Annotated in this window: 53 protein-coding genes (2 of these 53 running past the window's edge); 40 read left to right on the forward strand and 13 right to left on the reverse strand. The window is 58.6% G+C overall.

Annotated elements, in window-relative coordinates; genetic code table 11:
* The 23 genes from AMM41_RS14605 to AMM41_RS14720 all read left to right on the forward strand — a co-directional run.
* A protein-coding gene (locus AMM41_RS14605) for a flagellar hook assembly protein FlgD (protein ID WP_089960303.1) crosses the window boundary here: on the forward strand, positions 1 to 81 show its final stretch. Its footprint begins 609 nt before the window's first position; only the last 81 of its 690 coding nucleotides appear in the window; its start codon lies beyond the left edge, outside the window; its stop codon occupies positions 79 to 81.
* A 57-nt stretch (positions 82 to 138) separates the two neighbouring features.
* On the forward strand, positions 139 to 2,475 hold the full coding sequence (locus tag AMM41_RS14610; RefSeq protein WP_089960306.1) for a flagellar hook-basal body complex protein: 2,337 nt from the start codon (positions 139 to 141) through the stop codon (positions 2,473 to 2,475).
* A gap of 41 nt (positions 2,476 to 2,516) precedes the next feature.
* Positions 2,517 to 3,278, forward strand: a complete 762-nt coding sequence (locus AMM41_RS14615) for a flagellar basal body rod protein FlgF (RefSeq protein WP_089960308.1) — start codon at positions 2,517 to 2,519, stop codon at positions 3,276 to 3,278.
* Between the two features lie 18 nt (positions 3,279 to 3,296).
* Complete coding sequence (flgG, locus tag AMM41_RS14620; RefSeq protein WP_194944804.1) at positions 3,297 to 4,085, forward strand: flagellar basal-body rod protein FlgG; 789 nt, start codon at positions 3,297 to 3,299, stop codon at positions 4,083 to 4,085.
* 7 nt (positions 4,086 to 4,092) lie between these two features.
* Positions 4,093 to 4,821, forward strand: a complete 729-nt coding sequence (locus tag AMM41_RS14625) for a flagellar basal body L-ring protein FlgH (RefSeq protein ID WP_228769295.1) — start codon at positions 4,093 to 4,095, stop codon at positions 4,819 to 4,821.
* 26 nt (positions 4,822 to 4,847) lie between these two features.
* Positions 4,848 to 5,972 carry a flagellar basal body P-ring protein FlgI gene (locus AMM41_RS14630; protein ID WP_089960318.1) on the forward strand — a complete coding sequence of 375 codons (1,125 nt, stop codon included), beginning with the start codon at positions 4,848 to 4,850 and terminating at the stop codon, positions 5,970 to 5,972.
* A 26-nt stretch (positions 5,973 to 5,998) separates the two neighbouring features.
* Positions 5,999 to 6,472: a rod-binding protein gene (locus AMM41_RS14635; protein WP_089960322.1), complete on the forward strand. Its 474-nt coding sequence runs from the start codon at positions 5,999 to 6,001 to the stop codon at positions 6,470 to 6,472.
* Positions 6,469 to 8,958: a flagellar hook-associated protein FlgK gene (gene flgK / locus AMM41_RS14640; RefSeq protein WP_089960325.1), complete on the forward strand. Its 2,490-nt coding sequence runs from the start codon at positions 6,469 to 6,471 to the stop codon at positions 8,956 to 8,958. Before AMM41_RS14635 ends, flgK begins: the two co-directional genes overlap by 4 nt.
* Before the next feature lie 13 nt (positions 8,959 to 8,971).
* Positions 8,972 to 9,886, forward strand: coding sequence for a flagellar hook-associated protein FlgL (gene flgL, locus AMM41_RS14645; RefSeq protein ID WP_089960328.1), 915 nt, complete (start codon positions 8,972 to 8,974; stop codon positions 9,884 to 9,886).
* Between the two features lie 77 nt (positions 9,887 to 9,963).
* Positions 9,964 to 11,682 (forward strand): flagellar filament capping protein FliD, encoded by a 1,719-nt coding sequence (gene fliD, locus AMM41_RS14650; RefSeq protein WP_089960332.1) that lies wholly within the window; start codon positions 9,964 to 9,966, stop codon positions 11,680 to 11,682.
* A 166-nt stretch (positions 11,683 to 11,848) separates the two neighbouring features.
* Positions 11,849 to 13,093: a flagellin lysine-N-methylase gene (gene fliB, locus AMM41_RS21970; protein ID WP_194944805.1), complete on the forward strand. Its 1,245-nt coding sequence runs from the start codon at positions 11,849 to 11,851 to the stop codon at positions 13,091 to 13,093.
* Between the two features lie 275 nt (positions 13,094 to 13,368).
* The gene (locus AMM41_RS14660) at positions 13,369 to 13,737 is read left to right on the forward strand and encodes a flagellar protein FlaG (RefSeq protein ID WP_089960340.1); all 369 of its coding nucleotides are present in this window, start codon (positions 13,369 to 13,371) and stop codon (positions 13,735 to 13,737) included.
* 159 nt (positions 13,738 to 13,896) lie between these two features.
* Entirely contained in the window at positions 13,897 to 15,525 is a 1,629-nt protein-coding gene (locus AMM41_RS14665; RefSeq protein ID WP_194944806.1) for a flagellin N-terminal helical domain-containing protein, read from the forward strand.
* A 649-nt stretch (positions 15,526 to 16,174) separates the two neighbouring features.
* Positions 16,175 to 16,651, forward strand: a complete 477-nt coding sequence (locus AMM41_RS14675; protein WP_089960355.1) for a hypothetical protein — start codon at positions 16,175 to 16,177, stop codon at positions 16,649 to 16,651.
* A 68-nt stretch (positions 16,652 to 16,719) separates the two neighbouring features.
* Entirely contained in the window at positions 16,720 to 19,008 is a 2,289-nt protein-coding gene (locus AMM41_RS14680) for a flagellin N-terminal helical domain-containing protein (protein ID WP_089960359.1), read from the forward strand.
* A gap of 26 nt (positions 19,009 to 19,034) precedes the next feature.
* The gene (locus tag AMM41_RS21975) at positions 19,035 to 19,208 is read left to right on the forward strand and encodes a hypothetical protein (RefSeq protein ID WP_228769296.1); all 174 of its coding nucleotides are present in this window, start codon (positions 19,035 to 19,037) and stop codon (positions 19,206 to 19,208) included.
* An 882-nt stretch (positions 19,209 to 20,090) separates the two neighbouring features.
* Positions 20,091 to 21,632, forward strand: a complete 1,542-nt coding sequence (locus AMM41_RS14690; RefSeq protein ID WP_228769297.1) for a sigma-54 interaction domain-containing protein — start codon at positions 20,091 to 20,093, stop codon at positions 21,630 to 21,632.
* Between the two features lie 11 nt (positions 21,633 to 21,643).
* Positions 21,644 to 21,991 (forward strand): flagellar hook-basal body complex protein FliE, encoded by a 348-nt coding sequence (gene fliE, locus AMM41_RS14695; RefSeq protein ID WP_089960365.1) that lies wholly within the window; start codon positions 21,644 to 21,646, stop codon positions 21,989 to 21,991.
* 21 nt (positions 21,992 to 22,012) lie between these two features.
* Entirely contained in the window at positions 22,013 to 23,866 is a 1,854-nt protein-coding gene (fliF, locus tag AMM41_RS14700; RefSeq protein ID WP_089960367.1) for a flagellar basal-body MS-ring/collar protein FliF, read from the forward strand.
* A 21-nt stretch (positions 23,867 to 23,887) separates the two neighbouring features.
* Positions 23,888 to 25,060 (forward strand): flagellar motor switch protein FliG, encoded by a 1,173-nt coding sequence (gene fliG / locus AMM41_RS14705; RefSeq protein WP_089960370.1) that lies wholly within the window; start codon positions 23,888 to 23,890, stop codon positions 25,058 to 25,060.
* The gene (locus tag AMM41_RS14710; RefSeq protein ID WP_194944808.1) at positions 25,053 to 25,982 is read left to right on the forward strand and encodes a FliH/SctL family protein; all 930 of its coding nucleotides are present in this window, start codon (positions 25,053 to 25,055) and stop codon (positions 25,980 to 25,982) included. The genes fliG and AMM41_RS14710 overlap by 8 nt, the downstream gene beginning before the upstream one ends.
* Positions 25,979 to 27,298, forward strand: coding sequence for a FliI/YscN family ATPase (locus tag AMM41_RS14715; protein ID WP_089960373.1), 1,320 nt, complete (start codon positions 25,979 to 25,981; stop codon positions 27,296 to 27,298). The genes AMM41_RS14710 and AMM41_RS14715 overlap by 4 nt, the downstream gene beginning before the upstream one ends.
* 188 nt (positions 27,299 to 27,486) lie before the next feature.
* On the forward strand, positions 27,487 to 27,936 hold the full coding sequence (locus AMM41_RS14720) for a flagellar export protein FliJ (protein ID WP_089960376.1): 450 nt from the start codon (positions 27,487 to 27,489) through the stop codon (positions 27,934 to 27,936).
* Between the two features lie 573 nt (positions 27,937 to 28,509).
* Here the strand turns inward: AMM41_RS14720 and AMM41_RS14730 are convergent.
* Positions 28,510 to 29,445 carry a LysR family transcriptional regulator gene (locus tag AMM41_RS14730; RefSeq protein WP_089960551.1) on the reverse strand — a complete coding sequence of 312 codons (936 nt, stop codon included), beginning with the start codon at positions 29,443 to 29,445 and terminating at the stop codon, positions 28,510 to 28,512.
* Between the two features lie 146 nt (positions 29,446 to 29,591).
* On the opposite strand from AMM41_RS14730, the gene AMM41_RS14735 reads away from it, so the two are divergent.
* From AMM41_RS14735 to AMM41_RS14785, 11 genes are all read left to right on the forward strand, one after another.
* Positions 29,592 to 30,857: an aromatic ring-hydroxylating dioxygenase subunit alpha gene (locus tag AMM41_RS14735; protein WP_089960384.1), complete on the forward strand. Its 1,266-nt coding sequence runs from the start codon at positions 29,592 to 29,594 to the stop codon at positions 30,855 to 30,857.
* Positions 30,858 to 30,859: 2 nt separating this feature from the next.
* The gene (locus tag AMM41_RS14740; RefSeq protein ID WP_089960388.1) at positions 30,860 to 31,345 is read left to right on the forward strand and encodes an aromatic-ring-hydroxylating dioxygenase subunit beta; all 486 of its coding nucleotides are present in this window, start codon (positions 30,860 to 30,862) and stop codon (positions 31,343 to 31,345) included.
* A 514-nt stretch (positions 31,346 to 31,859) separates the two neighbouring features.
* A complete protein-coding gene (locus tag AMM41_RS14745) occupies positions 31,860 to 32,177 on the forward strand; it encodes a non-heme iron oxygenase ferredoxin subunit (protein WP_089960391.1) in 318 nt (105 codons plus the stop codon).
* Between the two features lie 93 nt (positions 32,178 to 32,270).
* Positions 32,271 to 33,134, forward strand: a complete 864-nt coding sequence (locus AMM41_RS14750) for a branched-chain amino acid ABC transporter permease (RefSeq protein ID WP_062405417.1) — start codon at positions 32,271 to 32,273, stop codon at positions 33,132 to 33,134.
* Between the two features lie 13 nt (positions 33,135 to 33,147).
* Positions 33,148 to 34,155, forward strand: a complete 1,008-nt coding sequence (locus AMM41_RS14755) for a branched-chain amino acid ABC transporter permease (RefSeq protein WP_089960397.1) — start codon at positions 33,148 to 33,150, stop codon at positions 34,153 to 34,155.
* Positions 34,148 to 34,915 (forward strand): ABC transporter ATP-binding protein, encoded by a 768-nt coding sequence (locus AMM41_RS14760; protein WP_089960401.1) that lies wholly within the window; start codon positions 34,148 to 34,150, stop codon positions 34,913 to 34,915. Before AMM41_RS14755 ends, AMM41_RS14760 begins: the two co-directional genes overlap by 8 nt.
* A gap of 1 nt (position 34,916) precedes the next feature.
* Positions 34,917 to 35,630: an ABC transporter ATP-binding protein gene (locus tag AMM41_RS14765; protein ID WP_089960403.1), complete on the forward strand. Its 714-nt coding sequence runs from the start codon at positions 34,917 to 34,919 to the stop codon at positions 35,628 to 35,630.
* A gap of 117 nt (positions 35,631 to 35,747) precedes the next feature.
* Entirely contained in the window at positions 35,748 to 36,569 is an 822-nt protein-coding gene (locus AMM41_RS14770) for an SDR family oxidoreductase (protein ID WP_089960406.1), read from the forward strand.
* On the forward strand, positions 36,566 to 37,891 hold the full coding sequence (locus AMM41_RS14775; protein WP_194944809.1) for a flavin-containing monooxygenase: 1,326 nt from the start codon (positions 36,566 to 36,568) through the stop codon (positions 37,889 to 37,891). The genes AMM41_RS14770 and AMM41_RS14775 overlap by 4 nt, the downstream gene beginning before the upstream one ends.
* A 26-nt stretch (positions 37,892 to 37,917) precedes the next feature.
* On the forward strand, positions 37,918 to 38,829 hold the full coding sequence (locus tag AMM41_RS14780; protein ID WP_089960408.1) for a bile acid:sodium symporter family protein: 912 nt from the start codon (positions 37,918 to 37,920) through the stop codon (positions 38,827 to 38,829).
* Complete coding sequence (locus AMM41_RS14785) at positions 38,826 to 39,854, forward strand: SDR family oxidoreductase (RefSeq protein WP_089960558.1); 1,029 nt, start codon at positions 38,826 to 38,828, stop codon at positions 39,852 to 39,854. Before AMM41_RS14780 ends, AMM41_RS14785 begins: the two co-directional genes overlap by 4 nt.
* On the opposite strand, the gene AMM41_RS14790 is transcribed toward AMM41_RS14785, so the two are convergent.
* The gene (locus tag AMM41_RS14790) at positions 39,831 to 40,775 is read right to left on the reverse strand and encodes a LysR family transcriptional regulator (RefSeq protein ID WP_089960411.1); all 945 of its coding nucleotides are present in this window, start codon (positions 40,773 to 40,775) and stop codon (positions 39,831 to 39,833) included. The two genes, AMM41_RS14785 and AMM41_RS14790, sit on opposite strands and share 24 nt — an antisense overlap.
* An 81-nt stretch (positions 40,776 to 40,856) precedes the next feature.
* Here AMM41_RS14790 and AMM41_RS14795 point away from each other — a divergent pair, with 81 nt between their 5' ends.
* Positions 40,857 to 41,828 (forward strand): Bug family tripartite tricarboxylate transporter substrate binding protein, encoded by a 972-nt coding sequence (locus AMM41_RS14795; protein ID WP_089960414.1) that lies wholly within the window; start codon positions 40,857 to 40,859, stop codon positions 41,826 to 41,828.
* Positions 41,829 to 41,837: 9 nt separating this feature from the next.
* A complete protein-coding gene (locus tag AMM41_RS14800; protein ID WP_089960417.1) occupies positions 41,838 to 43,031 on the forward strand; it encodes an aromatic ring-hydroxylating dioxygenase subunit alpha in 1,194 nt (397 codons plus the stop codon).
* Between the two features lies 1 nt (position 43,032).
* Here AMM41_RS14800 and AMM41_RS14805 read toward each other — a convergent pair whose 3' ends face one another.
* Entirely contained in the window at positions 43,033 to 43,803 is a 771-nt protein-coding gene (locus AMM41_RS14805) for an IclR family transcriptional regulator domain-containing protein (RefSeq protein ID WP_089960420.1), read from the reverse strand.
* 189 nt (positions 43,804 to 43,992) lie between these two features.
* Here AMM41_RS14805 and pobA point away from each other — a divergent pair, with 189 nt between their 5' ends.
* Positions 43,993 to 45,189: a 4-hydroxybenzoate 3-monooxygenase gene (pobA, locus tag AMM41_RS14810; RefSeq protein ID WP_089960423.1), complete on the forward strand. Its 1,197-nt coding sequence runs from the start codon at positions 43,993 to 43,995 to the stop codon at positions 45,187 to 45,189.
* 11 nt (positions 45,190 to 45,200) lie between these two features.
* On the opposite strand, the gene AMM41_RS14815 is transcribed toward pobA, so the two are convergent.
* Positions 45,201 to 45,839: a DedA family protein gene (locus AMM41_RS14815; protein ID WP_089960438.1), complete on the reverse strand. Its 639-nt coding sequence runs from the start codon at positions 45,837 to 45,839 to the stop codon at positions 45,201 to 45,203.
* Between the two features lie 37 nt (positions 45,840 to 45,876).
* On the opposite strand from AMM41_RS14815, the gene mutL reads away from it, so the two are divergent.
* Genes mutL through miaA form a run of 3 tightly spaced genes read left to right on the forward strand, consistent with a single transcriptional unit; the run spans position 45,877 to position 50,041 of the window.
* Positions 45,877 to 47,862, forward strand: a complete 1,986-nt coding sequence (mutL, locus tag AMM41_RS14820) for a DNA mismatch repair endonuclease MutL (protein ID WP_089960442.1) — start codon at positions 45,877 to 45,879, stop codon at positions 47,860 to 47,862.
* Positions 47,862 to 49,076: a multidrug effflux MFS transporter gene (locus AMM41_RS14825; RefSeq protein WP_089960446.1), complete on the forward strand. Its 1,215-nt coding sequence runs from the start codon at positions 47,862 to 47,864 to the stop codon at positions 49,074 to 49,076. Before mutL ends, AMM41_RS14825 begins: the two co-directional genes overlap by 1 nt.
* Positions 49,073 to 50,041, forward strand: a complete 969-nt coding sequence (gene miaA, locus AMM41_RS14830; RefSeq protein ID WP_089960449.1) for a tRNA (adenosine(37)-N6)-dimethylallyltransferase MiaA — start codon at positions 49,073 to 49,075, stop codon at positions 50,039 to 50,041. The genes AMM41_RS14825 and miaA overlap by 4 nt, the downstream gene beginning before the upstream one ends.
* Here the strand turns inward: miaA and arfB are convergent.
* The 9 genes from arfB to AMM41_RS14875 form a co-directional block, all read right to left on the reverse strand.
* Positions 50,038 to 50,445 carry an alternative ribosome rescue aminoacyl-tRNA hydrolase ArfB gene (arfB, locus tag AMM41_RS14835; protein WP_089960453.1) on the reverse strand — a complete coding sequence of 136 codons (408 nt, stop codon included), beginning with the start codon at positions 50,443 to 50,445 and terminating at the stop codon, positions 50,038 to 50,040. The genes miaA and arfB overlap by 4 nt on opposite strands.
* A 64-nt stretch (positions 50,446 to 50,509) precedes the next feature.
* A complete protein-coding gene (locus AMM41_RS14840) occupies positions 50,510 to 51,034 on the reverse strand; it encodes a DUF1178 family protein (RefSeq protein WP_089960457.1) in 525 nt (174 codons plus the stop codon).
* 9 nt (positions 51,035 to 51,043) lie between these two features.
* A complete protein-coding gene (locus AMM41_RS14845; protein ID WP_089960462.1) occupies positions 51,044 to 51,628 on the reverse strand; it encodes an NUDIX domain-containing protein in 585 nt (194 codons plus the stop codon).
* Positions 51,629 to 51,654: 26 nt separating this feature from the next.
* Complete coding sequence (locus AMM41_RS14850) at positions 51,655 to 51,957, reverse strand: DUF2818 family protein (RefSeq protein ID WP_089960465.1); 303 nt, start codon at positions 51,955 to 51,957, stop codon at positions 51,655 to 51,657.
* Between the two features lie 19 nt (positions 51,958 to 51,976).
* A complete protein-coding gene (gene nuoN, locus AMM41_RS14855; RefSeq protein ID WP_089960467.1) occupies positions 51,977 to 53,464 on the reverse strand; it encodes an NADH-quinone oxidoreductase subunit NuoN in 1,488 nt (495 codons plus the stop codon).
* Between the two features lie 61 nt (positions 53,465 to 53,525).
* Positions 53,526 to 55,001 (reverse strand): NADH-quinone oxidoreductase subunit M, encoded by a 1,476-nt coding sequence (locus AMM41_RS14860; protein ID WP_089960470.1) that lies wholly within the window; start codon positions 54,999 to 55,001, stop codon positions 53,526 to 53,528.
* A 22-nt stretch (positions 55,002 to 55,023) separates the two neighbouring features.
* Positions 55,024 to 57,057 (reverse strand): NADH-quinone oxidoreductase subunit L, encoded by a 2,034-nt coding sequence (gene nuoL / locus AMM41_RS14865; protein ID WP_089960474.1) that lies wholly within the window; start codon positions 57,055 to 57,057, stop codon positions 55,024 to 55,026.
* A 7-nt stretch (positions 57,058 to 57,064) separates the two neighbouring features.
* Positions 57,065 to 57,373 (reverse strand): NADH-quinone oxidoreductase subunit NuoK, encoded by a 309-nt coding sequence (nuoK, locus tag AMM41_RS14870; RefSeq protein WP_053176930.1) that lies wholly within the window; start codon positions 57,371 to 57,373, stop codon positions 57,065 to 57,067.
* On the reverse strand, positions 57,373 to 57,671 hold the final stretch of the coding sequence (locus AMM41_RS14875; protein WP_089960475.1) for an NADH-quinone oxidoreductase subunit J. It continues 352 nt past the right edge of the window; the window shows 299 of its 651 coding nt (coding positions 353-651); the start codon falls outside the window, past its right edge; it ends in the stop codon at positions 57,373 to 57,375. Before AMM41_RS14875 ends, nuoK begins: the two co-directional genes overlap by 1 nt.

Raw genomic sequence — 57,671 nt, forward strand, 5'->3', positions numbered from 1 at the left:
CCGGCAGACGGCAGTGTCAGCGTCGAAGTCGATGGCGGCAAAACCATGCTGCTGACCGACGTCAAGCGTGTGGGCGGTTAACACCGCCAGCCCCCTGCCAACCCTTTCACACCCAGCGCATTTCAGGAGCCCTTCACCATGTCCTTCTACACCTCACTCACCGGTCTGAATTCGGCCGCATCGCAGCTGTCGGTCACCTCCAACAACATTGCCAACGTGGGCACCTCGGGCTTCAAGCGCTCAAGGGCTGATTTTGGCGACATTTTTTCGACCTCCCCGCTGCAAAAGTCGTCCAGCAACGTTGGCCAGGGCGTCTTGCTCAAGCAAGTGACCCAAGAATTCACACAAGGCAACATCTCGACATCGGGCAACTCGCTGGACCTGGCCATCACAGGCGACGGTTTCTTCACGCTCAAAACGCCTGAAGGTCTGCAAGACGTCTACACCCGCAACGGCACCTTCACCCTCAATGACCAAAACAACGTGGTCAACGCCACCGGCCAGCGCTTGATGGCCGCTTCGGTGGACTCGTCGGGCAAAGCCGATCTGACCAACCTCAATGTGCTGACCATCCCGCCCAAAACCATCGGCGAAGCGGTGGAAACCACCAAAATCCAGTTGGGCCTGAACTTGCCCGCCGACTCGGCCGTGATCAACGCTGACTTTGACCGCACCAAGCCCAGCACCTACAACAAAAGCACCGCACTGACGGTGTACGACAGCGGCGGCAACGGCTACTTGGCATCGGTGTATTACGTCAAGACCGAAAGCCCCTCGATCGAAAGCCCATTTGCCAAATGGCAAACCTACTTTTTTGTGGGCGACACCGAAGTCAAACCGGCGCTGCAGCAAGCCACCGATGTCCTGGGCAGCCAGTTGTTTGTCAACAAATACGGCGACGTCTTGCCCAAGGGTGATCCGCGTGTGGTGCCCAGCTCGGGCACCACCGAAATGTTTTCGCTGGACCAATTGACCGACGTCCGCGCCTCTGAGTCAGCCACGGCCTTGGGCAGTCCTTTGACCGCGGCCAACTTCACGGGTGGGGCACTGCAAAACGTCACGGGCCCTTTGACCTTCGACATCAATGTCGACGGTGACGCTCTGGCACGAACCATCACCCTGGATTTACAAGCGACTGACGCCAACCCGCAGGTCCTGGCGACCCGCCTTGAAACGGCCATCAACAACCTGCTCGCTTCATCGGCCGACACGCCCGATAACGCCGCCACCCTCGACGTCAACGAGTTCAAGAAAAACGCACGCTATGGCGTCACGGTCAACTTTGACCCCGCCACAGCCAGCTTCTCCATCGCCTCGGGCACCACCGGTGACACGTCCAGCATCGCCATCACGGGCGCCAACGCCAAAGCCATCGACCTGATGGGATTGGCCCCCTCAGCCAACCTGACCGTGGTGGCATCCACCTCGGAAGCCCTGCGCGGCAAGCCCAGTGAGCCCGCAGTCTTGCGCGGTGAAGCCCTGACCATCAACTCGACCAAAAGCGTGGCGATCACCTCGGCCAACAAAGACTTTTTGATCTCTGTCGATGGCATTGCCGCCGCCATCTCGCTGCCCTTCCCCACCACCTACACCAACATTGACGCCTTCACCACGGCCTTGCAAGACAGGATCAATGCGATCGTGGACCCCGATACCGGCCGCAAGATTTCTGGCGTCACCGTGGGCTTTGACACCCAAACCAAACAACTCAGCTTCAGCACAGCCACCACCGGCAACGACGCGGCCATTCAGGTCAGCGGTTCAGCCGAATGGGGTTTGGCCAACACAGAAATGCAGTTTGGCGCGACCACGGATTGGAAGAAGTTGACCCAGTTCACCCAAAACGGTGCGCCACAGTATGTCAAAAACGGCATTCAAACCGAGGATGTCGCAGGTTTGTCGGACACCACCGAATGGTGGCCCGTGTACCTCGATCGCGGCGAGCTGACCTTTGACCTGGCCGGCAGAGCGGTCTCGCCTTTGACCTCACTGCCTTTTGAAACCACTTTCTTGCAAGGCGGCAAGGGTGCACTGACCATGTCGATCGACTTGACCAAGTCCACCCAATACTCCACCCCCTTTGCCGTCTTGTCACAAAGTCAAAACGGCGCACCTGAGGGTGAGCTGATGGGTTTGAACATTGGCCCTGACGGCTTGGTCAACGCCACCTATTCCAACGGATCACAAGCGTCGTTGGGCAAGATCGTGCTGGCCAACTTCTCCAGCCCTTCGGGTCTGCGCCAAGTCGGTGATGCGAGCTATCTGGCCGATGCCTCTTCAGGGGCAGCCAAGATCGGCGAGGCCGGCTCAGCCGGTTTCGGCTCCGTGCGAGCCGGTGCCACCGAACGCGCCAACGTGGACCTGACCCAAGAGCTGGTGGACCTGATCACCGCGCAGCGCAACTTCCAGGCCAACGCCAAGGCCATTGAAACCAGTTCCACCATGACCAGCGCCATCATCAACATCCGTTCTTGAAGCCCTGAATCTCCCCTGACTGCAACCACGAGAACACCCCCATGGACCGCCTTGTCTTTAACTCGAGTGCCACCATCAAAGAGCAGGCCACCGCACGCATGGTCTTGGTCAACGACTTGGCCAACGTGTCCACGGTGGGTTTCAAAAGCAGCTACGACGTGGCCTTGCAATCGGTCAAGGTCGAGGGCCCTGGTTTTGAGTCCCGGTTCCAAGTTCAAAGCATTGCCCGCGATCTGATCCGCATGGACCCCGGCCCCGTCATGGCCACAGGCCGCCCATTGGATGTGGCCATGGGTGGCACAACGATCATGTCGGTCCAGGCCCCCAATGGGGATTTGACCTTCACGCGCCGTGGAGACCTGAGGGTAAACATCCAGGGACAACTCGAAAATGGCTCGGGTCACCTGGTCTTGGGTGAAGGCGGGCCCATCACCATACCGCCGGGCTTTTTGGTCAACATCACGCCCGACGGCAGCATTTTTGCCAAAGACCCGGCCCAAGTCGGACCGGCCCCGGATGTGCTGATTGACCGTTTGCGTCTGCGCGACACCACAGGCGTCAGCCTGGCCCGCCGCGAAGATGGTCTGTTCAAGATCTCCGAACAACCGGACGGCACAGACCTGCCCATCACCGAACAACTGCCACAAATGATTCCGCGAGCTTTGGAGGGCAGCAATGTCAGCGCCATCGAGTCCATGACCCGCTTGATCGACCAGTCGCGCAGTTTTGAAACCCAAATTCGCGTCATCAAGGAAATGAAAGGACTCGACGAGTCCGGCACTTCCATGATGAAAACCGCTTAAACCTCACAGGAGAACACGATGGATGCATCAATGTGGATTGCCAAGACCGGCCTCGACGCGCAACAAACGCGCATGTCGGTCATTTCGAACAACCTGGCCAACGTGAACACCACGGGCTTCAAGCGTGACCGCGCCAACTTCGAGGACATGCTCTACCAAAACTTGCGCCAACCCGGCGCTCAGGTCAGTGCCGACGCACAAGCCCCCACAGGCCTGATGCTGGGCACAGGTGTGCGCATTGTGGCCACCGAAAAAACCCACACCCAGGGCAGCTTTGTGACCACCAAAAACGCACTCGACTTGGCGGTGCAAGGTGACGGCTTTTTCCAGATCACCCAGCCTGACGGAACAACGGCTTACTCGCGTGATGGCAACTTCAAACTGTCGGCCACGGGTGTGCTGGTCACCTCCAATGGCGCACCGTTGGGCCCACAACCCATCACCATTCCACCCAACGTGGCCACCATCTCGATCGGACAGGATGGAACCGTCTCTGCAGAACCCGCTGCGGGCGGTGCCCCGTTGCAGCTGGGCGTCATTCAGCTGGCCCGTTTTGCCAACCCCGCTGGCCTGCAAGCCATGGGCCAAAACCTGTTCAAAGAATCCAGTGCCAGTGGTGCGCCCATCGTGACCCAGGCTGGCCTGGAGGGTGCGGGCAAGCTGATGCAAGGCGCACTCGAGGCTTCGAACGTGAACGTGGTCGAAGAAATGGTCAACATGATCGAGACCCAACGCGCCTACGAAATCAACTCCAAAGCCATCTCTGCCGTGGACGGCATGCTGCGCTTCTTGAACAACAACATGTGATGACGCCATGAACCACGTCCTGCCCCTGATGTTCAAAGTCGCCACCCTCGCGGTCACGGTCCTGACGCTGGGCGCTTGCAGCACGCCCGCCCCGCCCATGGCCCACTCACCCGAATTTGCGCCGGTCATGCCGTCCGCCGTCGAAAGACCCCGAATGGCCACGGGGGCCATCTACAACGGCCGCATGAGCGACAACTTTTTTGGCCGCACACGCAATTACCGGGTGGGCGATGTGATCACCGTGGACCTCAATGAATCGACTCAAGCCGGTCGGCAACAAATCAACAACCTCAGCCGCGAAGCCGCCAACGATGTGGTGCCCTCGGGTCTGACCAGCCGACTCGCCGGTGCGGCCCTGCCCACCAAAATTTTGGGCACCAAACTCGATGGGGTTTTAGGTGGCCTGAACCTCAACGCCGCCACCATCGAAAGCGCGGGCAAAGGCACCGCCGACCAACGCGCCAGCCTGAGCGGCTCGGTCACCGTCACGGTGACCGAAGTGCTGCCCAATGGCAACCTCATGGTGCGCGGCGAAAAACAACTGGCCCTGACCGAAGGGGCCGAGGTCATTCAGGTCAGCGGCATCATCCGCCCCGACGATGTCTCGCCCAACAACGTGGTGCAGTCTCGCCGCCTGGCCAATGCCCAAATCGCCTACCGGGGTTCGGGTGACATGGCCAATGCCACCAAGGCCGGCTGGGGCACCCGTGCCTTGTTCAGCCTCTGGCCCTTTTAACTTCCTGAACACCCCAAGGACAGGCCATGAAAACCACCCTCATTTCCCTCATCTTGCTGATGGCCACCTCGGGCACCGCCTGGGCTGACCGCATCAAAGACCTGGCCAGCGTGGCGGCAGGTCGCACCAACCAACTCATTGGCTACGGCCTGGTGGTCGGTTTGCAAGGCACGGGCGACGGCTCCGATGTGTCCTTCACTGCGCAAAGCATGAAGTCCATGCTCAGCCGCATGGGCGTGAGCCTGGACGGACCGCTGTCGGACTTTGAGCAAAGCGCCAACGCCGGCAAGATCGACATCAAAAACGTGGCCGCCGTGATGGTCACGGCCGAATTGCCCCCCTTTGCCAAGCCGGGTCAAAAAATTGACATCAACGTCTCCGCCATCGGCAAGGCCAGCAATTTGCGCGGCGGCAACTTGTTGCTGACCAGCATGCGCGGCGTGGACGGCGAGGTTTATGGCCTGGCCCAAGGCGCATTGAACGCCACCGGCATCGCCAGCGGCGCCGCTGGCTCCAAGGTCAGCATTGGCGTGCCCACCTCTTCGCGCATTCCCAACGGGGCCACCGTCGAGCGCATGGTCGAAACGCCTTTTGAAACCGCCGACCATGTGGTCATGAACGTGCGCGAATCGGACTTCACCACCACCACGGCCATCGTCAACGCGGTCAACAAAAACTTTGGTGAAGGCACGGCCCGCGCCATCGACGGCATGTCCCTGGCCATCCGGGCCCCCGCCGACATGTCGCAGCGTGTGGCCTTCATGAGCCTGGTGGAAAACCTCGACGTCATCCCCGGTGAGCCGCCCGCACGCGTGGTCGTCAACTCGCGCACCGGCACCGTGGTCATCAGCCGCAATGTCCGCGTGACGGCCGCTGCCGTAGCACACGGCACGATTTCGGTGGCCATTGCCGCCACCAACGAAGTCTCGCAACCCAACCCCCTGGGCCAAGGCCAGACCACCCCGGTGCAAAACGCCGAGATTTCGGTGAGCGAACCCAACAAACCCATGTTCTTGTTCCAGCCCGGGGTGGACTTGCGCCAGGTGGTCGATGCCGTCAACCAAGTCGGGGCCACCCCGTCGGCGCTGATCGCCATTTTGGAGGCCCTCAAAAGCACAGGCAGCTTGCGGGCCGAGCTCATCATCATCTAACGCCCCACACCTTTTAAAGCGACACCATGAGCGACATCGCCCGCACCTCTTCCAGCAGCTATCTGGACTTCAACGCCTTGGCGCAATTGAAGGGCGAAGCCGCACGCGACCCCAGCAAGGCCGTGCGCCAAACCGCCGAACAGTTTGAGGCCTACTTCATTCAGCAAATGATGAAGACCATGCGCGAGTCCATCGAAAAAAGCGACCTGGTCGAAGGCGGCAACATCGAGATGTACCAAGACCTCATGGACAAAGAAGTCTCGTTGAGTATGGCCAAACGCGGCGGCATGGGCCTGGCCGACATGCTCGAGCGCCAGATGAACCAAAGCCAAGCCCTGAGCACACAAGATGCGCTGCGCTCGCGACAGCCAGACCACCACGGCGTGGCCCCCGCCCTGCCCCTGAACCCTGCACGCGAGCCCATGTCACTCAAACCTTCCGCCATTGAGGCCTATCGACTGGAGCGCAACAGCGGCTTCAAACTTGGAGATCAACCATGAGCGACCTACTCAGCATTGCCAGCTCGGGCGTCACCGCGTACCAGCGGGCGCTGGCCACCGTGTCCAACAACATCGCCAACGTCAACACCGAGGGCTACACCCGACAAGATGTCACGCTCACGGCCAACCAGCCGCGTCAATTCGGCACCGGCTATCTGGGCACCGGCACACGCTTTGAAGCGGTGCAACGCCAATACGACGCCTTTATCGAAGCCAACCTGCGCAAAAGCAGCAGCGACCTCGAAAGCCAAAAGCCCCTGCTGTCTTATGTGAACCGCCTGATCGACGTCATGGGCGACGAAAGCATCGGCCTGACCACGGCCATGAACCGCTTTTTTGAATCGGCCCGCGACCTGTCCAGCGACCCGGCTTCGGTGGTGTCGCGCAGCATTTTTCTGCGCGATGCCGATGGCCTGGCGGCACGGTTTCGCCAACTGGCCGGTCAATTTGACATGCTCGACAACGAAACCCGCCAATCGGTGGAAACCGACGTCGGCCAAGTCAACGCCCTGACCAGCCAACTCGCCGCCTTGAACAAACAAATGACCCGGCACACCACGGTGGCCAGTCAACCCTCTGAACTGCTCGATCAGCGTGACTTGTTGCTGCGCAAACTCTCGGGCCTGGTCGAGGTCAAGACCGAATTTGAAACCAACGGTGCCGTGGTCGTCAGCCTGGACCAAAACATTTTGGTCAACCAAAACACGGCCCGCGCCCTCAGCGTCCAAGCTTCTGTCGTTGAGCCAGGCCAGCTCGAATTTGTCATTGACCCTTATGGCAGCCCAGAGCCCATCCCCGGCATCACCAGCGGCAAGATCGGTGGCACGATGACCTTCCGTGACCAGGTGCTCCAAACCGTCCAGGCCTCTTTGAACGATCTGGCCACGACCCTGGCGCAAGAAATCAACACCGTTCACCGCGACGGCGTCGACGCCGAAGGGCAGCTGGGGGGCGACTTGTTTGCCTTTGCAGCCGGTCAATCCGGCCAGGCAGCAGGCATGAACCTGCTCATTCAAGACGCCAACCGGGTCGCCGCTGCGGGCCAGTTCCGTGTCATCGATGCCCCGCTGAACACCGGCACCGCACAAGCCCGCATCAGCTACAAAGCCCCCACATTTGAGGGCCCCACCTCACTGCTCGGCGACCTGGCTTTGGCCCAAACGCCCCAAACCGCCACGGTGGGGGTCAACATGAGCGTCAACCAACCCTTTGCCAGTCTGGGTTTGGTGGCCTTGGGCACCCAAGACCTGTCGCTGACACTCAACAACCCGGGCGAGGGGCAATCTTTTCAAGTCATCACACGCGATGGCCGTCACTTGCTGGGCACCACGCTCACCGCCAAAGAACAAGCCTTGTTGGTCCAAAAAAGCAATGGCCTGGAAGCCGGTGCCACCTACAGCGCCAACGGGCTCAACGCCACCTACAGCAGCGCCAACAGCCCCACCTACCTCGACATGGACATCTTCATGGGGGCCAAAGCCGAGGTGCGACTCGAACAACAATTCAACCTGGAAACCGGTGAAGTGCTGGCCCCCATCAAGCGCTCAGCCGAGCTGACGGGCTCTGATTTTGTGAGTTTTGCAGGCCCCATTGCCGCCAACACCTTCACGCTCAATGGCCAGGCCCTGTCTGCGCTCAACACCACAGGCCCCCTGCAACTGGGTGACATCGTCACCTGGCTCAATGGCCAAAGCACCCAAACCGGCATCAACGCCAGCGCGGTGGCGGGCCAACTGGTCTTGAGCCGCCCAAGCACCAACACCACAGACGACATCCGCCTGGGCTTGGGCAGCACAGGCACACCCCAAGACCTGAAAAAACTGGGCTTTGACACCCGCATCGTCATCGCAGGCAGCGCAGCAGACGACCTGCTGGTCTTTGTGACCGACCGCAGCAGCCAGCCCGGCACCGCACTGGTGAGCGCTCAGTTTGCAGGCATCGAGGGCGATGCCAAGCAGGCCCTGCGCGAAGGCCCCATGACCGTCAAGTTCAGCTCCAGCAGCGCCTACCAAATTGTGGACAAGGCGAGCCAAACCGTGCTGGCCGAACGCCAATTGACGCTGGACCCCAGCTCATCCAACCTGAGCCTGAGCTACCGTGGCCTGAAACTGGTGTTTTCTACCGCGCCCAAAGCGGGCGATGTCTTCACCATGGACAGCAACAAAGACGGCATTGGCAACAACGAAACCCTGCTGCAACTGGTGGCACTCGAAGACCAACGCCTCATGCCCGGTGGACTGACCATCACCGAGGCCTACATCGAGCGCGTCAACCTGGTCGGCAACGTGGCCCGTCAAGCCGCCATTTCGCAGCAAGCCCTGGAGGTGGTCTACCAACAGGCGCAAGACGACCGCGACAGCATTTCAGGCGTCAGCCTGGACGAAGAAGCCTCGGCCCTCGTGCGTTTTCAACAGGCCTACCAGGCCAACGCCAAGGTCATGCAAACCGCCATGTCCATGTTCGACGCCATTTTGCAAATCCGCTGATTGAGACCGCCCTATGAAAATCTCGACCTCCATGATGTTTGAACGCGCCACCGAGCGCATGAGCACCATCCAAAACAAGCTCAACACCACCCAAGCCCAAATGGCCCTGGGCAAACAAATCCTCTCGCCCAGCGCCGCCCCCGACCAGGCCGCGGCCATCCAGCGCCTCAAGGGTGAGGTGCAGCGCCAAGAAAGCCACATGCGCACCCTGGACGTGGCCATGCGCCGCTACACCACCGAAGAAACCGCCCTGTCCGCCTCCAACGACGTGTTGATACGCTTCAAAGAACTGGGCATTCAGGCCGCCAACGGCACCCTGGCACCCGACGACCGCAAGGCCATTGGGGTCGAAATGCAAGCCCTGCGTGACCAACTGCTGAGCCTGGGCAACACCCGCGACGACAGCGGCAACTATTTGTTTTCGGGCACCCGGGTTGACACACCGGCTTTTGCCGAAGACGCCAGTGGCGCTGTGCTCTATCAGGGCGACCAGACACAAACGCGCATTCCTGCAGGCGTGGAGCGCACCGTGCAATTCAGCCGCGCTGGCACCGACGTGTTCAACCGCGTGGTGCGCGACGACGGCCAGCCCCTGGGCTTTTTTGATGCGCTGGACCAAATGATCGAAGGCGTGAACACCAGCCAGAGTCCAAAAATTCAGCAAGGCATTGCCGACCTGACCCAAATGCACAACACCCTGACGCTGTCGCAAGCCCAAAATGGCTCCGACCAAGTGGTGCTGCGGTCCCAGCTCGACGTGCTGGACGAAACCGCGCTGCGCCTCAAAACCACCCTGTCCGACATCGAGGACCTGGACTACGCCGAAGCCATCACCCGTATGAACCAGGAAATGATGTCCCTCGAAGCGGCCATGGGCAGCTTTGCCAAGATATCCGGCTCCAGCCTGTTTGACTACATCCGGAGCTGATCGGGCGCTGTGGCTCAAGTTGTCTTGAGCCAAGCCGATTCACTGTCATTATTTCAACACCATAGAAACCCCAAGCCATGGCCACCAGCAGCATTGTCAACACCCTCGGCGCGGGCTCCGGCATCGACGTGAAGAGCCTGGCCCAAAGCCTGGTGGACGCCGAAAAAACGCCCAAAAAAGAGCGCATTGACGCCAAGATCACCAAATCCGAAGCCCGCATCACCGGTTACGGCGCCATCAAATTCGCCCTGTCCGACCTCAAAAACGCCTTTGCCAAACTCAACGACGCCAGCGACTTCAGCTCGATCAAAACCGCCAACACCCAACCTGCCGCCTTTGGCGTCACCGCCAGCAGCACGGCCGATACAGGTCAATACAGCATCGAAGTGCTGCAAACCGCACTGGCCCAGCGCACCGCCAGCAGCAGCTTTGCCGAACGCAGCACCGCCCTCAACGGCGGGGCCGCCTTCACCCTCGACCTGAGCGTGGGCGGCGTGAGCAAAGGGGTCATCAAAGTCACCCCCCCCGACACCCCCGCAACCCCTGCTGGCATGGTCAGCGCCATCAACGGGGCCAAGCTGGGCGTGACGGCGCAACTCATCAACACCAGCAGCGGCTACAAGGTGGTCATCACAGGCGAAACAGGTGCAGCGAAAAACTTCAGCCTGAGCAGCAAGGACAGCACGGGCAACGCCGTGAGCGACGTGAGCTTTGACACGCCCTTGCAAACGAGCATCAGCTTTGCCGAGAGCAGCACCACTCTTAACGGCGGTAACGACTTCACTCTCGACCTGAATGTGGGTGGCGTGAGCAAAGGGACCATCAACGTTACCGACCACACCCCTAACGGCATGGTCAGCGCCATCAACGCAGCCAATCTGGGCGTGAAGGCGCAACTCATCAACTCCAGCAGCGGCTACAACGTGGCCATCACAAACGACACTGGTGCAACGCAAAACTTCAGTCTGAGCAGCAATGACGGCACCGGCACCGGCACAGCCGTGAGCGGAGTGAGCTTTGTTGCCACGCCCTTGCAAACGGCCACCGACGCCCGTTTCAAGATCAACGGCCTGGAAGTCACCCGCAGCAGCAACACCGTCACCGACGTGATCGATGGTGTCACGCTTGACTTGTTTACAAACACCACGGGCGCCGCCCGCCTGGACCTCAACCGTGAGACAGCAGCCATCAAAGACAACATCAAAGGTTTGGTCACGGCCTACAACGACTTTGAAGCAGCCCTGAACATTTTGGGCGACCGCGACAGCGAAGTCGAAGAATTTGGCGGGGCACTGGCTGGCGAAAGCTTGCTGCAAACAGTGCGCACCCAGGTTCGTAATCTGGTGACCAGCACCTCCACCACCCCCGGCACCACCATCCGGGCTGGGCGAGACTTGGGCCTGAGCATTGACCGCAACGGCAAACTCACACTCGACGAAACCAAGCTCGACACCGCCTTGCAAAACAAATTTGGTGAAGTTTCTACCATGTTCAGTGCAGGCACCAACAACAAAAGCATTTACAGCCCCGCCCCAGCGGGCCTGGCGGGCGATGCCATCAAAAGCATTGAAAAAATGCTGCTTTCTACCAGCCTGATCGACACCCAAAGCAAAAGCGTCACCACGAAAATTGCACAATACAAAAAAGACCTGATCGCGCTGGAAGACCGGATGGACAAGCTCATGACCCGCTACATGAGCCAGTTCAGCATCATGGAAAGCTTTGTGGGCAACAGCAACAGCATGCGCGAAGGCCTCAAAAGCACCTTCACCGGCATGATGAAGGCCTACGAATAATCTGCCCTTTGTCCTTTGCCCACTGACCTGGGCTAGGGTGGGGCCATTCGCACCTGAATCCGCTGCATAAAAAAACCATCACTCAAATTTTGTTGAACACCAACATGTTTGACATGGCCAATCGTGTTGTTTCATTCAAATTATTTCAAAGTTGCTAAGGAATCTTATGGCCACCCTGCATCCGACAAGAAAAGTCCAGGCATTAATGCCTTTGTATGTGCAAAAGTTTTCATGTATTGGTCCTGAATGTTCCGACAACTGCTGCACAGGTTGGCGGGTCACGATAGATAAAAAAACCTTCATTGCCTACAAGCAAACAAAAAATCCAAAAATTGCAGACAAACTTGATCAACATCTTCGGCGTATTCGCAGTCAAGGTTCTGATAAAAACTATGCGCGGATGGAGATGACGCCTTCAACAGGCGAATGCCCCATGATGGAAGATAAACTTTGTTCAGTACAAAATACCATAGGCGAAGACAAGCTTTCAAACACATGCTTTTCATACCCTAGATATACACAAGAAGTTGGTGGCTTTAATCAGCAATCCCTCACACTGTCTTGTCCGGAAGCCGCTCGCTTGGCATTGTTGAGTGAAAATGCTTTTGAATTCGGTCCATCAGAAATCACTGTGAGGCCTGAAACCCTCAACAAAATGTTACCAGCGTTTGGATTCTCACTTGAAAAAATGAACGAAATACGTTTTTTTTCCATTCAAATCATGAGAACGCAGGCCTTAGAGTTATGGCAAAGGTTTGTGATCTTAGGGTTATTTTGTGAATCGTTGACCGGTGATACGAAAAATAAAAATACAAAAAATATTGAACAACTTATGGCATCGATTCAAGAAATCTTGGCCATGGGACAATCCAATGCCCTGTTTGACAGCATGAAACCGCATTACGATATTCAGGCTGTAACATTTGCCTTGTTGTGGCATTTAAAAAATGAAAATGTGCAATCTCAATCTCCATATCAACGAATGATTCACAAAGCCGTTGCCTTGGGCTTGGGCGCTGATCCAGAAACAGGAAATGTCAACGAATCTACTTTGATTGAAAAATACAGTGAAGGCGTTTGTCTGCTTCCAAAAGCGCTCGAAAAGGCCCCTTATTTTCTTGAAAATTATGTATTGAACGAAATGTTCAGGGAGTGCTTCCCATTCTCTGGAAATTCACCCATGACGAATTACCTGAAGCTGGTGACCCGATTTGGTTTGGTGCGGTTCATGCTTGCGGCACAATGCAAAGCCGATTCTGAGCTACCTGATTTACAGGTTCTTTCCCAAACAGTCCAAGTCTTTTGCCGCAGATACCAGCATGACGATAAATTTGCAGTCAATGTGAACGAATGCTTCAGTCAATCAGGATGGAATAGCTTAGACAAAATCAACAAATTTTTGAAAACGTGAAATCTTGAGATTTTTTTGGCACTGAAGCACGACCAACAGAGCCAACCCGAGCAGGGCCCCCTCCCCCTCCGGCTAGACCCGCAAGACCTGCAAAACACCTCTGAAGCGCCCCACAAGCACCCCTGAGCGGCAAAAATTTGCCGCTCAGGGGTCAAAAGCCTTAAGTTTCTCTCCAAGCGGCCGAATCACTCACAGACGAACCCCGCAATGGGTCACCTGAACAGTGCTTGCCACATGGCCAGCATGGTCAGTAGGACCAGATCTTGGAGAAAGCCATGAGCAACGACATCCATTCCAGCGCTACACGCGCACCCACCTCACCCGCTGCCGTGCCAGCCCCGCGCGTGGCCGAAGTCCAAGGCCGCGCGCAGCTTGCGGCGCAGGCCCAAGCTGCGGTCGACAAAAAACACGACCCACAGGAAGCCCGTCGCACCCTGGAAGAAGCCAGCGAACACCTCAACCAGCAAATGGCACGCAACAAACGCGACCTCAGCTTCAGTGTGGACGAGGTGACCAACACGGTGGTGCTCACCGTGAAAAACCGCGTGGGCGAAGTGGTGCGTCAGATCCCAAGCGAAACAGCCCTGCGTGTGGCCCACAACATTGAAAACATGAAGGGTCTGATGGAAGACCAGAAATCTTGAGTTTTCAAAAAAAATAAAAAGTCCTCAAGCTTTTTTTTCAACTTCCGAATCATTCATTAACAGAAATTCACTTCCGATTTTCTGTCCCCAACAGGCAGGTCCTACTCCCCTCGGGTCTCTGCCAATCTTTTGAAATAAACCTCTTCTAGGAGTATGACCATGTCAGTGATCAATACCAACGTGAAATCCATCGTGGCACAAAACGCCCTGACGGTGAACAACCGCGCCATGGCCAAAACCATGGAGCAATTGTCGACCGGCAAGCGCATCAACAGTGCGTCTGACGATGCCGCAGGCCTCTCTATCGGCAGCAAAATGACCGCACAAATCAAGGGTCTGAATCAAGCGGTGCGCAACGCCAACGACGGCATTTCTTTGATTCAAGTCGCTGAAGGCTCTTTGGTGGAAGTCACCAACATGATGCAGCGCATGCGTGAGTTGGCTGTTCAATCTGCCAACGACACTTACACAGAGGACGACCGGACCGCATTGAACATTGAATTCCAAGAGTTGAAGAGCCAGATCAACCAAATTGGCAATAATACCCAGTGGAACGGCACCAACATCATGGACAAGAGCTTCGCAGGCTCAACTGGAGAATTCAAGTTCCAAGTCGGCGCCAATGCGGATCAGACGATTTCGTTGAGCATTGGTGATTTCCGTACAACTTCTAATTCAAGACAATTAGCTCCTGTCACGACAACGCCCAACGTAGTTGCAAAAGCAGCAGTAACAGAAGTTAAAGCAGTTGCAGCAGTTGCAGCAGTTGCAGGTGTTACAGCTGTTGCACAACAAGACACCTTGACCCTTGGCGGTACATTCGTAGCCGGTGATGATATTACTGTTACAAACGCAACAGGAGGCAGTTTTACCTACAAAGTAGATGGAACTGACATTAGCGGTACTGGGGACAATATAACTACCTATACATCAATTGCCGCCAAATTGGAAACCGCAGCTGATGCTGCCTTTAACACTGCATCTAAAACGACTGATAAAGCCTCTGGGGCCACCTTGGTTTTTACAGCTGATACAGCTGGTACAGCAAACGGTGCCTTCACATTCAACAATACCAATTCAGCTGGCACAGCCGTTGTTACAACAACAACAAATAATGTTGTAGGAGTTACTGCAGTTACTGCTGTTGCTGCAGTTACTGCAGTTGCTGCAGAAGCTGCAGTTACTGCGGTCGCTCAAGAAGATACTTTGTCTTTGTCTGGAAGCTTTGCTGAGGGTGACGAGATCAAAATTTCGGACGGCACTAACAATCTTTCATACACAGTTCTTGCGGAAGATCTGGGTGGGACAGATTCTGAAAATCTTGATGCTATCGCTGCAAAACTTGCAGCCAAAACTTTGACTGGTGTCACTGTCGCCGCTGGTTCCGACAATGGCACCATCACTTTGACTGCGTCAACAGCAGGTACTCCAAACGAAGATTTCACGTTGACCGTTGAACGAAAAGGCCGATTGAGTGACATCGATGATTCAAATATCCTGAGCCAAACCAATTCCAACACCGCAATTGATGCGATTGACAAGTCCCTGGCAAACGTCAACACTGCGCGCGCTCAGATGGGTGCCACCATCAATCGATTGACCTCTGCTGCTGACAACCTGTCAAATGTCTCGCAAAACACCAGCGAATCACGCAGCCGGATCATGGACACCGACTACGCTCAAGCCACAACTGAGTTGGCCCGCACGCAGATCATCTCGCAAGCGGCCACCGCCATGTTGGCGCAGGCCAACCAAGCGCCTCAGTCGGTTCTGTCGCTCCTGCGTTGATCGATTGTTGAACTCAAGCCTGGCCCTGAGTAGGCCAAGCCCACCAAGCGCCTCAGTCGATCCTGTCGATCCTGCACTGATCGGTTCTTGACCTCCAGCCTGGCCCCTTGTGGGCCAGGCTTTTTTTTGGCCGTATGGGAGCCCCGCCCTAGGGGCGATGGGTGGTGGTCTGCGAGGCCCCATCGCGGCGGGGGCGCCGCTCCTACAGGGAGATGCCCGGCCCTTTGTGGATGCCCTGCCCTTTGTGGATGCCCTGCCCTTTGTGGATGCCCTTCAATTTGTGGGAGCCCCGCCCCCGGGGCGATGGGGGGTGGTCTGTGAGGCTCTGTCGCAGCAGAGGCACCGCGCCTCCGTGCGGGGGTTTACACGGACACAGTCCAGCAAATCAAGAGCCAAGGCTGGCCAAAGCAGGGTTGCCGCTTTGTTGGCGTAGCGGCAATGGATGGCCGTTGGGGATTGGCAGCGGCCACTTTATTGCCTCTAAAAAAACAAAATCAACTTCTATTTTTTGAATCCGATGAATTCAAACAAAAAAGTCGGGAGAAACAGGCCTAAGGCAAGTTGGCACGCTGTTTGCTCAATGAGTTCGCTCCCCTGTTGTGGCCATTGGCCACTGAACCATTGACAACCCTTCAAAGGAAATCCTGACATGAATACTCTTTACCAAGCCATGCTGTCGCAAGCCGTTGCAGGTCAGATGCTCAACATGCGTGATGTGTCGCAGTTTTCTGCGGCAGAAATTCGCCAAACCATGGCCGACCTGGTGGCGGCCGACCGCATGGATCTGGCCAGCGCTTTGGCCGCTGCGGGCCAAAGCCTGTACCCCGAGAGTGAAGACATTTTGGCCATCAGCGCCTTGCTGGCCGAAGTTCAGCAAGATTGGGCCAACGCCGAAGAGTTGCTGCTCAAACTGGTCGAAGTGCAAGGCGACGCGGCCACGCCAGTCACCCTGCGCCACCTGATTCGCGTGCAGCGCTGCCAGTGCGAGCCGGCCAAAGCCATGCAAGTGGCCCAAAAGGCCGTGGCCATGTACCCCCAAGACGCCTCGCTGCAAGAAGAGCTCGCTTCATTGCAAGAACTGTTCTCTGAGGAATTGCCGCTGGAAGCGTCAAGCCAAGTGCATTGATACAGCACACCCAAACATCCCAACCCAACCCACCTCGTCACTTCTCCCTACGTTAAGGACTCTTTGCCATGACCGTCATCAACACCAACGTGAAATCGCTGATTTCACAAAACGCCCTCATCCGCAACAACCGCGCCGTGGAAACATCCATGGAGCAGCTGTCCACAGGCAAGCGCATCAACAGCTCTGCCGACGATGCCACCGGCATGGCCATCACCAACCGCATGACCTCACAGATCCGCGGTCTGGACCAAGCGGTTCGCAATGCCAACGACGGCATCTCGCTCATCCAAACCGTGGAAGGTTCACTCAACGAAGTCAACAGCATGCTGCAACGCATGCGTGAGTTGTCCATCCAATCGGCCAACGACACCAACACCGTCGAAGACCGTGGATTTTTGGACATGGAATTCCAAGAATTGAAACAAGAAATCAACCGCGTTGCCAAAAACACCCAGTGGAACGGCATGGACGTTCTCAACAAATCAGCCACGGCCGGTAACGGTGCAGGCAAATTTGAATTCCAGGTCGGCGCGAACGCCAACCAGTTGATTTCGATTCAGTTGCAAGACTTCCGGACTGATGCAGCTGTGGCAAGTAATGTTGAGTTGAAAAACTCTGCACCGGCCAAAGCAGTTACACCCGCCCAACCAGCTGTAGTAGCCCAACCTCAAGTCAGCACTTTGACGCTGTCTGGCGCATACCAAGCCGGTGCCGCCGCCACTACCGGTACCGGTGCCACCGGCATCGTAGGTGGTGACACCATCAAATTGGAGATTGGGACCAAATCGATCACTTACACGGTGAAGCCAACCGATATTGGTACAACCCCTGCCGACACTTTAACGCTGATCAGAAATTCCATCGTTAGCACAGTAGGAATCGAAAACGATTTGGGCGTGGTATTGACCAGCGAGGGAACAGACAAGATTAAATTCACTGGCCCAACAGGTGTAAATTTCACCCCAAAAGTGACCACCTCATTTTCAACTGCTGGCCAAGCTCTTGTTGGAAACGAAACAGTCGGCAGCGTCTCAACAAAAGAATCCAACAGCCTTACTCTCTCAGGTCAATACCAAGAAGGTGACATCATTACCCTGAAAAACGGCAGTAACGAATTCAAATACCAGGTCACTAGCGCCGACGCCACAGCATCTAAACTCGCAACACCTACCTATGCCGCAATGGCTACCAACATCATTGCAGCAGTAACCAGCGGTAAGCTTGGAAGTGCAACAGCAACATCAGCAGTGGCAGGCAGCACCGCAGTGATAACGTTCACGGCCTCCAATTACGGAGCGAACACACTGGACCTGAGTGCACAAGCGAGCACCTCAACGTTAAACGCAGGCAAAGTGATTGCTGGCACCGAATCTCTCGGCACCCCCACTGCACAAGAATTCAATACCCTCACTCTCGCAGGTTCATACCAAAAAGGTGATGTCATCACCCTGAAAAACGGTGCGGCAACTTTAGATTACACAGTCACGATTGACGACGCTGCTGACGCGACATTGAACAGATTGGCGAACAGCATCGTTGCAGCAGCCAGCGGTAAACTTGAAGGTACATTAGCGGAAGTCGAAGGGACAGCAGGGGTTAAATTCACGGCCCTCACTGTGGGCGCGAACAAACTGGACCTGAGTGCCACCGTTAAAAATGCCAACTTGTTCGCCACCCAAGCGGCCAAGGTGACAACACCCGAGGTGTTCACCTCTGCAGCAGCCGCCCAAGTTGACGAACTGTCGATCAGCGGCCGTTTTGATTCTGGTGACAAAGTCAAACTGACCCTCAACGGAATCGATATTGAATACACCGTATCGGACGCCGATGCCAATGGCAACAACCCCAACGAGGCCGTTGCCAAAGGATTGACTCTGAAACTGGAGCAAGCAACACCTCAACCTGGCGTAGCATTCGTCCGATCTGGCAGCAGCATCACATTCACGGGCAATGCCAACGGTACGGCCTTCACGTCCAATGTGAGCATCAATCGGGTAAACCCACAAGTGATCGACGGCAAACCTGCCGGCAGCTTGAACATGATTGCGCAGAGCAGCCTCACCACCAGCGCAAATGCCCAAGCGGCCATCGCAAGTCTGGATGATGCCATCGCGGTCATCAGCGAATCTCGCGCCAACATGGGTGCGGTCATGAACCGTTTGACCTTTGCAGCCGACAACCTGATCAACGTGGCACAAAACTCCACCGAGTCGCGTAGCCGCATTCTGGACACGGATTTTGCCAAGGCATCGAGCGAGTTGGCCCGTACCCAGATCATCTCGCAGGCGGCCACGTCTGTGTTGGCTCAGGCCAACCAGAGCACGCAGTCGGTGATGAAACTGTTGCAAGGCTAAGCCACTGAATGACGTTCGGCCGTGACATGAAAACTGTCATGCGCCCGAACGCTCAGCCAACACCCTGTGTCACCCGCCAGCTTCTGGCGGCGATGTGCGCCAAAGCCAACAGCCACTCACTGGCCAAGGCTTGGGCGGCCACACCGAACACAGCGGTGCGAGTGCAAGCCCAGCTGGACTTGCACACCGTATTTGTTTGATTGAAAGATTGATTCTGCAAACCCGAGGCAGTTAACCCTTGCCCTCTACCACCCCCATCAGGTCCTTGCACCCAGACCCAGACCGCTGATGCCTGAATCCAAACCCTCCCCTACACAAGCCGCTGACCCCAAGCGCGGACCCAATTGCTGGCAGTGCCGGTTTTTTGGCGTGAGCCACATCCCTGCCACGCCTTATGTTTGCCGCGCCATGGGCTTTCAATCCAAATTGTTGCCTTCGCTCGAAGTGTTGCGGGTTGATGGTCGGTTTTGTCATGTTTTTGAGCCGAAACCACCTTTGGCCAAATCTGCCACCAAGCAGTGAGCCCCGTGCATGTGCTGGGCCCGGTGATGTTTGTCCGCTTCTTTGTAGGAGCGGCGCCCTCGCCGCGATCAAGTCTTGCAGACCACGACCCATCGCCCCGGGGGCGGGGCTCCTACAAAATGCAGGGATTCACATGTGGGCAGGCATTCCCATGTGGGCAGGGGTTCCCCTGTAGGGGCGGCGCCCTCGCCGCGATCAAGCCTCGCAGACCACGACCCATCGCCCCGGGGGCGGGGCTCCTACAGGGACGGCATCGCTGATCTGAACCATCGCCCCGGGGGCGGGGCTCCTACATGGATGGCATCGCTGATATGACACTTCGCCCCGAGGGCGGGGCTCCTACAGGGATGGCATCGCCGATCTGAACCATCGCCCTGAGGGTGGGGTTCACACGCTGATCGCACTGCGCTGTCAATCTTCCGTCAATCAGGTGTCAAAGATTTGAATTCTTGGAGTCCGATTTAAATAGTGTTTTTTATTTTTTTAGAGTTTTTTAGAATTCAAAAAATTCTGGCACAGACTTTGCTTAATAGATTTCATATTAACATGAGGTCAACAACGTGAAGTCCCAAACCTTTTGTGCGCCCTTGGCCCTTTGGCTGGACCCCGAAACAGCTCTGAGCCCCGAGCACACCCAAGCCTTGCAGATGAGTGGTTGGTCCGTCATGCCGATCAGCACACTCGACAGTTTGGTGGCCCAAGCTGGCGATGCCACGGTGTTGGTCTTGCACTTGGCGCACGATGTCACGCGCCTCAAGGATGTTCAGCAAGTCTTGCAAAACGCGTGCCTGGGCACACCGGTGGTTTGCCGTGTGGACCGCGATGACATGGACTTGGCCGTCGATGCCACGCAGTGCGGCGCATTGACCGTGCTGGCCTCGCACGATGTGCGCAGCAGCACTTGGCAAGGGTTGCACGCCAAACTCACCCACGCTCACGCCCACTCCCACACCTCCGCCCCATCCCCCCAACGCAGCGCCCAGCCGGTGCGCAATGTGGTGTTTGTGGACCCCGCCAGCCAGCACCTGTTGGCCTTGGCCAAAAAAGTGGCACAAGCCGAAGTGACCGCCTTGTTGGTCGGCCCCACCGGCGCAGGCAAAGAGGTCATGGCCCGCGTGCTTCACGAAGCCTCAGGCCGCGCACGCGGACCGTTCGTGGCCCTCAATTGCGCGGCTTTGCCAGAAAACCTGATCGAAGACATGCTGTTTGGCCACGAAAAAGGCGCATTCACCGGGGCGCACCGTGAGCACAAAGGCGTGTTTGAACAAGCCCAAAACGGCACGCTGTTCCTGGACGAGATTGGCGAGATGCCCATGCACCTGCAAAGCAAGTTGCTGCGCGTGTTGCAAGAGCGTCAGCTCACCCGCCTGGGCGGTCACACCCCCCTGGCCCTGAATGTGCGCGTGGTGGCGGCCACCAACAAAGACCTCAAGCAGGCCATTGTGGACCGCGAGTTCCGCGAAGACCTTTACTACCGCATTGCCACGTTCCGCCTGCGCTTGCTGCCCTTGTGCGAGCGACCAGAGGACATCATCCCGCTGGCCTTTCAGTGCCTGATGCAGCACGAGCACCACGGCCAAAGCTGGCGTCTGCACCCGCAAGCGCAAGCCCTGCTGCTGCAATACCCCTGGCCCGGCAATGTGCGTGAATTGGAAAACGTGATGCGCCGCGCGATGGTGCTGTGCACAGACCACCACATCAGCCCAGCGCATTTGATGTTTGACGAGTGCTTGACCAGCATGCCACTCGCTGCACCAATGCTTGTCCCTGCAGCACATGCCTTGCCAAGCCAGGACACAGCCGCTTGGGTCAGTGCTGCGCCAGCAGCGGCCATGCCCTTTGAGCACGCCCTCCCTGAACACCTGTCGGCCCACGAGGCAGAAGACCGCGCTTTGCACTCCGCGATTCACCACACCGACCCGCACAACACCGACCTGCACAGCGCCACTCGCCTGAGTGAGCACCAGGTCATCATGGCCACATTGGCCAGCACCCCGAGCAAAACCGAAGCAGCCAAACGTCTGGGCATCAGCCCCCGTACGCTGCGCTACAAAATGGCCCAACTGCGTGAGCACGGCCTGTCCTTGGCTTCAGCCTACTGAAGGAGTTACACATGAACGACAAAGCCATTTCTCCCGCCAGCATCCATTCGATGTTGAAAACACTGCGCACCCACCAGGCCCAGGCCGCGGGCATGCCCGATTCGGATGAGCTCAAAAGCACCACAGCCGAAGTTGGCAAAACCAACTTCGGTGAATTTGTGGCGGATGCCCTGAGCGAGGTCAACCAGACGCAGGTCCAATCGACCAACTTGCGCACCGCCTACGACCGGGGCCAGACCATGTCCTTGACCGATGTGGTGCTGAGCATGCAGAAATCGTCGCTGGCTTTTGAAGCCACTTTGCAGGTGCGCAACAAAGTGCTCAAGGCCTACGAAGACATCTTGAACATGCCCGTCTGATCGATCTAAAGAGAACTCACCATGGCCACAGCTACTGCATCAATGAACACGGGCCTGATGACGGCGACCAACCCTCAAGCTCAGGTGCCCGCCCCTGCTGGCAGCATGGCCTTGACCACGGCCCCGGGGGAAGGCGCACGCGCCGCCCCCGGCGGGGGTTTGAGTGCTTGGCAAACCCTGGGCATGTCGGACACTTTCATCAAAGTCATCCAGCAGCCTTCTGTGCGCCGCGTGTTGCCACTCATTTTGATGCTGGTGGTGCTGGTGATTTTTGGCTTGACCTATTCGTGGATGCAAAGCACGCCTTACCGCCCGGTCATGCCCGGGCTGCAAGAGGCTGACCAGCAAGCGGCGTTCAATTCGCTCAAAACGGGCGAGTTTCATCCCAAAATCGATCCGGTCACGGGCCAGCTCACGGTGCCCAGCGAGCGCTTTCATGAGGCGCGTATCTTTTTGGCCTCGCAGGGCTTGCCCAAGGCCGGGTCCACGGGCTTGGACGGGCTGAAAGACCAGTCGTCGATGACCACGAGCCAGTTCATGGAGCAGGTCAAGGTGAACGCCGCCATGGAACAGGAACTGGCGCGATCGATCATGCAAATTGGCAGTGTGCAAAGCGCCCGTGTGCACTTGGCCACGCCCAAGCAAAGCGTGTTTGTGCGGGACAGAACACCGCCCAAAGCTTCTGTGGTGTTGGCACCCTATCCTGGCCGCGCCGTGTCGGCCTCGCAGGTGCAGGCCATTGTTCATCTGGTGTCGTCCAGCGTGCCCTATCTCTCACCGGACCAGGTCACGGTGGTGGACAACGTGGGCAAGCTCATGACCGAGTCAGCCACCGAACAAAAGCTGGGCCTGACCTCGGCACAAGAGCAGCACAAGCAGCAGATGGAAGAGGTCTTGCGCGGCCGCATCATGCAAATCCTCTCGCCCATGGTGGGCGAGGCCAATGTGCGCTCACAGGTCAATCTGGTGCTGGACTTCACCCAGACGGAGAGCACCACCGAAGACTTTGACAACCGCGACAGAGGCCCACGCACGCGCTCCGAGGTGGTGGCCGAAGACCGCGCCACCCTGCGCGATGCCGAAGGCATTCCGGGCTCGCTGTCCAACACGGCGCCCGCTGCCCCCACCACCACCAACAACACCCAGGTGGACCCGACCAAGGGCTCATCGGAATCGAACAACAAAACCCTGAGCAACCGGTCGACACGCAACTTCGAGCTCGACCGGACGGTGCGCCATGTGCGCACCGCCAGCGGTGGCATTCAAAAAATCAGCGTGGCCGTGATCGTCAACGAGCGCCCTGCCCCGCCTGCGGCCAAAGATGCGCCCGTGGTGCCCAATGCCCCCAAGAGCATTGCCTACACCCCCCAAGAGCTCGATCAGATGCTGCAAGTGGTGCGCGGCGTGGTGGGCTTCAATGCCGAGCGCGGCGACAACGTCTCGGTGGTGCCCGCCAAGTTTGAAGCGCCCGCCGTGCTGGAAAGCATCCCTTGGTACTTGGAAGACGTGGTGCAAAACGGCTTCAAAAGTGGCTTGCTGGCGATCAGTTTCATCGTGTTCATGTTGACCGTGGTGCGCCCCATCATGCGCAACCTGACGGCCAGCAGGCTGCAGGCCGAAGAAGAAAAAGCCAAAGCCGCTGCACTGGCCGATGGCGAGTTGAGTGCCGAGGACATGAAGATGATCCAGCTTGGCGAGGGTGAAAGCCTGGAAGACATCAAGGCCAAACTCAAGCCCAAGAAGTCGAGCATCAGCGCCGAGATGCTGGACACGGCCAATACATACGACGACAAAGTGGCCATCATCCGCATGATGGTGGCCGAGGATTCGGGCCGGGTGGCCAATGTACTCAAGGGCATGATCAAGATCGCCTGAACCCTGTAAGGATGGAACGACATGGCCACGAAAAAAGACAGCGACAAAGACGCCAAAGGCAAAGATGCCAAAGAGGTCAAGGGTAAGGACGGCAAAGGCAAAGAAGGGAAGGACGGCAAAGAAGGCAAGGACGTCAAAGACACCGAACCGGCGCTTGTAGACGCGCCGATTGTGATGACCGAGGAGTTGCAAGAAGAACTGGCCGCCATGACCGGCTCTCAGCGGGCAGCGGTGCTGATGCTTTTGCTGGGCGAGCAGCAGGCGTCCGAGATCATCCGCTTCATGAACCCCAAAGAGGTGCAGGCGCTGGGGGCGGCCATGGTGTCGGTCGCTGATTTGTCGCAAGAGGCGGTGAACGTCGTGCTGGACGAATTTGTCGCCATGCTCAAAAAGCAAACCAGTCTGGGCTTGGGCACGGGGGACTATGTCGAAAAAGTCCTCAAGCGTGCCTTGGGCGACGACAAAGCCTCGTCGGTGCTCAGCCGCATCTTGCCGGGCCAGGGCAGCAAGGGCCTGGACATCCTGAAATGGATGGACGCCCGGTCGATTGCCGACATGATCCGCAACGAACACCCACAGGTCACGGCCATCATCTTGTCGGTGCTCGAATACGACGTGGCGGCCGACGTGCTGAATTTTTTGGCCCCGGAGGCACGCCCCGAGATCTTGCAGCGCATTGCCAGCCTGGAGACGGTGCAACCGTCGGCCATGGAAGAGCTCGAATCGATCATGAAAAAGCAGTTCGCCAGCAACTCGTCGGCGAAATCGTCGAGCTTTGGTGGCATCAAGGCGGCGGCCAAAATCATGAACTTCGTCAAGGTCGATCTGGAGGCCTCCATCATGGGGGGGCTGTCAGATCTCGACCCCGAGCTGATGTTGAAGATCCAGGACAACATGTTCACCTTCGAGAACCTGGTGGGCGTGGACAACCGGGGCATCCAGGCGCTGATGCGCAAAGTGGAGCCCGACATGCTGATGACGGCCCTCAAAGGCGCACCCGAATTTGTCAAGGACAAATTCTTCGACAACATGTCGGCGCGTGCGCGGGTGATGTTCATCGACGACATGGAGTCGAAGGGGCCGCTGCGCATCACCGATGTGGAAGACGCGCAAAAGACCATCATGCGACTGGCCCGCAAGCTGTCGGACGCGGGCGAGCTGGTGCTGGCTGGCCGTGGAGATGACTTTGTCTGAAAACGCAAACCCAACGGGCAGCTGGCACGCCAGCGCTTTGCTCAATGGCAAAAGCCAAACGCCCTCTTTTTTGCGGACCCAGTGGGATGATGCCAAAGTGCATTCGTTTGGCCCCTGGCGTGTGGCCGATCGCTCTGACCCCACCGATGCGTTGACCTTGCCCGAGCCCTTGCCCAGCGCCAGCTTGCCTGAACACAAAGCCAAGCCCCCCAAAGACGACACGCCAGAAACCCCTGCACTGCCCCCAGCCGAAGAAACGCGGGTCTCTGAGTCTGCCCTGAGCGCCTTGCGCGATGCGGCCTACCGCCAAGGACTGTCCGATGGCCAAGCCCAGATGCACAAGCAGCTGAGCGCCGAGATGGACGCAGAACGCGCCAAAGAGCGCGAACTGATCCGGCACCTGGGCATCGAACTGAACAGCATCAGCCAAGACCCGCAGCGTTTTTTTGAGCCACTCAAGCGCTTGTCGCTGCATGTGGCCGAGCAGTTGGTGCGAGCCGAGTTGCAGCTGTCGGGCCATGCCGTGAATGGTTTGATTCAGGGCTGTATTCAACAGCTGGACCACGCCGCCGAGGCTGTGCATGTGAGCCTGAACCCGCAAGACCTGCAACGCGTCAAAGCGCTGGGCCAAGCGGCCATTGAACACCTGCAGCTGGAGCCCGACGCCCAGTTGCGCCCGGGCAGTGTGCGGGTGCGCGTGCAAGACACCTTGGTGCAAGACCTGATTGAGCACCGCCTGGAGCCGCTGGCGCGGCGCTTGCTGGTCCAGCCCGAAGCCTGGATGCGCGACTCCAGCCTGGTGCAAGACAAAGTCGACGTGCTGCCCGAAAACACGCCCAAGCGGGACTGGGACCACCAGGTCATTGACGTGCAAGACACCCACATCAAAAACGCCGAACCCGGCGAGGACGCCACGGCATGAACTTCGATCAAGAGGTGAACCAGCTGATCGGCGAGCTGCATGCACCCGAGCCCCAACGCAGCGGAACCTTGGTGCGGCTGGTGGGCATGCGGCTGGAAACACGCGGACTGATGGCCCCCTTGGGCGCATGCTGTGAAATCGTGGGCCAGCTGGGCCACCGGGTCGAGGCAGAGGTGGTGGGCTTCAACGACGACACCCTGTTTTTGCTGCCGTTCACCGAGCCGCAGGGCATTGGTCCAGGGGCCCAGGTGCGTGTGCTCAGCCACACGTCTCAGGTATGGCTGGGTCCCGATTTGTTGGGCCGCATCATCGACGGGCGCGGAAATGCGCTGGATGGCAAGCCACAGCCAGAGTGCCGCGATGTGCTGAGCCTGCAAGGTCGTCCCATCAACCCCATGGAGCGCGGCCCCATCAAGGAAGTCCTGGACGTGGGCGTGAAAGCCATCAACGGCATGCTGACGATTGGCCGGGGCCAACGCTTGGGGTTGGTGGCAGGCTCTGGCGTCGGCAAGAGTGTGCTGCTGGGCATGATGACCCGCTTCACCGAAGCCGACGTGGTGGTGATTGGCCTCATCGGCGAACGGGGTCGCGAAGTGCAGGCCTTCATTGAAGAATCGCTCGGACCGGTCGGTTTGGCCAAGTCGGTGCTGGTTGCCGCACCGGCCAACGAATCGCCGGTATTGCGACTGAAAGCCACCCACTTGACCCATGTGATTGCCGAGTATTTTCGGGACCGGGGCCAAAACGTGCTGATGTTGGTGGACAGCCTGACCCGCGTGGCCCATGCGCAGCGCGAAATCGGCCTGGCCGTGGGCGAGCCCCCCACCGCCAAGGGCTACCCCCCTTCGGTGTTTGCGCTGCTGCCCAACTTGATTGAACGCGCTGGTGTGGGTCGCCACGGCGTGGGTTCGATCACCGCCATTTACACCGTGCTGGCAGAAGGAGATGACACCAACGACCCGATTGTGGACATCGCCCGCGCCTCGCTGGACGGCCAAGTGATGCTGTCGCGCAAACTGGCCGATGCGGCGCACTACCCCGCCATCGACCTCAATGGTTCGGTCTCGCGGGTGATGCAAAACCTGCTCTCAGCCGAAGACCAAAAACTGGCCAACCGTTTCAGGCGTTTGTGGTCGCTGTACCAACAAAATCAGGATCTGATCCAGGTGGGTGCTTACGAAGCGGGCAGCAATGCCGATCTGGACCAGGCCATTCGCTTGCGCTCGCAAATGGAAAGTTTTTTGCAACAAGACATGCACACCAGCCAAGACGCGGGCACCACCCGACTGCAAGTGCAAGCCCTCATGAACCACTGAGGAACCGGCCCCATGACGTTTGCAAGAACGCATTTTTTGTGGGAGCGGCGCCCTCGCCGCGATAACGCCTCGCAGACCACCCCCCATCGTCCGGATGGTGAGGCTCCCACAGGGATCTCCGTGCCCAACAAAAGCCGTTCACTTCGAACTTCACAGGGCCAGAACCATCAACCACCAAGGAGAACAACATGCGAGAAGCAAGAAGCTGCTGGCCGGTGCTGGTGAACAAAGCAGAAGATGCGCTCAAAGCCGCTCAAAACGAGCTGACCCAGGCGCTGGACCATGTGAAGCAACTCGAAGCCAGCCACCTGCGGCTGTGCAAGCTGTACGACGAGTACCGCTTGCAAGAACAGACCCGGGACGGCACCGTGATGGGCATGCAAGCCAGCATGAACCACCGCCAGTTCATGACCCAGTTGCTCGGCCTGCAGCAGCGTGTGGTGTTGGATCTGGGCAAAGCCCAGACCACCTTGGCGCAAATGCGCAAAAAACGCCTCCAAGCCGAAATGGAGCTGCACAAAATGCAGTCACTGGTCGAGCAAGACAACAAGGCCGTTGCGCAAGATGTCCAGCGGCACGAACAACGGCAGATGGACGAGCTGGGCGTGCGGCAGTTCATATTGGGGATGCAAAACTGAGCTGTGACCCGTCGCTTTTGGCGCTTGCTCACCCCCGACCTGTCCGTGGCGTGCCCCCCGCACTGTCGATACAGCACGATGCCGTTTGCATCGCCACTTTTTTTGTAGGAGCGACGCCCCCGTCGCGATCACCCTCGCAAACCACCAACAATCGCCCCGAGGGCGGGGCTCCCACAAAATGCAGACAGGCCCCCTGCAATCGCAGACATGCCCCCTGTAGGAGCGACGCCCCCGTCGCGATCACCCTCGCAGACCACCACCCATCGCCCCGAGGGCGGGGCTCCCACAAACTGCAGAACACCTCCCCATGCAATTGCAGACATGACCCCTGTAGGAGCGACGCCCCCGTCGCGAAAATCCTCGCAGACCACCACCCATCGCCCCGAGGGCGGGGCTCCCACAAACTGCAGAACACCCCCCACTGCAATGGCAGGCCTCCCCCTGTAATGGCAGGCCTCCCCCTGCAATGGCAGACATGCCCCCTGTAGGAGCGACGCCCCCGTCGCGATCACCCTCGCAAACCACAACCGATCGCCCCAAGGCCGGGGCTCCCACAAAATGTAGGACATTGCTTCAGACGGCTTGCTCGTTTTGGGGTGTTTCGCCATCGCCAAAAAGCTTTTGGATGGCTTGCCGAAGCCACTGATGCCCGGGATCTCGGTGCAAGCGACCATGCCAAAACTGGTGTATGGCGCTCTCATCCACGGGCATGGGCAGGTCCCGCTTGACCAGGCCAAAGGGTCCCAAGGTGCGGTCTGCAAACCGCTCAGGCACGGTGGCAATCAAATCGGAATGGCTCAACACATCGCCCAAAGCCACGTAATGCGGAACCGTCAGACGAAAGTGACGGCGCAGTTTTTGCTGCGCCAAGGCCACGTCGACCCGACCATGCCCTGTGCCTGCAGCCACCACACGCACATGTTCAGCGGCAGTGAACGAAGCCAAATTCAACGGGTTTGGACCCGCCAAGGCATGCCCTTGCCGCATCAAACAAATGTATTTCTGCCGAAACAAGGCTTGCTGAAAAAAACCCGCCTGCAGCTGCGGCAACAAGCCCATGGCCAGGTCAATGCGGCCGGTGGCCATGTCTTCTTTGAGCGAGGCCTGCGTCACGCTGACCACCTGCAAAGTCACCCCGGGGGCTGACCGCGTCAAAGCATCCACCAACACGGGCAAAAAATACATCTCGCCCACATCGGTCATGGCCAGGCAAAAGCTGCGTGTGCTCAGCGCAGGGTCAAATGCCGCCCGCACATTCAAGGCCTGTTGCAAACCATCCAAAGCCATGGCCACGGGTTCGGCCAATTGCAAGGCATAGGGCGTGGGCTCCATGCGCCCTTGCGTGCGCAAAAAAAGCTCATCGCCCAATGTGCTGCGCAAACGCCCCAAGGCACTGCTGACGGCCGGCTGGCTCATGCCCAGCACCTCAGCCACCGTGGACACCCGCTTTTTCAAAAGCAAGTGATGCAAGACCACCAGCAGGTTCAGATCGATTTTGGAGATGTCCATGGGGAGAGGCTCTTTGGTAATTTGTGTTTTGAATTTTGTAAAACTGACTTGATATTTGAATTTCAAATATCGACTATACAAATAATCCGGTTTACTAATTTTCGGATTTTACGCATGATCCCGGTCAAGTTTCATCAGGAGTCCCTATGCAGGAACACCCCATTCACTGGGAGACACAGGGTACGAGCCGTGTGCCCTTTGCCCTTTATGCCAATCCCGACAACCACAAAAAAGAGCTGGACCGTTTTTTCTACAAGGCCCACTGGAGCTATGTGGGCCTGGAGGCCGAAGTCCCCAACCCGGGCGACTTCAAACGCACCGTGATCGGTGAACGCTCGGTCATCATGACGCGCAGCCAAGACGGCCAAATTCACGTCGTTGAAAACGTCTGCGCACACCGTGGCATGGCGTTTTGCCGTGAGCGCCATGGCAACAAAAAAGAACTGGTCTGCCCCTACCACCAGTGGAGCTACGCCTTGGACGGCAAGCTGCAAGGCGTGCCCTTCAGGCGTGGCGTGCGCCAGGATGGCGAAGTCAACGGCGGCATGCCGGCAGACTTTGACCCCAAAGACCACGGACTGACTTCGCTGAAAGTGGCCACACGGGGTGGCGTGGTGTTTGCCTCGTTTGACCACGACGTAGAGTCGCTCGAAGACTTCATGGGCCCCACCATCCTGCGTTACTTTGACCGCCTGTTCAACGGCCGCAAGCTCACCATCTTGGGCTACAACCGACAGCGCATTCCGGGCAACTGGAAGCTGATGCAGGAAAACATCAAAGACCCTTACCACCCCGGTCTGCTGCACACCTGGTTTGTGACCTTTGGCCTTTGGCGTGCTGACAACAAATCCGAGCTGCGCATGGACGAACACCACCGCCATGCGGCCATGATTTCCACGCGCGGCTCAGCGGGTCAGGCGGCGGGGGACAAAGCCCAGGTCACGCAAGTGAGCAGCTTCAAGGCCAGCATGCAGCTCCATGACCCGAGCTTTCTGGACATCGTGCCCGAGCCTTGGTGGCAACTGGGCGATCAGATGCCTACGGCCGTGATGATGACGCTGTTTCCCAGTGTGATTTTTCAGCAGCAGGTCAACAGCGTGTCCACCCGCCACATCCAGCCCGATGGCCATGGCGCATTCGACTTTGTCTGGACGCACTTTGGCTTTGAGGACGACACGCCCGAGATGACCGAACGCCGCTTGCGCCAGTCCAATCTGTTTGGCCCGGCGGGCTTCGTGTCGGCCGACGACGGCGAAGTGATCGAGTTTTCGCAACAGGCCTTTGAAAGCAAACCCGAGCACCGCATGCTGGTGGAGCTGGGCGGACGCGATGTGGGGGAGACCGACCACATGGTGACCGAAACCCTCATCAGGGGCATGTACGAATACTGGCGCAAAGTGATGGAGGATTGATCATGCCCAAACCCTTGATAGACCTGCAAACCTGGTTCGACATCCAGCAGCTTTATGCCTATTACGCCAGCGCCGTGGACAGCGGCAACTGGGACTTGTGGCCCGAATTTTTCACCGAGCAGTGCGTGTACAAACTGCAACCGCGTGAAAACTTTGAGCGCGGCTTTCCGCTGTGCACACTGTCTTTCACCAGCAAGGGCATGCTCAAGGACCGCGCCTATGGCATCCAAGAGACGCTTTACCACGACCCCTATTACCAGCGGCATGTGGTGGGGGCGCCCGTGGTGAGGCGCGTTGAAGACGGTCGCATTTATGCCGAAGCCAACTACGCGGTGTTTCGCACCAAGCTCGACAAGGAAAGCACCGTGTTCAATGTGGGCCGCTACATCGACACCATCGTGTCAACCCCCGAAGGCCTGAAGTTTGCCGAGCGCCTGTGCGTTTACGACAGCGAAATGATCCCCAACTCCATCATTTACCCCATCTGACCATGGATGATGCCGTTTTGAGACCCCCCTGTAGGAGCGACGCCCCCGTTGCGATAAGCCTCGCAGACCACCACCCATCGCCCCGAGGGCGGAACTCCCAAAAATGCCAGCCATTCCCCTGTAGGAGCGACGCCCCCGTCGCGATAAGACTCGCAGACCACAAGCCATCGCCCCGAGGGCGGGGCTCCCAAAAACGGCAGCCATTCCCCTGTAGGAGCGACGCCCCCGTCGCGATAAGCCTTGCAGACCACCACCCATCGCCCCGAGGGCGGGGCTCCCACAAAATCGCGATACTCCTCGCAGACCACCACCCATCGCCCCGAGGGCAGGGCCCCCAAAAATGCCAGGCATTCCCCTGTAGGAGCGACGCCCCCGTCGCGATAAGCCTTGCAGACCACAAGCCATCGCCCCGAGGCCGGGGCTCCCACATAATTGCGATAAGCCTCGCAGACCACCACCCATCGCCCCGAGGGTGGGGCTCCCGCATCACCACACACCTCAAGAGAGAACACCTATGACCCCATGGACCGACGTGGCCGCCGAGGCCGATTTGTTTGAAGGCGCTGGCATCGCCGTGACGCCTGAGGGCCAAGACATTGCCCTCTTCAAACTCGATGATGGCGGCGTGTATGCCATCAACAACCTGTGCAGCCATGGCAACGCCAAACTCTGCGACGGCTTTGTCGAAGGCCACCATGTGGAGTGCCCCTTTCATCAGGCGCTGTTTGATGTGCGTGACGGCACCGTCAGCTGTGGCCCGGCCACCGAGCCGGTCAAGTCTTGGCCGGTCAAAATTGAGAACGGCCGAGTTCTGCTCAAGCTCGATCAGTGACGGCAAAGCAACCGTTAAACTAGCCAGCGGCGGACTTGTTCCGCCGTTTTTACAAGCGCTTTTGCTTGACCCTTTCCTTTGGTCGCAGATCTGATGGACTTTGTGAATTTTTTGATCCAGCTGCTCAACAGTGTCCAGTACGGGCTGCTGCTGTTCATGCTGGCAGCGGGCCTGACGCTGATCTTCGGCATCATGGGCGTGGTCAACCTGGCCCACGGCAGCTTTTACATGCTGGGCGCTTACCTGGCTTGGTCTTTGGCAGCGCAGCTGGGCAGCTTCACGCTGGCCATCATTGTGGGTACCGCCTTGTCGGTGGCCTTTGGCTTGCTGATTGAGCGTTTGCTGTTTCGGCACTTCTACCACCGCGACCACTTGGACCAAGTGCTGCTCACGTTTGGCCTGATATACGTGTTTGAAGAGCTGCGCTCCATGATTTGGGGTGATGACGTGCACGGTCTGCCCGTGCCCGAGCTGCTGGCCGCGTCCATTCCCCTGACCGAGAACCTGTCTTATCCGGTGTACCGCCTGTTCATGTCGGGCGTGTGCCTGGTGTTGGCGCTGGGCTTGTATTTGCTGATCTCCAAAACCCGACTGGGCATGAAAATCCGCGCCGGGGCCTTCAACCGCGAGATGACCGAATCGCTGGGTGTGAACATCAAGCTCATCCACTCGGTGGTGTTCGCTTTGGGCATTGGCTTGGCCTCGATCGCGGGCATGATCGCCGCGCCTGTGTCGAGCGTCTACCCCAATATGGGCAGCCAAGTTTTGATCATGTGCTTTGTGGTGGTGGTGATTGGCGGCATCGGCTCGGTGCGGGGTGCTTTGATTGCCGCCTTGTTGGTCGGCCTGGTCGACACCTTTGGCAAGGTGCTGCTGCCCCAGGCCTCGGGCATGCTGGTGTATGTGCTGATGGCCTTGGTGCTGCTGTACAAACCCGAAGGCCTGTTCAAGCAATGAAAAAGAGTTCAACATGAGCACGCCCCAAATTCACCTTGAAACCCTGCCGCGCAGCATCCAGCTGGTGATGGTGCTGGGCTTTTTGGCGCTCGCCGCCTTCCCCTTTGTCGGAACCGACTTCTACACGGCCATGGTCGTGCGCATGATGATCCTGGCCATCTTGGCCATGAGCCTCGACTTGCTGCAAGGCGTCACGGGCCTGGTATCGCTGGGCCATGCGGCCTACTTTGGCTTGGCGGGTTATGTGCTGGCTTTTGTCACGCCGCAAAACGAGCCCATCAGCCTGTACACCAGCTTGCCGCTGGCCGTGGGTGGGGCGGCGCTGGCCGCTTTGGTCATTGGCTTTTTGGTGGTGCGCACGCACGGCATCTACTTCATCATGGTGACCATGGCCTTTGCGCAGATGATTTTTTACATCTTCTTTGACAACAAGGCGCTGGGCGGCTCGGACGGTTTGTTCCTGAACTTCCGCCCCGATGCGGGCGTCATCGACCTGGAAAACAAGCGGGTGTTTTATTACTTCACGCTGGGCTGTTTGCTGGCGGTGTATGTGTTTTTGCGCCGCCTGCTCTGGAGCCCCTTTGGCCGGGCGCTGTCGGGCATCCGCGTGAACGAGCACCGCATGCGGGCGCTGGGCTTCAACACCTTCAGCCACAAGCTGGCGGCCTTCACGCTGGCCGGTGCCTTGGCGGGCCTGGCGGGTTATTTGTGGGCCGCACAAACCGGTTTTGTGAACCCCGAGCTCATGGGCTTTCACATGAGTGCACACGCCATCATGATGGTCATTCTGGGCGGCATGGGCAATTTTGCGGGGGCCATTGTGGGCGCCTTCAGCTTTGAGTATTTACTGCATGTGTTCAAAGACTTGCCAGAGGTGGGCAACTTCAAAACCGGCAAACACTGGCAGATGTGGATGGGCCTGTTCATCGTGGCGCTGATCATCTTTGCCCCTAAGGGCATTTTGGGTCTGATCAACCGGGCTTTCGGCAGCAAAACGGCCAAGGAGGCAGGTCATGACTGATCGTCAAGTCTTGTTGTCCGCCCGTGGCTTGACCAAGCGCTTTGGCGGCTTGGCGGCTGTGAATGAGGTTTCGCTGGATTTGTGGCTGGGCCACATCCATGCCGTCATCGGTCCCAACGGCGCGGGCAAGTCCACGCTGACCAACCTGCTCTCGGGCGATTTGCCGCCCACCAGCGGCAGCATCACCTTGGGCGAGCACCCCATCAGCGGCTGGACGCCTGAAAAAATATCGCGCCACGGCTTGGGGCGCAGCTACCAAAAAACCAACATCTTCACCACCTTCACGGTGTGGGACAACGTGCGCCTGGCCGCGCAATCGCGTGTGCAGCCCTCGCCTTTCAACCCATTGGGCTGGTTGAAAACAGCGGCCCGAATGCAGGCTGTGAACCAGCGGGCTGAACGCGCCATCGAATTGGCAGGCTTGCAAGACCGCCGCCACGCCCAAGCCGGGGCCACCAGCCACGGCGAGCAACGCCAGCTCGAAATTGCCATGACCCTGGCCACCGAGCCCCGCGTGCTGCTGCTCGACGAGCCACTGGCCGGCATGGGCCAAGCCGAGGCCGAGCGCATGGTGCAGCTGCTGCTGCGCCTCAAAAAAGACCACGCCATTTTGCTGGTGGAGCACGACATGGACGCCGTGTTCACCCTGGCAGACCACCTCACGGTCATGGTCAACGGGCAAGTGATTGCGAGCGACACGCCTGCTGCTGTGCGTGCCGATGTAGGTGTGCAGGCCGCTTACCTCGGTGAGGAGCACTGACATGAACGATTTGTTGATCCAGGCCCAAGACCTGAACACCTATTACGGCGCGAGCCACATCCTGCGTGGCGTGAACTTTTCTGTCGGCCGGGGCGAAACGATTGGCCTCATGGGCCGCAACGGCATGGGCAAAAGCACCCTGCTCAAAACCCTCATGGGCATCGTGCCGCCGCGCAGCGGCACGGTGGACATCAAGGGCCAGCGCATGAACGGCCGACCCACGTTTGAAGTGGCGCAACTGGGCATCGCCTACGTGCCCGAAGGCCGGGGTATTTTTGGCAACCTGAGCGTGGTGGAAAACCTGCAAATGGCGGCACGGCCTGGCACTCAAGGCCAGCGCGACTGGACCTACGAGCGCGTGCTCGAGACCTTTCCACGCCTGAAGGAACGTCTGGGGCACGGCGGACAGCAACTGTCGGGCGGCGAGCAGCAAATGCTGACCATCGGCCGGGCACTCATGACCAACCCCGACGTGCTGATCTTGGACGAAGCCACCGAAGGGCTGGCCCCGCTGATCGCCCGCGACATCTGGCGCATCTGCAGCCTCATCAAAGAGAGTGGCATCAGCTCGATCATCGTGGACAAGAACTGGAAACACGTCACCCAGATCACCGACCGCAACATCATCTTGGTCAAAGGGCAAGTGGTGTTCGAAGGTTCGTCACAAATCCTGCTGGATGACCCGAGCGTGCTGGAGCAGCATTTGGGGGTTTGAAAGGTTTGAAGGGCTTGGCGGTGGGCGTCCCGCAAGGGTCTTCACCGAGACGCGAGTGGGCTGGGGCGTGCCAAAATTGAACGCTATTTCACTCGCCAGCTGTCAAGCCCGTCATCCATGCCCCCATTCCAACGCGCCGTCATCACTGGAGCCTGCGGGGGCTTGGGTCAGGCCTTGGCACGGCAGCTGCTGGACTCGGGTGCAAAGGTCGCCTTGGTCGGTCTGAACCTCGAAGCCTTGCAGTCACTGGCCAAGCTGGCCCCCGAGCGCTGTCGCATCTACACCCCCGACGTCTCCAATGCAGCGGCCATGCAAGCCATGGCCGCCGACTTTTTGCAGCACTGGGGCGTGCCCGATCTGGTGATCGCCAACGCGGGTGTGGCAGGCGGCTACGAGACCGCCGACCCGGCCGATCTGGCGGTGATGCGCCGAATGCTGGAGATCAACCTGCTGGGCGTCGCCACCACCTTCCAACCTTTTTTGAGCGCCATGCAACACAGCGGCCAAAAGGGCGCGTTGGTCGGCGTGGCCAGTGTGGCGGGCTGGCGCGGCATGCCGGGCAACGGGGCGTATTGTGCGAGCAAAGCCGGACTGATCGCGTATCTGCAAAGCTTGCGGGCCGAGCTGCGCCCCACCCGGCTCACCGTGCACACCATCAGCCCCGGTTATTTGCGCACCGCGCTCACCGCAGGCAACACCTTTGCCATGCCCGGCTTGCTGGGCCCCGACGAGGCGGCCCGCGATTTGCTGCGCGGCGTGGCGCAAGGCCGCGAGCACATTGTTTTGCCACGCCGCATTGGCTGGCTGTCGCAGACTTTGTCCCTGCTGCCTGCACGCTGGCACGACCGCATCTTGCTGGGCCAGCCGCGCAAACCCCGCGCGCACCAAGCAGGCGCCACCCCCATTCCCGGACTCTCGCACCCGCACGACAAGACATGAGCCCAAACAAGCACATCGCCACCCACACCCAAATCGCGCTGATCGGCGCAGGCCCCTCGGGCTTGGCCGGAGCAAGGGCGCTGAGTAAACACGGTATCGCTTTCCAGGGCTTTGAAGCCCACACCGATGTGGGCGGTTTGTGGAACATCGGCAACGAGCGCTCCACCGTGTACGAATCGGCCCACCTGATCTCCAGCAAGCGCACCACCGAATTCAAAGAATTTCCCATGCCAGAGGGCACAGCCGATTACCCCAGTCACCGCGAACTGCTGGACTACTTCAAGGCCTACGCCGAGCACTTTGACCTGAAGCGCCACTACCGCTTTGGCGTGCGTGTGCTCCGTGTGGAGCCGGTGAGCGATGCGCCCGACACGCTGTGGCGGGTGACCATTGATGCAGGTGGAGGCCAACACGAAACTCACGAATACAAAGGCGTGGTGATCGCCAACGGCATCTTGGCCGAACCCAACAAGCCCGAGTGGCCCGGTCAGTTCAGCGGGCAGTTGCTGCACACCTCGGCCTACAAAAAAGCCGAACAGTTCAAGGGCCAGCGCGTGCTGATTGTGGGCGCGGGCAACTCGGGCTGCGACATCGCGGTCGACGCGGTGCACCACGCGCAAAGCGTGGACATCTCGGTGCGCCGGGGCTATTACTTCGTGCCCAAATATGTGTTCGGCCTGCCCGCCGACACGGTGGGCGGCAAAACCAAGCTCCCGCGCTGGCTCAAGCAAAAAGTCGACAGCACCCTGCTCAAGTGGTTCACCGGCGACCCGGTCCGTTTTGGTTTTCCCAAGCCCGACTACAAGATGTACGAGTCGCACCCCATCGTGAACTCGCTCATCCTGCACCACATCGGCCACGGCGACGTGAAGGTGCGCCCCGATGTGGCGCGGCTCGACGGCCACACCGTGCACTTCAGGGACGGGACCCAAGCCGACTACGACCTGGTCATGACCGCCACCGGCTACAAGCTGCACTACCCCTTCATCAACAACGCCTTGCTCAACTGGCAAGGCATGTCGCCCCAGCTGTACCTGAACATCTTTGCGCCGCGCTTTGACCGCCTGGCCGTGCTCGGCATGGTCGAGGCCGCAGGCTTGGGCTGGGAAGGCCGGGCCGAGCAGGCCGAGGTGATGGCGCGGTATTTCAAAGGCCTGGATGCGGGCCAGGCCAAAGCCTTGGCGTTTTCCAAAGCGCGTCAAGGCCCCTCGCCCGATTTGTCGGCCGGCTACCGCTACCTGAAGGTGGAGCGCATGGCCTGTTATGTGAACAAAGACGTTTACCGCGACACCATGCGCCAAACCGCTGCCGAGTTGGCCTGAGCCCCCATTCCCTCACGAAAGCCCCCATGCTGCCAGTTGACGACATCCGCCTGAACTTCAACCCTGCCTCGCTGGCCCTGCTCAACGGCGTGCTGGCATTTTTGATGTTCGGCATCGCGCTGGACACGCGGGCCGAGGACTTTCGCCGCCTCCTGCGCATGCCCATGGCTTTTGCGGTGGGCATTGGGGCGCAGTTCCTGCTCTTGCCCGCCATCACCTTTGTGCTGACTCTGGTGCTGCAGCCCTCGCCCAGCATCGCTTTGGGCATGATCCTGGTGGCCTGCTGCCCGCCGGGCAATGTGAGCAACATCCTCACGCACCGGGCCAAGGGCAATGTGGCGCTGAGCGTCTCGATGACCGCCGTGTCCAATGCCATCGCCGTGGTGGCCATGCCGCTGAACTTCGCGTTTTGGGGTGGCTTGCACCCCACGGGCTCCAAGCTACTGACCAGCATCGCCCTGGACCCGGTGCAAATGTTTGTGCACATCCTGCTCATCATCGGCCTGCCCTTTGTGCTGGGCCTGCTTTGCATCCGCTATTTGCCCGTCTGGACCGAGCGCTTCAAAAAACCGCTGCGCATCATCAGCTTCTTGGCCCTGATCGGTTTCATCGTGGCCGCCATTGCAGGCAACTGGCGCTACTTTCTGGACTATGTGGGCTTGGTGCTGGTGGCCGTCATCTTGCATGACGCGCTGGCTTTTGGCACCGGGTGGTTTTGCGCCAAAGCGGCCCGTTTGTCAGACTACGACAGCCGCGCCTTGTCGATCGAAGTCGGCATCCGCAACGCGGGCCTGGGTTTGGTGCTGATCTTCAGCTTCTTTGACGGGCTGGGCGGCATGGCCGTGGTGGCTGGCGTCTGGGGCTTTTGGGACATCATCGCCGGGCTGGTGCTGGCAGGATGGTGGGCACGCCGACCGCTCAAGGACCCAAGCGCATGAGCGCCCAGTCCCTGCACAACACGCCGCGTGCACGGCGCGTGTTGGTCACGGGCGCAGCAGGCTTTTTGGGTCAGGGCCTGATCGCCCAACTCGCCCGCCAGGGCGACTCCGAGGCCGTGGTCGCAGTGGACGTGCGTGAGGTGCCCGAGGCGCAGCGCCTGAGTGGCATCACCTACCTGACACAAGACGTGCGCGACCCGGCCTTGGCATACACCGTGGCCGCCCACCAGATCGACACCCTGGTGCACCTAGCCGCCATCGTCACGCCCGGCAAAGGCGCCAACCGCGCCTTCGAATACTCGGTCGACGTGGAAGGCACACGCAACGTGTTGCAGGCCTGCGTGGCCCATGGCGTGCAGCACATCGTGGTCTCCTCCAGCGGCGCGGCTTACGGCTACCACGCCGACAACCCCGCGTGGCTGACCGAAGACATGCCCCTGCGTGGCAACGAGAGCTTTGCCTACAGCCACCACAAACGCTTGGTCGAAGAGATGCTGGCGCAGTACCGCCAAAGCCACCCGCAGCTGCAGCAAACCGTGCTGCGCATCGGCACCATCTTGGGCGAGCGGGTCAACAACCAGATCACCGCCCTGTTTGAAAAGCCCCGTCTGCTGGCCGTGCAAGGCAGCGACAGCCCCTTCGTGTTCATTTGGGATGAAGACGTGACCGGGGCCATCGTGCACGCCCTGAGCGGCCAAGCGCCCAGCGGCTGCTTCAATTTGGCGGGCGACGGGGCCTTGACGATTTTTGAGATCGCGCAGCGCCTGAACAAGCGCACCCGCGTGCTGCCCGCCTGGCTCCTAAAAACCGCTTTGTGGCTGGGCAGCCACCTGGGCCTGAGCCGCTACGGCCCAGAACAACTCGACTTTTTGCGCTATCGGCCTGTGCTGCTCAACACCGCACTCAAGCGCCGATTTGGCTACACACCGCAAAAAACCAGTGCCCAGGCACTGGACGCCTTGATCAGCGCACGCAAGGCGCACAACCCCATTCAGGCTCACTCAAAGCACGATGTCATGCGTTAAAGCGGTGGATGTGTTTTGCGCTGCGATGGCCAGGATCTGGCCTTTTAACCATTCAACGCCAGGGTCGTGCACCGACTTTTTGTCCCAGCACAAAAACGACGAATAGGCGGGTAAATCGAACGGCAAACTTCGCGTGACCAGTTGCTTGGCATGGGTCATCGCCACCCGATTCCCCATCACGGCGGCATAGTCGCTGTGCTCGAGTTGATGGATGATCTGGGCAAAACTCGACACCACCATTTGGGCATTTCTTTGCCTGCCAGTGGCAGCCAGAATTTCGTCAATCCGGTCATCCAAAGTCGAGGTGCCATAACCCAAGAATATCTGCGGAATGGCGCAAAAGCTGTCCAGCGACACGGCCTCAGCAGCACGGGGATGGTCTCGCCGCAGCGCATAGACATAGTGGTCTTGGTACAGCGCCAAATGCTCTAAATCATGAGGGGGTTTGATGCGGGCGATCACGGCCAGATCCAGCTCGCCCCGAGACAAACTGTCCTGCAAGTTCAAGCTGCCCACAGGCTCCCAAACGATGCGGATGGCAGATCCGCAAGCGGCCAAAACGCGTCCCAAGGCGGGCAACACCCAGCTGCTGGGGTAATCGGAGCCAGCGACACGGAAAATGCGGCTCGATTGACCAGGCGAAAAGTCCAACTCTTCATCGAACAAGGCTGAAAACTCAAACAAGGTTTTTTCGATTTTCGGCGCCAGGCGCAGGGCTTTGGGTGTTGGGCTCACACCGTGGCCTGTGCGGATGAACAAGGGGTCATTGAATATTTTTCTTAACCGAGCCAATGAAGCACTGACCGCAGGCTGGCTCAGGAACAGCCGCGCCGCGGCCCGCGAGACGCTGCGCTCGCGCATCAGCGCGTCAAAGGTCCGGATCATGCCGATGTCGAGACTGCGAATATCACTTTGGCTCATATCTCATATCCAAATTTTCATATTGTCTGCACGCCAAGCTTGACCGAAGATACAAACACATTTTCACAACCAGAGACAAGCATGCACATCAACCGTCGCCAATTGCTGACTGCTGCCACCGCCATGGTCGGCGCAAGCGCCTGGTCGCAAACTTCTGCATTTCCCAACCGCCCTGTTCGCATCGTTCCCTTTGGTACGGCGGGCGGCCCGATTGATGGTCTGGCCCGCGCCTATGGCGAAAAACTGCAACAAAGATGGGGGCAGTCCATCATCGTTGACGCCAAACCGGGTGCCAGTGGCATCATCGCTGCCGATTTTGTAGCCAAGTCCGCACCCGATGGGCACACGGTGATGATGACACTGCCACTGACCCATGTGAACAACGCCATTTTGCAGGCCAAGCTGCCTTACGACCCGGTCAAGGACTTCACCCCTTTGTCCATGTTGGCCACCGGAGGCCCCATGCTGGTGGCCCGGGCCAATGCACCCTACAACAACCTCAAGGAATTTGTGGAGTTTGCAAAGAAGAAAGGTGCCATGTCCTTTGGCACTTGGGGCAACGGCTCCACCGCCCATCTTTTTGGCGAGTTGCTCAAGCGTCAGGCGGGCCTGAACCTGGTGCATGCGGCCTACAAATCCGAAGCTGCCGCGCACAACGACTTGTTCGGCGATTTGCTCGATTTCGCGTGGGCCAACCCCTCCACCGCCAAGGCCCAAACACAAGGCGGCCGAATGAAAGTCATCGGTATCGCAGGCACTCGCCGCGTCTCGACCATGCCGCAAGTGCCCACCTTCAAGGAGCAAGGATTCCAGGGCTTTGACGTTGACAGCTGGATCGGCATGTACGCCCCGGCGGGTTTGAGCCCCGATGTGCAAAACAGCTGGGTCAACGCCTTGCGTGACATCACCCAAATGCCCGACATCCAAGCCCGCCTGAGCGCCTTTGGCTTCGAGCCCCTGGGCAACACCCCCGCACAGTTCATGGAGGTTTACAAAGCCGACTTTCCTCGGGTCTCCGAACTGATCAAAGCTGCCGGCGTGACCGCCAACTGAAGCCACCCCATGCACAAGATCATTCCCTTGGTACCCGCAGACACCGGCACCGCTTATGGACGCCCCGCCCCCAGCCACCAAAAAAACATGACCGAAGTGGGTCCGGGCACCCCGATGGGCGAGCTGCTTCGCCGCTACTGGCACCCGATTGGCTTGACCCGTGACGCCACAGCCACCCCCAAAAAGGTCCGGGTTTTGGGCGAAGACCTGATCCTTTTTCGCAACCTGTCAGGCCAGCCCGGCCTGCTGTACCCGCATTGCGCGCACCGAGGCACTTCGCTGTTTTACGGCAAAGTCGACGAGACCGGTATTCGCTGCTGTTACCACGGCTGGAAGTTCGATGCCGCAGGCCATTGCCTGGACCAACCGTGTGAGCCCGATGGAGGCCGATTCAAAGACAAAGTTCGCCAGCCTTGGTATCCGCTGCAAGAGCACTACGGCCTGATCTGGGCCTACATGGGACCCCCAGACAAAAAGCCGGTGCTGCCAACCTACGAATGTCTGGACGTGCTCGACGCAGGTGAGTTTCTCGAAACCGATGACAGCAGCATCGGTGGTGGTGGACCCCGCGTCATCCCCTGCAACTGGCTGCAGCATTACGAAAACCTGGTTGACCCTTTTCACGTCGTGATCCTGCATTCATCATTCAGCGGCACCCAGTTTGTGGAAGAAATGGCCGTGATGCCCGAGGTCAACTGGGAGAACACCGAACTGGGGGTCCGAACCATTTCCATGCGCCAATTGCCCGATGGCCGGGCTTTCAAGCGCATCAGTGAAGCGGGTCTGCCCACCCTGCGCGTGATTCCCAGCCCCAAAATCGGCCGCATGGGGCGGGTCGAGTCCATCGGATGGATCTTGCCCATCGATGACCACAGTTTCCGTATTTTTGTGGTGGGCCGCGTGCGAGAAGAAGGCGAGTTGTCACGCATGCGCACCCGCATGAACGGCAAGCTGTGGGAAGAGATGAGCGAAGAGGAACACCAGCTCTTTCCCAACGACGTGGAAGCCATGGTCAGCCAAGGCGTGATCGCTCATCACTCCGAAGAACACCTGGCCACCAGCGACCGAGGCATCGTGATGCTGCGCCGCATGCTGCTCAAGCAACTGGACACCGTGGCTGCCGGAGGAGACCCGGCAGGGGTTCAATTCGATACAGACGCCCCGCCTGTGCACTTCACATCCGGCAACTTCATGTTGGACTGATTCAAAGCAAAGGCCGCAACTCCCGAGCGGCTTCCAGCAGCAAGGGCAGCCATTGGCGCTGCACTGCGGCATCGCTCAAGTGCTCGGCCGTGCCCACCACGTTCAGTGCGGCCAAGGTCTGCCCCTGCATGTTGCGCAACGGTACCGCCAAGGCATGGATGCCCAGCTCGTGCCCGTCGCGGGCCAAACAGTGGTCTGCCTGCCGCACTTGCGCGATCAAGGCCTTGAACCGGGTGGCGTTCACTTCGGTTTGCGGCGTGATGCGGGCCAATTCCCGGCCCTTGAGCCAGGCGGCAAATTCGGTCTTGGGCAAGCTGGCCAGCAGCACCCGCCCGGTAGATGTGGCGTGCGCGGGCAAGCGTGCCCCCAGGTGCAAGCCATAGGCCAAGTGCCGCACCGGCTCGCCCACACCAGCGCTGCGGGCCACGATGACGCACTCATCGCCATCACGCACCACCGCGCTGAAGGCCGCCTGCGTTTGCGCGGCCAAACGGTTGAGTGTGGGCTGCAGCATGCGCGGCAAGCGCGAAGTGGCCATGTAGCTGCCCGCCAGGCGCAACACCCTTGCCGACAACCAGTAATGCGATCCATCGGTGTCCAGATAACCCAGCTCGGCAAGCGTGAGCAAATGCCGCCGCGCCGCCGCCCGCGTGATGCCCGTGCGCTGTGCGGCCAGTGTGGCATTCAAGCGCTGGCGCTCGGTATCAAAGGCTTCGAGTACAGCCAGTCCTTTGGCCAAGCCTTCGATGTAGTCGGCTTTCGCGATGGTCATGGAGAAATCTCAAAAATGCATCTCTGACCTGAAGATGCGACCTGCCAAATGCGATTGATTGGAGTCATATTGCGCGATGATCGCACAAACAATCCAATCACCGCACAAACTTCATCACCACCTCAGGGTCAAAACAAGCCCATCTCTTAAGCTTACAGAAATTGCAAAAACCGATTTCAGGAGACCCCCATGACCAAAGCCACACGCACCCAAGTTGCCATCATCGGCGCTGGCCCATCGGGCTTGCTGCTGGGCCAATTGCTTCACAAAGCCGGCATCGATGCCATCATTGTTGAGCGTCAATCGGGGGATTACGTGCTCAGCCGCATCCGCGCCGGCGTGCTGGAGCAAGTGACCATGGACCTGCTCGACGAAGCGGGCGTGGGCCAGCGCATGCACAAAGAAGGTTTGGTGCACTCGGGCTTTGACCTGTTGTTCAAAGGTGCACGCCACCGCATCGACATGGATCGCCTCACGGGCGGCAAAAAAGTCATCGTGTACGGCCAGACCGAAGTCACCCGCGACCTCATGGACGCCCGACAAGCGCAAGGCCTGCCCACGGTGTACGAGGCCGACAACGTGCAGGTGCATGACTTCGACAGCCAAAAACCCCGCGTCACTTACGAAAAAAACGGCCAGCTGCACACCATCGAGTGCGACTTCATTGCAGGCTGCGACGGCTTTCATGGCGTGTGCCGCGCCAGTGCGCCCAAAAACGCCATCAAGGAATACGAGAAGGTTTACCCCTTTGGCTGGCTGGGTGTGTTGTCTGACACACCGCCCGTGCACCACGAGTTGATTTACGCCAACAGCACCCGCGGCTTTGCCCTGTGCTCACAGCGCAGCGCCACGCGCAGCCGCTACTACCTGCAAGTGCCCACCACCGACAAGGTCGAGCAATGGTCGGACGACGCTTTCTGGGCCGAGCTGCGTCATCGCCTGGACCCCGAAGCCCGCGAACACTTGGTGACTGGCCCGAGCATCGAAAAAAGCATCGCCCCGCTGCGCAGCTTTGTGACCGAACCGATGCGATTTGGCCGCATGTTTTTGGCGGGCGACGCGGCGCACATTGTGCCGCCCACCGGGGCCAAGGGCCTGAACCTGGCCGCCACCGACGTGAAGTACCTGTCCACCGCGATCATCGAGTTTTATGCCGACAAAACCGATGCGGGCATCGACGCGTATTCAGAGCGCTGCTTGCGCCGCGTTTGGCGTGCAGAGCGCTTTTCCTGGTGGTTCACCAGCTTGATGCACCACTTTCCGGAAAACGGTGACATCGGCCAAAAATTCCAGGACGCGGAGCTGGACTACCTGATCCACAGCGAAGCGGGCTCGCGCACCATGGCCGAAAACTATGTGGGCTTGCCGCTGAATTTTGGAGAGTGATCCCCCAGGCCTCAGGCCGCTTGGCGGGCCTTCCACGCCCCCAACATGGCGATCAGGCCCGGCACAATGATCAAGGCCCAGATGATCTTGGACAGGTGCTGCTGCACGATGGGCAGGTTGCCAAACAGGTAACCTGCCAGTGTCAAACCCACCACCCAAATGAAACCACCCACCACGTTGTACAAGGTGAATTTGCTGCGTGTCATCTCGGCCACCCCCGCCACAAAAGGCACAAAGGTGCGAATGAACGGCATGAACCGCGCCAGGATGATGGTGATGCCGCCATATTTCTCGTAAAACGCGTGGGCTTGGTCAAAGCCCTTGCGGCTGAAAAACCGGGAATCTTCCCATTGGAAGACACGGGGTCCAAAGTAGCGCCCGATGGTGTAGTTGGTCTGGTCGCCCAAAATGGCCGCCACCAGCAACAAACCCATGACCAAGGGCAGGTTCATCAAGCCCGCGCCGCACATGGCGCCCACAATGAAGAGCAGCGAGTCGCCCGGCAAAAACGGCATGACCACCACGCCTGTTTCCACAAAGATGATGAGAAACAGCAAGGCATACACCCAAGCCCCGTATTGAGCGACAAAGGCCTCCAAATAACGGTCCACGTGGAGGATGAAATCGACGAGTTGCAAAAGAATGTCCATGCACGGATTATCCCTGCCCAAGCCCTAAAATCAGGCAGTGACCTTTGAACAAACCCCGGCTTCCGCGCGCCGCCCCATCCGCGAACTCCCCGATGAACTGATCAGCCAAATCGCCGCAGGCGAGGTGGTCGAGCGCCCCGCCTCGGTGGTGCGCGAGCTGGTGGACAACGCCATGGACGCGGGCGCACGCAGCATCACGCTGCGCCTGATGGGCGGCGGCACGCGGCTGATTTCGGTGGAAGATGACGGCGGCGGCATCGCCCCCGACGAGCTGGCCACGGCCTTGAAGCGCCACGCCACCAGCAAGATTGGCAACTTGGACGAGCTTGAATCGGTCATGACCATGGGTTTCCGGGGTGAAGCGCTGGCCGCCATCAACTCGGTGTCCGAACTCACCCTGCTCTCGCGCATGGACGGCCAGCCCACGGCCTTTGCGCTGGACGGCCGCACAGGCGAGATCCGCCCCGCCGCCCGCGCTGTGGGCACCACGGTGGAGGTCAAAGAGCTGTTTTTCTCGACCCCCGCCCGCCGCAAGTTCTTGAAAAGCGACAGCACCGAGTTGGCACATTGCATCGAGGCCGTGCGACGCCACGCCCTGGCCCGCCCCGACGTAGGCTTTGCCATCTGGCACGAGGGCAAATTGGTCGAACAGTGGCGCGTGCACCCTGGCGCTGCGGGTCTGGAGCAACGCCTGGCCGATGTGCTGGGCGAGGAGTTTGTGGCCCAGTCCATTGCGGTGGACTACCACGCCGGGCCGCTCAAGGTGATGGGCCGCGCAGGGCTCCCCGACGCTGCACGCTCGCGCCCGGACCACCAATTTGCCTATGTGAATGGCCGTTTTGTGCGGGACAAAGTGGTCATGCACGGCGCGCGCAGCGCTTACGAAGACGTGCTGCACGGCCACAAGCAGCCGGCCTATGCGCTGTTCATGGAGATCGACCCGACCTTGGTCGATGTGAACGTGCACCCCACCAAGATCGAAGTGCGATTCAGGGACAGCCGCGCCGTGCACCAGGCGGTGCGGCACGCACTCGAAAACGCGCTGGCCGCCCCGCGTGCACACCAGCTGTCTGACGAAGCCCCGAACACAGGCCGTGCCTTTGAACTCCAAAACGGCCCTGCCCCCCAACCCTTGCCCGAATCAGCGACTTGGCAACAAAGCGGCATGGCATTTGAACGCCCTGGCCCTGCCAGCTTCAATGCCCCGGCCTACAAGCCAGCTGACTTTGTTCGTCCAAGGGTCGACGGCGATCGCGCCATGGCCGACCTGAAGGCGCTTTGGAAGCCGCCAGAGCCCAGCGATGACCTGGGCGCACACGAGCGCTCGTCGCCCGCTTGGCTTCAGGGTGCTCACGCCCTCAAGCCCAGCGTGCAAGCCAGCCCCACTGCCCCTGCGTCGGAATCAACACCTTTGCCCGAAGGCGACTGGCCTTTGGGCCGCGCCGTTGCGCAGCTGCACGGCGTCTACATCTTGGCTGAAAACAAGCAAGGCCTGGTGGTGGTCGACATGCACGCGGCACACGAACGCATCGTGTACGAACGCCTGAAAAACCAGCTCCATACCCCAGGCAGCGAAGCCCCTCGCATTGCCAGTCAACCCCTGTTGATTCCGGCCACCTTTGCGGCACACCCCACCGAGGTGGCCACTGCAGAGGCCTGCGCAGAAGCGCTGGAACAACTCGGCCTGGAAATCTCGCCCCTGTCGGCCAAAACCCTGGCTGTGCGGGCCGTGCCCACCAGCCTCGCACAAGGCGACGCGGTGGAACTGGCCCGCAGCGTACTGGCCGAGCTGGCCCAGCACGACGCGAGCACGGTGGTGCAACGCGCCCAAAACGAGATCCTGGCCACCATGGCCTGTCACGGTGCCGTTCGCGCCAACCGCCGCCTGACGCTGGATGAAATGAACGCGCTGCTGCGCCAGATGGAAGAGACCGAACGCTCTGACCAGTGCAACCACGGCCGCCCCACTTGGCGTCAAATGACGATGCGGGATCTGGATGCGCTGTTTTTGCGGGGGCGGTGATGAACCCCCAACTCGTTGTCTTGCTCATGGCCCTGCTGCTCGGCCTGCAACCCGTCACCACCGACCTGTACCTGCCCGCCTTGCCCGCCATCACCGAAGGCTTTGGCGCGGGCATGGGTCAGGCTCAACTCACCCTGACCGCCTTGCTGCTGGCTTTTGGCCTGTCGCAGCTGGTCTGGGGGCCCTTGTCGGACCGATTTGGCAGACGTCCGATTTTGTTGTGGGGCATGGCGGCCTACACCCTGGCCTCGGTGGCCTGTGCTTGGGCACCGAACATGGCTTGGCTGATCGCAGGCCGCACCTTGCAAGGCATGGCCATGGGCGCGGGTGTGATGGGGGCACGCGCCGTGGTGCGCGATTTGTTTGCGCCAGTGCAAGGCGCTCACGTCATGTCACAAGCCCTGACAGGACTGGGCATCATCGCTTGTGCCTGCGCCCCCTTGGGCGGTTTGTTAACCGATGCCATGGGTTGGCGCACGGCCCTGCTTTCTTTGGCTGTGTATGGTGCCGTCACCTTCGCCTTGCTGGCTTGGCGTTTTGAAGAAACACTGGCACAACCTGATCCACGAGCACTTCAGTTCCGCCCTTTGTTGCGAGCCAATCTGGACATCTTGCGCCACCCCACTTTTTTAACTTGGTGTGCCTTGTCCTCGGCCTCGTACCTGGGTTTGTTCACATTTTTGGCCAGCTCCTCCTTTGTTTTTATCCAAAGCATGGGCTACAGCAAAACCGCCTACGGTCTGCTCATGCTGAGCATGTCCTTGTCTTACATCGCGGGCACGTTTGTCTGCCGATGGATGCTGCGCCGCAACAGTGTGCACCGCACCGTGGGCATGGCGGCGATTTTGACACTCATCGGCGGGGTGAGCATGGTGGCACTGGCCTATGCGGGCCAAGGACAGGACTGGTTTGGCGCTTGGGCCGTCATGGTGCCCATGTACATCTTCATGATTGGCCATGGGGTGCACCAGCCTTGCGGTCAAAGTGGCGCGGTTGCACCCTTCCCCCACCGTGCGGGCACGGCCTCGGCGCTCAATGGTTTTTTGATGATGCTGGGGGCATTTTTCATGGGCGCTTGGTTGAGTCGCCACCTTGATGAACCGGTGTTTGCCCTCGCCCATGGCCTGCTGCTGTGGGCACTGATCATCACGGGGCTGGCCTGGACACGCGTTCAACGCCTGGGCCGCCCAGTCCTTTTGAAGCCTGCCACATGAACGATCAACACCTTGAAACCTCCGCCAAAGCAGACGCCATCGCCTTGGTTGGCCCCACTGCCAGCGGCAAAACAGCCGTTGCTTTGGCCTTGGCCGAAGCCATGCAATCGCAAGGCGGCGTCGAGATCATCAGCCTGGATTCAGCACTCGTTTACAAAGGCATGGACATTGGCACAGCCAAACCCACCGTTCAAGAACAAGCCCAAGTCACCCACCATCTGATCGACATCATCGAGCCGACACAAAGCTTCAGTGCGGCCGAATTCGCACGAGAAGCAGCTCGTCTCATGGCCGACATTCGGGCGCGAGGCAAAACACCCTTGATTGTGGGTGGCACCATGCTGTACCTCAAGGCCCTGGTGGAGGGCCTTGATGACATTCCCGCTGCCAACGCAGAGATTCGCGCCGACATTCACCAACAAGCCCAAAAACTCGGTTGGCCTGCCATGCATGGTTTGTTGGCCCAAATCGACCCGGCCTCGGCAGCACGGTTGGCACCGGGCGACAGCCAACGCATTGGCCGCGCCTTGGAGGTGTGGACCGCCACAGGCCAAACGCTTTCGTCTTTTCACCAAAGCGCCAAGACACCTACCCCCGATTGGCACATTCCGATCATCAGCCTGGAGCCCAACGACCGGACATGGCTGCACCAACGCATTGCGCAAAGGTTTGACCACATGATGGCCAACGGCTTCATGGACGAGGTGCAGCAGTTGCGTGCCCGGGGTGATCTGCACCCAGACCTGCCGGCCATGCGTTGTGTGGGTTACCGTCAGGCTTGGGAAGGACTGGACGCCAACTGGAGCCAAGCCGAGATCCGCGAACGGGGCATTTTTGCCACCCGCCAACTGGCCAAACGTCAAATCACTTGGCTGCGCAGCATGCCCCATCGGGTGGTGGTGGACGCTGAGGAGTCCCAAGCCAGTGCAAGGGTGATTGATTTGGCCCTGCCAATGTGCCCTTAATCGGGCAAATTCTTGCTGCGCCCACTTTTGATTTGCGACTGCATCGCTTTGCCTTCCAGGCGTCTTTGAACCGAGCCATAGCTGGGTTTTGTGGCTTTACGGGGTTTGGGAGGCTTGGCGTACAGATCCAGCGTTTCATACAAGCGTGCCCAAGCGTCCACACGATTGGCTTCTTGGGTGCGATGGCGCTGGGCTTTGAGAATGAACACGCCTTCTTGAGTCAGGCGGCTGTCGCCCGACGCCAGCCAACGCTGCTTGACGTCCTCGGGCAAAGAAGCATTGGCCAGATCAAAGCGCAATTGAACGGCACTGGAAACCTTGTTGACGTTTTGCCCCCCGGGGCCTTGAGCCCTGATGGCGATCAACTCGACCTGGCTGTCGTCAATGTGCAAAGCGTGTTTCATGTGGACTCAAAGGAGGAACGGTGGACGCGCCATCGCAAAGATTGAAACAAGCAAGCCCTCGGGCCTATTGCAATGGCCCTTTGAGGCTTTCGGGCACCGGCAAGGGCAAGACATCAATGCCTTCGTCGAGCAAAGCCTCTGTTTCTTCTCGGGTGGCTTGCCCCCGGATGTTGCGCTCCTCGCGCTCTCCGTAATGGATTTTTCGCGCCTCTTCGGCAAAACGCCCCCCCACATCTTCGGTGTTGGCCATCACATGGCGCACCATCTTCATCATGGCCGCTTGCATCTGTTGCAAAGCTTCAGAGGGCACAGCAGGCGAATGGGTGCTTGTGGTCGCGTCTACTGAGACCTCATCACGGGTGGGTGCCGGGCTGGCAGAACTTGAAGGTGAGTCGCCTTGACTTGAAACAGGGCCTGTGCCGTGACCCAGATTCAAGCGGGGGGCCGACAACATCTTGGTGATTTCGCTGTCGTTGCACACCGGACATGTGACCAAGCCGCGTCCGCGCTGCGCGTCATAGTCGTCTTGTGAAGCAAACCAGCCTTCAAAACTGTGGCCTTGGCGGCATTGAAGATCAAGCACTTTCATCGTGAAGGCTCAGGAAGCGGTTTGCCAGTGTAAAGACCATTGACCTGAAAGCACATTTTGGAGCCACAACAGACCCGTCAAGGTTTTGCCATCGGTGATCAAACCTTGCTGACAAGCTGACATCAGTTCGTCGGGCGTGGCCGTGAAGACATCGAGAAACTCGTCTTGATCGAGTTGGCGCTCACCCAAAGTCAAATCTTTGGCAAACCAGATTTCAATGACCTCGGTAGAGTAAGCAATGACTGGATGCAACACACCCGCACGCGCCCACTGCGCTGCGGAGTAACCTGTTTCCTCGAGCAATTCGCGTTGTGCGCACACAAAAGGATCTTCACCGGCGTCGAGTTTTCCCGCAGGAAACTCGACCATCACCTGCCCCACTGGGTAGCGGAACTGACGCTCCATGACCAAGCGCAAACCTTCAGAGGTCTCAAGCATGGGAATGACCATCACGGCGCCGGGATGAACCACGTACTCGCGGGTGGCCAAACGCTGGTTTGGCAGGCGAACCGAATCACGCACCACATGCAGAAAATGACCGCGCAACAACTCTTGTTGCTGCACCGTGTGTTCGATCAAATGATCGTCTGACATGCCATGCTTTGAAGAAGAATGGACATTCAATGCTTGCGGTGCATCAAATATCGAAAGACAAAACCCGGAAAAGCCAATGTCACAAACATGGTGCCTGTGATGGCATAAAACTCCCAACCCTGAGGTGCGATTTGTCCGCTGTGATTTTCCAGCGCCAAGCCAAAGGCACCCACCACAAAGTACAAAAGCACCAGCTCAGCCAGGCGCCAAATCAAAGGTTTGGTGGCCCGCGCAGGCCCGAGCAACAAAAGTCGCTGGTTGGCAAATGGCAAATTGGCAGCCAGGAAAGCCAAAAGCACCAACAAAGCAATTTGCAAACTGAGCGACATGAGAGATGAAATCCTGTTTTCAAGCAGCCAGCATGCGAACCACCGCATCGGCACACAAAGCCATCAAAGCGCCCGGCACAATGCCCAGCACCAACACGAGCAAACCATTCAAGGACAGTACCACACGCACATCCAGATCGGCCGACACCGTGGCAGCGGTCAGCGGTTCATCGAAGTACATCACTTTGACAACACGCAAATAGTAAAAGGCGCCAATCAAGGACATCATGACAGCAAAGATGGCCAAGCCCATGTAAAAACCTTGCCCAGATGCGATCAATGATTGCAACACCGCCAATTTGGCATAAAAGCCAACCATGGGTGGAATGCCTGCCAAAGAGAAAAGGCAAATGGCCATGACACCTGCATACAAGGGATTGCGCTGGTTCAAACCGGCCAAATCTGTGATTTCTTCGCTCTCAAAGCCTTGGCGAGCCAACAGCATGATGATGCCAAAACTGGCCAGCGTGGTCAGCACATAGCCGATCATGTAGAACATGGCCGAGCTGTAAGCGTTGGCTGCCAAGGTGGTTTGACCATTGATCACACCGGCCACAAAACCCAGCAACACAAAACCCATTTGCGCAATGGTGGAATAAGCCAGCATGCGTTTGAGGTTGGTCTGAGCGATGGCAGCCAGGTTACCAATCAGCAAGGAAGCAATGGCCAGCAAAGACAGCATTTGCTGCCAATCAAAAGCCAAGGGCAAAAGGCCTTCCACGAGCAAGCGGATCATGATGGCAAAGGCGGCCAACTTGGGCGCTCCGCCGATCATCAAAGTCGCTGCTGTGGGCGCACCTTGGTAAACGTCAGGAATCCACATGTGAAATGGCACTGCACCGATCTTGAATGCCAAACCAGACACAATAAAGACCAATCCAAACACCAAGACTTGGTGATTGACCTGTCCCGAAGCGATGGCCTTGAGCACCGCAGACAGTTCGAGACTGCCGGTGGCACCGTACAACATGGACATGCCGTAGAGCAAAAAGCCAGAGGCCATGGCACCCAGAACGAAATACTTCATGGCCGCTTCGGTGGCTTGTGTGTGGTCTCGGCGAAGGGCGACCAAGGCGTAGCTTGACAGCGTCAACAGCTCCAGACCCAGATAAATCACGATGAAATTCTGGCCAGAGATCATGAAACTCATGCCCAGCAATGCAAACAGACTCAGGCTGAACAATTCACCACCACGCAGCATGTCGCGATCGGCCGCATAGGGGCGCGAATAAACCAAAGTGACCATGACTGCGATCGTGGCAAAGCAGCGCAGCCAATGACCCATCGAATCACTGACCACCAAGCGGCCAAAGCCGTACAAGGTTTGGCCTGCATCGGCATACATGGCGTGCAGCAAGGCCACCCCACCCAATGACAACAAGGTCAAACCGTAAGTGGCGGTGCGCTTGGGGCTTTTCACAAAAAGGTCGACCAGCGCTATCACGCAGGCCATGACCAGCAACACGATCTCCGGATAAACCGTCATCCAGCTGGAGTTGTCCATCATCTGTGTTCTCTCAATTCTTCAAATCAGGCGTAAACATTCAATGTCCAAGGTGCCCACAAACTCAAGGCAATTTGGACAAAGCCACATGCTTGAGCAAGTCGGCCACCGAGGTGTCCATCACGTCGGTAAAGGGTTTGGGGTAGACACCCATGTAAAGGACAGCAGCAGCCAACAAGGCCATCACCAGGAATTCACGCCCGTTGATGTCTGTGAGTTCCTTGACATCGTCATTGGCCACAGGACCCAGGTAAACACGCTTGTACATCCACAGGGTGTAGGCCGCGCCAAAGATCAGCGCAGAAGCCGCCAGCAAACCAATCCAGAAGTTGAATTTGACGGCCCCCAAAATGACCATCCACTCGCCCACAAAACCGGCTGTACCTGGCAAGCCGCAGTTGGCCATGGCAAAGAACAGGGCAAAAGCAGCGAACTTGGGCATGGTGTTGACCACCCCGCCGTAGCTGGCGATTTCACGCGAATGCACACGGTCGTACAGCACACCAATCGACAAGAACATGGCCGCCGACACAAAACCGTGGGCAATCATTTGCACGATGCCGCCGGACACGCCCAGTGGATTGAAGATGAAAAAGCCCAGGGTCACAAAACCCATGTGCGCCACAGACGAATAAGCCACGAGCTTTTTCATGTCTTGCTGAACCATGGCCACCAGGCCCACATAGACCACCGCCACCAGCGACAAGACAATGATCAGCATGCCCCACTCTCGAGCGGCATCGGGGGCGATGGGCATCGAAAAACGCAGGAAACCATAGGCACCCAACTTGAGCATGATGGCCGCCAGCACAGCGGAACCACCTGTTGGCGCTTCAACGTGCACGTCGGGCAGCCAAGTGTGCACTGGCCACATGGGCACCTTGACGGCAAAAGCCGAGAAGAAGGCAAAGAACAGCAAAGTCTGCACCGAACCTGACAAAGGCAGTTTGTGCCAGGTCAGGATGTCAAAGCTGCCACCCGAAGCCACGTACAAATAAATCAAGGCAATCAGCATCAGCAAGGAGCCGAGCAAGGTGTACAAAAAGAATTTGAAAGCCGCGTAGATTTTGTTCGGGCCGCCCCAGATGCCGATGATCAGGTACATCGGGATCAGCGTGGCTTCAAAAAAGACATAGAACAAAATGCCGTCCAATGCACTGAACACGCCAATCATGAGACCCGAGAGGATCAGAAAAGCGGCCATGTACTGGTTGACCTTGCGGGTGATGACTTCCCAGCCTGCAATCACCACGATCACGTTGATGAAAGCGGTCAAGAGCACCAGCCACAGCGAAATGCCGTCCACGCCCAGGTGGTAATGCACATTGAAACGCTCGATCCACGAGGCTTTTTCAACAAACTGCATGGCCGATGAGCCGAGCTGAAAGCCCGAATACAGCGGCAATGTGACCAAGAAACTGGCGATCGATCCGACCAGTGCCAACCAGCGCACGGCGCGGGCTTGGCTGTCACGACCGAAGGCCAGCAAGACGATGCCAAAAGCAATTGGCATCCAGATGGCAAGGCTTAACAATCCCATTTTTATCTTGTCCTCAAAACCGTTAAGCGAGCCAGACGAAATACGTCATCAGCACGAACACACCCAAAATCATGACCAGGGCGTAGTGGTACAGGAAACCGGACTGGAACCAGCGCACCACACCAGACACCCAACCCACGACTTTCCAGGAACCATTGACGAAGAAGCCGTCAATGATGGCGCGATCGCCGACTTTCCACAGACCCAGGCCCAAGCCGCGAGCCCCCTTGGCCAGGATGTTTTCGTTGATCCAGTCCATGAAGTACTTGTTTTCCAGAACCACGATCACAGGACGCAGAGCACGGGCAAAGAAAACGGGGACCTTGGGGTTGACCAGGTACATGTACCAAGCCGTGACCACACCGGCCAAAGCCAGCCAGAACGGTGCCGTGCTCAGACCATGCAGCGCCATGGCCACAGGACCGTGGAACAGCTCACCGAGTTGCTTCATGGCGGGGTGTTTGACCGCGTCAATGAAAATCACGTCTTTGAAGAAGTCGCCATACAGCATGGGCTGGATGGTCATGAAACCGATCACCACCGAAGGAATGGCCAGCAAGACCAGCGGCACTGTGACCACCCATGGCGATTCGTGGGGTTTATCATGGCCATGGTCATCGTGTCCGTGGTGGTCATCGTGGTCATGGTGCGCATCCGGATTCTGGTCGTAACGCTCTTTTCCATGGAAGACCAGGAAATACATGCGGAAAGAATAGAAGGCAGTGACGAACACACCGGCCAGCACCGCGAAGTTGGCAAAGCCAGCCGCAGGCAAGGTGCTCAAGTGCACAGCTTCGATGATGCTGTCCTTGGAGTAAAAACCCGAGAACAGGGGCGTGCCAATCAAGGCCAGCGAACCCAGCAGCGACGTGATCCAGGTGATGGGCATGTACTTGCGAACGCCACCCATCCAGCGGATGTCCTGGTTGTGGTGCATGCCCATGATGACCGAGCCAGCACCCAAGAACAACAGCGCCTTGAAGAATGCGTGCGTCATCAGGTGGAACACCGCCACCGAGTAAGCCGATGCGCCCAATGCCACTGTCATGTAGCCGAGCTGTGACAAGGTGGAATAAGCCACCACACGCTTGATGTCGTTTTGGATGATGCCCAAAAAGCCCATGAACAAGGCCGTGATCGAGCCGATCACCATGATGAAGTTGAGGGCCGCATCGGACAACTCAAACAGCGGCGACATGCGGGCCACCATGAAGATACCCGCTGTGACCATGGTCGCGGCGTGGATCAGGGCAGAGATGGGCGTGGGGCCTTCCATGGAGTCAGGCAACCACACATGCAGCGGGAACTGGGCCGACTTGCCCATGGCACCAATGAACAAGCAAATGCAGATCACGGTGATCAGCATGGCGTCCATGCCAAAGATGTACCAAGGGAAATCAATCGTCGCCAACTCGTTGGCCTTGGCAAACAACTCGGTGTAATTGAGTGTGCCGGTGTAAGCGGCGATCAGACCAATACCGAGGATGAAACCGAAGTCACCCACACGGTTGACCAAAAAGGCCTTCATGTTGGCAAAGATGGCGGTCGGCTTGTTGTACCAGAAACCGATCAGCAAGTACGACACCAAACCCACTGCTTCCCAGCCGAAGAACAACTGCAGCAAGTTGTTGCTCATCACCAACATCAACATGGAGAAGGTGAACAGCGAGATGTAGGCGAAGAAGCGGTTGTAGCCTTCGTCTTCTTCCATGTAGCCAATGGTGTAGATGTGCACCATCAGCGACACGAAGGTCACCACACACATCATCATGGCGGTGATGCCATCGATCAAAAAGCCGACTTCCATCTTCAAGCCACCCACCACCATCCAGGTGTAGAGGGTTTCGTTGAAACGGGCGCCATCGATGACGCTCTTGAGCGTCATGGCAGAGAGGATAAAAGCCACCAGCACACCCAGAATGGTCAGGGTATGAGACAGGCGTCGGCCTATCCAGTTGCCACCGAATTGGGTGCCCAGCACACCGGCCAATGCCGAGCCCACCAAGGGCGCGAGGGGAACTGCCAGCAGCGTGCTGGCGTTGAGGGTTTGACTCATATTCTTGTTAACCCTTGAGCGAATTGAGTTCGTCCACGTTGATGTTGTGCTGATTACGGAACAACAACACGAGGATCGCCAAGCCAATGGCCGACTCGGCGGCGGCCACCGTCAGGATGAAAAACACAAACACTTGGCCGTGCATATCACCCAGGTAATGAGAGAACGCCACAAAGTTCATGTTCACGGCCAGCAGCATCAGCTCGATGGCCATGAGCAAAACGATCAGGTTCTTTCTGTTCAGAAAGATGCCGATCACCGCCAATGCAAACAGCATGGCGCCAAGCGACAGGTAATGTCCCAGGGTCAGTGTCATCATTTTTTCACCTCATTAGAGGCTGCATCTGTTTCAGCAACACGGTCAGGTGCCGCTTGTGTCGGAGCCATCTTGACCACCTGCATGCGGTCAGCCGCACGCACACGGACCTGGATGGACGGGTCAATCGCCTTGCTGTCCTTGCGCTCACGCAGCGTCAGTGCAATGGCCGCAATCATGGCCACCAACAAAATGGCCGCCGCAATCTGGATCGGCATCAGGTATTCGGTGTAAAGCAAAATGCCCAAGGCTTTGGCGTTGTCGACCTGCACCGCACCGGCGGCCATGGCAGGCGCTT

It is taken from the genome of Limnohabitans sp. 2KL-3 (assembly GCF_001269405.1).
Taxonomy (GTDB): Bacteria; Pseudomonadota; Gammaproteobacteria; order Burkholderiales; family Burkholderiaceae_C; genus Limnohabitans_A.

What these genes read in the sequence shown, in the direction of transcription:
- AMM41_RS14625 (WP_228769295.1), top strand. Translation starts at nt 4,093, where the DNA reads ATGAACCACGTCCTGCCCCTGATGTTCAAAGTCGCCACCCTCGCGGTC.
- AMM41_RS14785 (WP_089960558.1), top strand. Translation starts at nt 38,826, where the DNA reads ATGAGCGCCCAGTCCCTGCACAACACGCCGCGTGCACGGCGCGTGTTG.
- AMM41_RS14840 (WP_089960457.1), bottom strand. Translation starts at nt 51,034, where the DNA reads ATGAAAGTGCTTGATCTTCAATGCCGCCAAGGCCACAGTTTTGAAGGC.
- AMM41_RS14680 (WP_089960359.1), top strand. Translation starts at nt 16,720, where the DNA reads ATGACCGTCATCAACACCAACGTGAAATCGCTGATTTCACAAAACGCC.
- AMM41_RS14800 (WP_089960417.1), top strand. Translation starts at nt 41,838, where the DNA reads ATGCACAAGATCATTCCCTTGGTACCCGCAGACACCGGCACCGCTTAT.
- AMM41_RS21975 (WP_228769296.1), top strand. Translation starts at nt 19,035, where the DNA reads ATGAAAACTGTCATGCGCCCGAACGCTCAGCCAACACCCTGTGTCACC.
- AMM41_RS14815 (WP_089960438.1), bottom strand. Translation starts at nt 45,839, where the DNA reads ATGGACATTCTTTTGCAACTCGTCGATTTCATCCTCCACGTGGACCGT.
- AMM41_RS14735 (WP_089960384.1), top strand. Translation starts at nt 29,592, where the DNA reads ATGCAGGAACACCCCATTCACTGGGAGACACAGGGTACGAGCCGTGTG.
- AMM41_RS14805 (WP_089960420.1), bottom strand. Translation starts at nt 43,803, where the DNA reads ATGACCATCGCGAAAGCCGACTACATCGAAGGCTTGGCCAAAGGACTG.
- arfB (WP_089960453.1), bottom strand. Translation starts at nt 50,445, where the DNA reads ATGAAACACGCTTTGCACATTGACGACAGCCAGGTCGAGTTGATCGCC.
- AMM41_RS14750 (WP_062405417.1), top strand. Translation starts at nt 32,271, where the DNA reads ATGGACTTTGTGAATTTTTTGATCCAGCTGCTCAACAGTGTCCAGTAC.
- AMM41_RS14635 (WP_089960322.1), top strand. Translation starts at nt 5,999, where the DNA reads ATGAGCGACATCGCCCGCACCTCTTCCAGCAGCTATCTGGACTTCAAC.
- AMM41_RS14615 (WP_089960308.1), top strand. Translation starts at nt 2,517, where the DNA reads ATGGACCGCCTTGTCTTTAACTCGAGTGCCACCATCAAAGAGCAGGCC.
- AMM41_RS14765 (WP_089960403.1), top strand. Translation starts at nt 34,917, where the DNA reads ATGAACGATTTGTTGATCCAGGCCCAAGACCTGAACACCTATTACGGC.
- AMM41_RS14660 (WP_089960340.1), top strand. Translation starts at nt 13,369, where the DNA reads ATGAGCAACGACATCCATTCCAGCGCTACACGCGCACCCACCTCACCC.
- AMM41_RS14845 (WP_089960462.1), bottom strand. Translation starts at nt 51,628, where the DNA reads ATGTCAGACGATCATTTGATCGAACACACGGTGCAGCAACAAGAGTTG.
- fliD (WP_089960332.1), top strand. Translation starts at nt 9,964, where the DNA reads ATGGCCACCAGCAGCATTGTCAACACCCTCGGCGCGGGCTCCGGCATC.
- nuoL (WP_089960474.1), bottom strand. Translation starts at nt 57,057, where the DNA reads ATGAGTCAAACCCTCAACGCCAGCACGCTGCTGGCAGTTCCCCTCGCG.
- fliB (WP_194944805.1), top strand. Translation starts at nt 11,849, where the DNA reads ATGGCCACCCTGCATCCGACAAGAAAAGTCCAGGCATTAATGCCTTTG.
- AMM41_RS14790 (WP_089960411.1), bottom strand. Translation starts at nt 40,775, where the DNA reads ATGAGCCAAAGTGATATTCGCAGTCTCGACATCGGCATGATCCGGACC.
- AMM41_RS14720 (WP_089960376.1), top strand. Translation starts at nt 27,487, where the DNA reads ATGCGAGAAGCAAGAAGCTGCTGGCCGGTGCTGGTGAACAAAGCAGAA.
- nuoN (WP_089960467.1), bottom strand. Translation starts at nt 53,464, where the DNA reads ATGATGGACAACTCCAGCTGGATGACGGTTTATCCGGAGATCGTGTTG.
- AMM41_RS14825 (WP_089960446.1), top strand. Translation starts at nt 47,862, where the DNA reads ATGAACCCCCAACTCGTTGTCTTGCTCATGGCCCTGCTGCTCGGCCTG.
- AMM41_RS14715 (WP_089960373.1), top strand. Translation starts at nt 25,979, where the DNA reads ATGAACTTCGATCAAGAGGTGAACCAGCTGATCGGCGAGCTGCATGCA.
- AMM41_RS14860 (WP_089960470.1), bottom strand. Translation starts at nt 55,001, where the DNA reads ATGGGATTGTTAAGCCTTGCCATCTGGATGCCAATTGCTTTTGGCATC.
- flgL (WP_089960328.1), top strand. Translation starts at nt 8,972, where the DNA reads ATGAAAATCTCGACCTCCATGATGTTTGAACGCGCCACCGAGCGCATG.
- AMM41_RS14675 (WP_089960355.1), top strand. Translation starts at nt 16,175, where the DNA reads ATGAATACTCTTTACCAAGCCATGCTGTCGCAAGCCGTTGCAGGTCAG.
- fliE (WP_089960365.1), top strand. Translation starts at nt 21,644, where the DNA reads ATGAACGACAAAGCCATTTCTCCCGCCAGCATCCATTCGATGTTGAAA.
- AMM41_RS14745 (WP_089960391.1), top strand. Translation starts at nt 31,860, where the DNA reads ATGACCCCATGGACCGACGTGGCCGCCGAGGCCGATTTGTTTGAAGGC.
- flgG (WP_194944804.1), top strand. Translation starts at nt 3,297, where the DNA reads ATGGATGCATCAATGTGGATTGCCAAGACCGGCCTCGACGCGCAACAA.
- fliG (WP_089960370.1), top strand. Translation starts at nt 23,888, where the DNA reads ATGGCCACGAAAAAAGACAGCGACAAAGACGCCAAAGGCAAAGATGCC.
- AMM41_RS14780 (WP_089960408.1), top strand. Translation starts at nt 37,918, where the DNA reads ATGCTGCCAGTTGACGACATCCGCCTGAACTTCAACCCTGCCTCGCTG.
- AMM41_RS14850 (WP_089960465.1), bottom strand. Translation starts at nt 51,957, where the DNA reads ATGTCGCTCAGTTTGCAAATTGCTTTGTTGGTGCTTTTGGCTTTCCTG.
- pobA (WP_089960423.1), top strand. Translation starts at nt 43,993, where the DNA reads ATGACCAAAGCCACACGCACCCAAGTTGCCATCATCGGCGCTGGCCCA.
- AMM41_RS14755 (WP_089960397.1), top strand. Translation starts at nt 33,148, where the DNA reads ATGAGCACGCCCCAAATTCACCTTGAAACCCTGCCGCGCAGCATCCAG.
- flgK (WP_089960325.1), top strand. Translation starts at nt 6,469, where the DNA reads ATGAGCGACCTACTCAGCATTGCCAGCTCGGGCGTCACCGCGTACCAG.
- AMM41_RS14630 (WP_089960318.1), top strand. Translation starts at nt 4,848, where the DNA reads ATGAAAACCACCCTCATTTCCCTCATCTTGCTGATGGCCACCTCGGGC.
- fliF (WP_089960367.1), top strand. Translation starts at nt 22,013, where the DNA reads ATGGCCACAGCTACTGCATCAATGAACACGGGCCTGATGACGGCGACC.
- nuoK (WP_053176930.1), bottom strand. Translation starts at nt 57,373, where the DNA reads ATGACACTGACCCTGGGACATTACCTGTCGCTTGGCGCCATGCTGTTT.
- AMM41_RS14740 (WP_089960388.1), top strand. Translation starts at nt 30,860, where the DNA reads ATGCCCAAACCCTTGATAGACCTGCAAACCTGGTTCGACATCCAGCAG.
- AMM41_RS14730 (WP_089960551.1), bottom strand. Translation starts at nt 29,445, where the DNA reads ATGGACATCTCCAAAATCGATCTGAACCTGCTGGTGGTCTTGCATCAC.
- miaA (WP_089960449.1), top strand. Translation starts at nt 49,073, where the DNA reads ATGAACGATCAACACCTTGAAACCTCCGCCAAAGCAGACGCCATCGCC.
- AMM41_RS14760 (WP_089960401.1), top strand. Translation starts at nt 34,148, where the DNA reads ATGACTGATCGTCAAGTCTTGTTGTCCGCCCGTGGCTTGACCAAGCGC.
- AMM41_RS14775 (WP_194944809.1), top strand. Translation starts at nt 36,566, where the DNA reads ATGAGCCCAAACAAGCACATCGCCACCCACACCCAAATCGCGCTGATC.
- AMM41_RS14770 (WP_089960406.1), top strand. Translation starts at nt 35,748, where the DNA reads ATGCCCCCATTCCAACGCGCCGTCATCACTGGAGCCTGCGGGGGCTTG.
- AMM41_RS14795 (WP_089960414.1), top strand. Translation starts at nt 40,857, where the DNA reads ATGCACATCAACCGTCGCCAATTGCTGACTGCTGCCACCGCCATGGTC.
- AMM41_RS14610 (WP_089960306.1), top strand. Translation starts at nt 139, where the DNA reads ATGTCCTTCTACACCTCACTCACCGGTCTGAATTCGGCCGCATCGCAG.
- AMM41_RS14665 (WP_194944806.1), top strand. Translation starts at nt 13,897, where the DNA reads ATGTCAGTGATCAATACCAACGTGAAATCCATCGTGGCACAAAACGCC.